The sequence below is a fragment of the Saccharopolyspora tripterygii genome, from assembly GCF_054778355.1.
On the sequence record NZ_BAAGZP010000035.1, the window covers coordinates 55939 to 99307 of the forward strand.

A 43369-nucleotide genomic window follows, 5' to 3' on the forward strand; every position below is an offset into this window, starting at 1 on the left:
ATGCTCGCCGCCCGCTACGCGCAGGAGCACCAGCGGCACCTGGCCGCCCTGGTGCTGTCCGGCCCGGTCCTGGGCACCTGGCACGTGCTGGACCTCCTGGAGCACGACGAGATCCCGGACACGCCGATCGAACCGACGACGCTCTCCCGCGATCCCGAGGTCGGCGCGGCGTACCTGGGCGACGAGCTGGTCTGGCACGGTCCGTTCAAGCGCGCCACGCTCCGCGCCATCGACGACTGCCTGCTCGCGATCAACGAGGGCCCGACGCTGGAGATCCCGACGCTGTGGATCCACGGCGAGGACGACGAGCTGGTCCCCGAGGCCGACACCCGGACCGGGATCGACCGCATCCGCGGAAACGAGTTCCACGAGCACATCTACCCGAGCGCCCGCCACGAGCTGTTCAACGAGACGAACAAATCCGAGGTCATGACCGATGTCCGCAACTTCATCGGACGAGCGCTGAATTCTTAGGAGTCGTTTCAGAATGCGGCGGAGCCGTTGCCTCAGGTGTGGGACTCAGCCCGCACCGCCGCGGGTTCTCACACGTCGTCTGGCGAGTACGCCGCGACGCCGTGTATTGGCATACATCAGGAGTGGCGCACGGAGTCCAGGCGGCGTGTGAGGTTCCGCTACCCGCACCGCCAAGCAAGGCGATTCTGCAATGACTCATTAGATCAGATAATAATGCTGACGATCATTACCTGATCGAGTGAGGCGTGTCGCTTGCGTTTGCAGGCCGCCGACCTGCCGGGCAGTTTTGAGCCCGGAGAGCAGGGGGCTGCCATGAACGTCGCGCGCGCACAAGATCTGATCGGGACACCGGTGTTCGACAGCGAGGGGAATCGCGTCGGGCGAGTCGGCAACGTCTACGTCGACGACCACACCAACCAGCCGGAGTGGGTCACGGTCCGGATCGGCTTCTTCGGGATCAAGGAGACCTTCGTGCCGCTCGACGGCGCGACCACGGCGGAGAACCGGCTGGAGCTCCCGGTCTCCGGGGACCGGGTCCGCAACGCCCCGAACGTCGAGGCCGAGGGCGGCAGGCTCACCGACACCGAGGGCCGCGACCTCTACGCGTACTACGGGCTGGCCGACCCCGACGAGAGCGATACCAAAAACTGATCTTCTCGGACGTTCGAACCCGAGTGCGGATGCGGAAGAATCTTCCGCGATGGATGCGCACAGCGAGCTCGAACTGCTCATCACGGTGGTCGTCGGTGCCCAGGACGAACCCAGCGCCCGCGAGGCCTGCGGCGACCTGGTCAGACGCATCGGCGGGCAGGTCATCACCGTCGCCGACTGCTCCGACGAGGAGCCCGGCTGCTGGTCGCTGACGATGAGCCGCGGCACCGGGGAGACCGGCTGGCACGTGGCCGCGCTGTCGCGCGTGGTGCGCAACTTCCTGCGCGAGCTCGGTCCGGAGTGCGGACGGCATCGCGTCGCCTGCGCGCCGCCGACGGCATGGGCAGTGGTGGACGACCCCGAGCTGGTCGGTGAGCTGGTCCCGGCCGGTGAGCGCCTGCTGGTCGAGACGTGGTCCGGGGACGACGAGGACACCCGTCCGGATCACCACGAATCCACAGTAGACAACTAAGTCCAACATGCTTGCCAGGTATGACCGAACAATGATCAACAAGGGCGGCCCGCCCGAGCGGTGATCTTGCCCGGGCACTACCTTGTGAACCGTTACAGAGTCGTACCGCCCTTGGAGAGGACCGCATCCAAATGGCAGGCGTCGAAGAAGTTCGCGCAGGCATTTCGCTGGCCAACCAGAAGATGCAGGAAGGTGTCGCCGCCCTCCAGCAAACGACGCTCGTCCTCGAAGAGGCGCAGGCCGCGCTCTCCGGGGCCATCCAGGGCACCGCGCAGGACGAGATGCAGCACGCCTACGGGATGCTCGCCGAGGTCCTGCAGACCCTCGGCGGCGCTCAGGGCACGCTGTCGGCGACGATCTCCTCCACCGAGAGCTACGCCGGGCGCCTGTAGTCGTGTCCTCGCTCGACGAACTCCTCCAAGTGCTGCAGGGCATCGAGCGCCAGCTCGAAGAGGCCGGGGCGCACCTGGGCACCTGCCAGGGAAAGCTCGACGAAGCGCGGCAGGCGCTGGTCCGGCTCGATCCGGAGCATCCGGAGACCGTCCTCCCGCCGGGGCTCCCTCGAACGCATGACCAGGTTGAGCGCGCGCAGCGGCTGATCGACCTCGTCCTGAACACGATCCGCGACTTCGCCACCCGTTTGTAGGATGATCGGCCGAAGCGCGGAACACCTTCCCACTGCGCGATATTCACGCTCGTGCATGGGTTGGGCAGGGCATATTTCGAGGTGGTACTTTGATCACGTTCCGTAACTCGGCCTCCGAGGTGGCGTGTTGTGAAACGCAGTGACCGGCGAAGCCGCATCGAATCGGCCTTCGAGCACCTGCGCAGCAGCATCTCCGCCGCACTCGGCGCCACCGAGAACGCACACCGGGAAGTGCTCGACACCTGCGCCGAGCAGGAGTACGCGCTGCGCATCGCCCAGGTCGGCGCGGCCGAAGCCGAACGCGAACCGGAGCAGATCGCAGACGACCCGGCCGACCCGCACTTCCGATCCGCGCTCACCCGGGCGCTGAGCGCGCGCGACGAGATCTTCCGGGACTGGACCGAGCAGGGACCGCCCTCGCTGGAGAAGCTGGTCACCGCGAACTCCCCCGGCAGCGCGTCGGAGCCGTTCGAGTCCTGGCTCGGCGAGTTCGGCGGCGGCGACGTCGCCCACCCGCCCGAGCTGTGGCGCATCGGCACCGCGAGCATCCCCGATTCCCCGCAGTCGCCGCCGTTCCCGGCCGTCGTGCCCGCGCTGGACTTCGCGCACCTCCGCATCACCACCGACGAGGTGCCGGAGACCGCGGAAACCCTGGTGCAGAACCTGCTCCTGCGGATCGTCAGCCACTTCGAGCCCGGTCAGGTGCGCATCCACAGCTGGGACGTCGCGCGGCTGACCGGCACCTTGCCGGACCTGCACCCGCTCAGCAGCGCCGGCCTGCTCACGGCCCACGACTCGACGCGTCTGAGCGACCTGCTGGAAGTGCTCTCCGACCACATCAAGCGCATCCACTCCGGCGCGCTGCTCGGCGAGCACACGACGCTGCGCGCGCTGGCCGCCGCCCACGGTCGCCGGAGCGAGCCGTGGCGGATCGCGGTGCTGTTCGGCAACGGCCAGCCCCTGCGCGAGGAGCAGCAGCAACAGCTCCAGCGGATCGCGCGCAACGGCCTGGCCTGCGGCATCCAGCTGATCACCGTCGACCTCCCGCTGACCGTCAACAGCTCCATCGAGTCGATCTCGCTGATCGGCGAGAACCGCGCGCGCACCAGCATGACCGGGCCCGAAGCCGTGGTGGCGCTGGACGAACCGCCGTCGCGCGGCACGGCGGCGAAGGTCTGCGGGGCCATCGCGACCGAGTTCGAGTCCCGCCGAGCGCGGGTCCGGACCTTCGACGACCTGCTGCCCGACGAGCTGTGGCAGTGCCACTCGCGTTCCGAGCTGCAGGCGCCCGTCGGCTTCGACGAGGGCGAAGAGGTGTGGGTGCGGCTCGGGGACGCCAGCCCGCACACCCTGATCGGTGGGCCGAGCGGATCGGGCAAGACGAACTTCCTCTACAGCATGCTCGGCGCCATGGCCGCCCGGTACTCGCCGGACGAGTTGGAGCTGCACCTGCTGGACTTCAAGGAAGGCGTGTCGTTCGCGCAGTTCACGCCGGGCAGGCGGGACCCGAGCTGGCTGCCGCACGCGAAGCTGGTGGGCGTCAACGTCAACACCGACCGCGAGTTCGGGCTTGCGCTGCTGCGGTTCCTCGCCGACGAGATGCGGCGGCGCGCCGACGTCGCCAAGCGCTACGAGGTCACCAAGCTCGAAGAGCTGCGGGCCGAGGACCCCGAGGGCAAGTGGCCGCGGATCGTCGCGGTGATCGACGAGTTCCAGTACCTGTTCGCCGACCGCGACCCGGTGACCGCGCAGGCGACCAAGCTGCTGGAAGACGTTGCGCGACGCGGTCGTTCGCAGGGCATCCACCTGGTGCTGGCCAGCCAGGACGTCTCCGGGATCGAGGCGTTCTGGGGCAAGCCGGCGATCTTCGAGCAGTTCATCCTGCGCATCGCGCTGCCCAAGGCACGCCGGGTGCTCACCGAGCACAACCAGGCGGCGATGGAGCTCCCGCGCTGGCACGCCGTGGTCAACCACGAGTCGGGCGTCAAGCACGGCAACGAGATCGCCCGCGTCCCGGACGCCACCGCCCGCGACACCTTCCACGAACTGCAGCAACGCCTCTGGCAGCAACGCGCGGCCGGATCCCACCCGCCGCGGCTGTTCGACGGTTCCAACCTGCCGAAGCTCAGGTCCCTGGACGAGTTCCGGAAGATGATCGCGCCGGTCAGCACTCCGCGCGCGCTGCTCGGGCAGATCATCGACGTCGAGGGAACGGCCGCCGCGGTGCGGCTGTCGCGCTCGCCGGGCCGCAACATCGCGGTGATCGGCTCGGTCCGCGAGGACACCACCAGCGCGCTGGGCGCGGCGGCGCTGTCGCTGTCGCGCCAGCACGAGCCGGGCAAGATCCGGTTCACCATCGGCTCGCTGCTCGACGACGTCGACGAGGACGCCCGCGCCGTGATCGAGGAGCTCCGCGAACGCGGCCACGAGGTCGACGTGGTGGGCCTGGACGACATCTCCGCGACGCTCGACCGCATCGCCACCGACATCGACGCCGGTGCCGCTCCGGTCCGGCACTGCGTGGTGCTCTACGCCGTCGACGCCGCGCAGACGACGCTGGAGCGCAAGGACCCGGTGACCAGGGCTTGCGCGCTGGACTCGCTGCGCAAGATCCTCAAGCAGGGACCCGAGTCCCGGGTGCACGTGATCGGCTGGTGGCGCAGCGTGCAGCGGGTGAAGAACACCCTCGGCATGGGCCCGGTGGACGACATCGGCGCGTGGGTGGCCTTCGACGTGCACGGGCAGGAGCTCAGCGCGTTCGCCGCCGGCCAGCCGGTCAACTGGTCGCCGCGGTCGCGTCGCGGACTGTTCTTCGACCGCTCGGTGCACTCGCGTCCCGAGGTCGTGCTGCCGTTCGACCTCGGCGGATCTCCGCCCGTTCCCGCCCAGCGCTCGATGGAATCGGATGCCGACGTGCGGGAGGAAGCCGGTGACTGAGACTGCGGCGGAGCGCTACCGCGAGCTGACCGCCCTGGCCACGGCCGCGGGCAAGGAGCTGCGCAAGCAGGAGCGCGACAGCGCCAAGGAGCTCGGCGACGCGGTCGCGGCGGGCACCAAGCGCAAGGAGGAGTCGGAGGCGACCCGCGACGAGCTGGTCGCCGAGTTCAAGCGGCTCTGGAAGTCGGCGATGCAGATCGTCTGGGACGAGCGGTGGTTGCGCTCCTCCGGCGTCCCCGCCGCTGATCGCGACGCTCCCGACGCGTCGCCGTCGCAGTCCCGCCAGGAGGCTCACGAAGCCTTGGAAGCGCTCCGCGACACCATCGCGAAGCCCCGCCTCTCCCTCCCCCGACGCCGCAAGTGACCCACCCCGGGCTCGGAGGGGCGACGTGCTCGGCAGTTCCCAGTTTTAGTCCAAACTGAGCGGACATTTCGGGCACGAAGGGTCCTCGGTTTGGACTAAAACTGGGAATTCCCACCATCGTGCGCGACGTGGCCTCTCGTCGGGGCGGAATAGGCTGGGGGCGTGGAGGAGTTGGGGTCCGCTGCGGAGGTGGCCGCGGCGTCGTCGGATCTGATGGTGCGGTGGGCGGCCCAGGCGCTGGAGCCCGGGTACCCGCACGAGCGCGGGAGCGCGTGGCGGCACCGCAGCGCGGTGGCGGTCTTCGCGCCCCGGCTGAACCGCGCCGACCGCGTCGTGCACGCAGGCGGCGAGGACGACGTCGTGGCGCTGCTGGAGACGATCTCCCCCGCCCTGTCCGGCCAGAAGGTCCGGTTCCTGGCCGGGGCTCCCCTGGCCGCGCGGGTCGCCGACCGGCTCGGCTTCGAGGTCCTGGCGACGTTCGGCTGGATGCACCTCGACGCCGCTCCACCGCGGGAGCTCATCCCCGACGCCGAGTGGCTGACCGAGGCCGACGTCCCCGCCATCGACGCCCTCCTGCGCGAGGCCAACCCCGGCTCGTACCTGTTCCCCGGTGATCCCGGCGCCGTGCGCTGGGCCGGGATCCGCGACGCCGACGGGACACCGGTCTCGGTGGCCGGCGACTCCTGGCCCGCCCCCGGCATCCGCTACATCTCCGGCGTCGCCACCCACCCCGCGCATCGTGGCCGGGGCCTGTCGACGCAGCTGTGCACCTTCCTGACCCGGGAACTGGCCGCGCACGGCGACGTCGTGCTGATGGCCGACGAGGACAACGAACCCGCTCTGCGGGTGTACCGGGGACTCGGATACCGGTACACGCCGATCTCGGCTAGTCGCGGATCAGCTTGCCCGGGTTGAGGATTCCGGTCGGGTCCACCGCGCGCTTGGCCGCCGCGAGCACCGACGTGCCGACCTCGCCGATCTCCGCGCCCAGCCAGGGCCGGTGGTCGACGCCGACCGCGTGGTGGTGGCTGATCGTGCCGCGACCGGCGATGGCGTCGCAGGCCGCCTCCTTGGCCCGCTGCCACTGCGCGAGGGCCTGCCCGGAATCGCGCGGGGCCAGCACGGTGAAGTACAGCGAGGCACCGGTCTCGTAGGCGTGCGAGACGTGGCACATCACGATCGGCGGCTTGCTGCCCGCCTGGAGGTTGCGCACCAGCGCCGTGCGCACTGCCGAGCGCAGCTCGCTCAGGCCGCTCCAGTGCGTCGCGGTCTCCAGGGTTTCCACGCACACACCGCGGTCGAGCAGCGCGTCCCGCTGCCGGGGCCCGGAGAACCGGTGCGACTTCCAGGACTCGCCCGCTGCCCGGCCCAACCGCACGGTCCGGACGTCGCGCAGCGCGCGCAGCGTGGCCGCGCGGCGCTGCTTGAGCTCGGTGCGGGACCCCGCCTCCCAGCCGAGGACCAGCAGGCACGGGTTGCGAACGCCCTTGGCGCGCAGGACGTTCGCCAGCGCACGCGCCTTGAGCTGACCGGCCATCGCCAGCTGGACCTCGGTCTCGGTCGGGTCCGACAACCGCGTGACGTCGGCCAGCACCCGGTCCTGCGCGAGCGCGCGCACGGCGTCGGTCCCGACCTGCCAACCGTCCACCACGAGCGCCTCGTAGCGGGTGCGCCTCGGCGCCGGGCGGACGCGGACGGCGACCTCGGTGATGACGCCGAGGCTCCCCTCGCTGCCGATGGCCAGGTGGCGCAGGTCGGGCCCGGCCGCTGACGCGGGTGCGATGCCGAGCTTCCACTCACCTGCGGGTGTCGCCAGCCGCACGCCCTCGATCATGTCCTCGAACCGCCCGTAGCCGGAGGACGCCTGGCCGGCCGAGCGGGTGGCGGCGAACCCGCCGATGGTGGCCCGCTCGAAGGACTGCGGGAAGTGCCCGAGCGTGAACCCGTGCGCCGCCAGCAGTGATTCGGCCTCGGGCGCGCGCATCCCGGCCTGCAGCACGGCGATCCGCGAATCCGGGTCGAGCGAGACCAGGCGATCGAGCCGCACCAGGTCGAGGGCGACCACGGCGCTCTTGCCTCCGCGCAGCGCGTCGACCCCACCCACGACGGAGGTCCCGCCGCCGAAGGGGACCACCGCGATGTCGTGACGGGCGCAGATCTCCAGCACGCCCTGCACCAGCTCCGGGTCCGATGGCAGCAGCACCGCGTCCGGGACCGCGAGCTCGGCGCCCTCGCGCCGGCGCATCAGGTCGCTGTAGGACATGCCGCCGGAGCGCCCGAGCCGCGATGCGGCGTCGACGAGCACGTGGGCTTCGCCCAGCAGCGCTTCCAGTTCGGCGCGCGGGGTGTCGGCGAGGGAACATCCGGGCACTTCGAGCAGGGACGCGGGCACCGCCGGGGTGGTGGTCTCGACGAGTCCGATGCGGTGCCGCAGCCAGCGCAGCGAGGCCGACGACAGTGGCGCGGCGGCCGCTCCGGACGAGGTCCAGCTGCCGCGAAGGGTGTGTTCGATCTGCCCGTTCACAGCTAGAGTGTGACACATGCAGTCGGATTGTCACAGCATCGAGCGCGCCGCCCCCCGTCCCGTCGGCACCGGCAGGCGCCAGGCGGCCAACCGGGTCTCCGACGCCGACCTGCTGCGGGCGGCGCGCGAGTGCGTGCTCGCCCACGGCGTCCGCCGGACGACGCTCACCGAGGTCGCGCGCGTCGCAGGCGTCAGCCGGATGACGCTCTACCGGCGCTTCCCCGACGTCGGCGGCATGGTCACCACCCTCGTCACCGTCGAGTTCGGCGAGGTCCTGCAGCAAGCCCGCCGAGCCGCCGGAACCGGCGACGCGCGCCAACGCCTGGTCGGCGGCATGGTGCGCGGCATCAGACTGCTGCACGAAGCCCCGCTGCTGCAACGAGTCCTGGAAACCGACTCCGAACTGCTGCTCCCCTACCTGGTCGAGCGGCTGGGCAGCACCCAGGTGGCGGCCGACGGCTTCATTCGCGAGCATGTGGCCGCCGGGCACGACGACGGGTCGATCCGTCCCGGCGACGCGGCGGTGCAGGCCCGCTCACTGCTGTTGCTGACCCAGTCGTTCGTCATCTCGGCGCGCCCGGCAGCGAAGGACCTCGAACTCGACGCGCTGACGGACGAACTGGCCCTCCTCCTCGACGGCGCTCTACGGCCAAGGAGCCCTTCATGATCACCACTCCGCTGCCCGCCGGTTCGCTGCGCGCCACCTCGCTGAACTCCGCGCGGTTGCGGACCGACCTGCGCACCGCGGCCGAGCAGGAAGTCGACCTCCTCGTCGTCGGCGGCGGCGTCACCGGCACCGGGGTCGCCCTCGACGCTGCCGCGAGGGGACTGTCGGTCGCGCTGGTGGAGGCCGAGGACCTCGCGTGGGGCACGTCCCGCTGGTCCAGCAAGCTCGTGCACGGCGGTCTGCGCTACCTCGCCCACGGCGACGTCGCGCTGGCGCGGGAGAGCGCGGTGGAACGCCACGTCCTCATGACCCGCACAGCACCTCACCTGGTGCGTCCGCTCCCCCAGCTCATCCCGCTGCACGAGGAGATCTCGCGCCGCCAGGAAGTCGTCCTGCACGCGGGATTGCACGCCGGCGACGCCCTCCGACGCGCCGCGCGGACACCGTCGGAGGTCCTGCCCGCGCCCAAGAAGATCCCTTCAGCCGAGGCACTGGCGCTGGTTCCCGGCCTCCGCCCGGCCGGGCTGCGCGGCGGACTGCTGAGCTTCGACGGCCAGCTCGTCGACGACGCCCGGCTCGTGGTGGCCCTCGCCCGCACCGCCGCCGGGTTCGGCGCGCGCGTCCTCACCCGCTGCGAGGTGACGTCCCTCGACGGCAGGGGCGCCGACGTGGTGGACCGCCGCAGCGGTGAATCGCTGCGCCTGCGCGCGCGGTCGGTCGTCAACGCCGCCGGGGTGTGGGCCGGAGGGCTCGTGCCGGAGGTCGAGCTGAGCCCGTCGCGCGGATCGCACCTGGTCGTCGACGCCGACGCCGCGGGCGTGGCCGGAACCGCGGTCGTGGCACCGGTGGCGGGCGGTTCCGGGCGGTTCCTGCTGCTGATCCCGCTGCCCGACGGCCGCGCGATCCTCGGGCTGACCGACGAGCCCGCTCCCGGCCCGATCCCCGCCGTCCCGGAAGTTCCCGAGTCCGACGTGGACTTCTTGCTCGCGGGGATCAGGGACGTGCTCGGCGCACCGCTGACCCGCGAGCACGTCCTCGGCTCCTTCGCCGGTCTCCGGCCGCTGCTGCAGCAGGACGGCAAGGCCTCGGCGGATCTCTCCCGCCACCACGCGGTGCTGACGTCGGAGGAAGGGATCATCACGGTCGTCGGGGGCAAGCTCACGACCTACCGGAAGATGGCCGCCGACGCGGTGGACGCCGCGGTCAGCACCTGCGGCCTGCCGGCAGGACCTTCCCGCACCACCGAGATCGCGCTGGTCGGCGCCGCGCCCCGCCGCCACCTCACCGATGTGGAGGCTCCCGCCACCCTCGTCGCCAAGTACGGCACCGAAGCCGCTCGCGTCGCGGCCCTCACCGAGCTCGACCCCGACCTCGCCCGGCCGGTGGCAGAAGGCCTGCATCTCACCGCGGCCGAGGTCCTGTGGGCGGTCCGGCACGAAGGGGCCCTCGACGCCGACGACGTCCTCGACCGCCGGACCCGCCTCGGCCTCGACCCCACCGCCCGCGCGAAGGCGCTGCCCGCGGTCGACGACATCGTCGCCCGCGCCCTGGCCGGCATCGATCCGGCCTGAAGACGCTGCTCACGGTCGCAGAAAGGCCCCGGGGCCGGCCTTCTCGGCCGGGCTCTCCGGGGCCCATTGCGAGGTCAGCGGCCGTGGCCACCGACTGGATTCAGGTAACGATTCAGATCAGCGCTGGTCCATCGGCTTGTAGGAACGCTCCGGCGCACCGGTGTAGACCTGGCGCGGACGGCTGATCTTGCGAGCCGGGTCCTCGATCATCTCGCGCCAGTGCGCGATCCAGCCGGGAAGCCGGCCGAGCGCGAACAGCACGGTGAAGAACTTCGTCGGGAAGCCCATCGCCTTGTAGATGAGGCCGGTGTAGAAGTCCACGTTCGGGTAGAGCTTGCGCGAGACGAAGTAGTCGTCCGACAGCGCGCGCTCTTCCAGCCGCAGCGCGATGTCCAGCAGCGGGTCGTTCGCGCCCAGCTTGGACAGCACCTCGTCGGCGGTCTTCTTGATGATCGCCGCGCGCGGGTCGTAGTTCTTGTAGACCCGGTGCCCGAAGCCCATCAGGCGAACGCCGGGCTCCTTGTTCTTCACCCGCTCGACGAACGCGTCGACGTCGCCGCCGTTGTTCTTGATGCCTTCCAGCATCTCCAGCACCGCGCTGTTCGCGCCGCCGTGCAGCGGGCCGAACAGGGCGTTGATGCCGGCCGAGACGCTGGCGAACATGTTGGCCTCGGACGAGCCGACCATCCGGACCGTCGAGGTCGAGCAGTTCTGCTCGTGGTCGGCGTGCAGGATGAACAGCAGGTCCAGCGCGCGGGCCAGGGTGGGGTCGACCTCGTAGGGCTCGGCGGGGAAGCCGAAGGTCATCCGGAGGAAGTTCTCCACCAGGCCCAGCGAGTTGTCCGGGTACAGGAACGGCTGGCCGACCGACTTCTTGTAGGCGTAAGCCGCGATCGTGGGCAGCTTCGCCAGCAGGCGGACCGTGGACAGCTCGACCTGGTCCTTGTCGAACGGGTTGAGGCTGTCCTGGTAGAAGGTCGACAGAGCCGAAACCGCCGACGACAGCACCGGCATCGGGTGCGCGTCGCGCGGGAAGCCGTCGAAGAACTGCTTGAGGTCTTCGTGCAGCAGGGTGTGCCGGCGGATGCGCTCGGAGAACTCGTCGTGCTCCTGCTGGGTCGGCAGCTCACCGTAGATCAGCAGGTAGCTGACCTCGATGAAGTTCGACTTCGCCGCGAGCTCCTCGATGGGGTAGCCGCGGTACCGGAGGATGCCGGCGTCGCCGTCGATGTAGGTGATGTCGGAGTTGCAGGCTGCGGTGTTGACGAAACCCGGATCCAACGTCACCAAACCGGTTTGGGACAGCAGCTTGCCGAGGTCGACACCGGGCGAACCTTCGGTGGGTTGCGTCACCTGCATTTCGTGCTCGCCGGCGTCATAGCGCAGCGCGACGGTACGTTTGGCGGTCACGTCGTCGGGCATTCGGGAACCTCTCGCGCTCGTCAAGGGGGGCGTGGCGACGACCGCGATTGCCAGCCAAGCGGCAGGGCTTCGTGTCGCCCGCGCTCCGGGTCGGGGTGTCCGAACCGTCGCAGCACCACCCCGTTGGGGTCCTGTCAGTAGTCACGCTAGACCGCAAGAGGCCCCCCGCGCAGCAATCGCGTTTCCTCTTTTTTGCAGGTGGGACCACGATCACATCACACTTGCCGGTCGGCGGAGCGCCAATGTCGACGCTCCGCCACCGTCTGGCACCACCATCGTGACCACGAGTGAAATCCGATCGGTCTAATCCGGATTCCTTCTTTCGCAGGCAGGCGGTTGAGCTCACGGGGCGTGTTCAGCCCCCACCGGATAGATGTGGCTCACCTGTCCAGCTCCGAAGACCACGGCGGCTCGGCTCCCGGACGCGACACGGTGACCGCGGCCGCGGCCGCGGCGAATGCCAGCGCCTGCTCCCACTGCTGCGCGTCGAGGGCCCGAACCCTCTCCTGCGACAAGGCGTCGTTGCGGTGCAGCCAGGCCAGCAGCGCCGCCTGCACCGTGTCTCCCGCGCCGATGGTGTCGGCGACCTGGACCTCGCGGCTGGGGACCGTCACCTCGTCCTCGGCGGTGACGGCGGTGATCCCGTCTCCACCCCTGGTCAGCACCACTGCGGCCGGACCGCGCGACTGCCACTCGCGGGCCACCTCGACCACGTCGCGCCCCGGGGCGAGCCATGCGGCGTCGTCGTCGGAGACCTTGAGCAACCCGACCGAGGGGAGCCAGGAGGCGAACCGGTCCCGGTAGGCGGCCGGGTCCGCGATGAGGTCGGCGCGGATGTTCGGGTCCAGCGCGATGAACACGCCGCGCTCGGCCTCGCGGAACAGCGCCTTCTCGTAGGTGCTGGCACCGGGTTCGAGCACCATGCCCAGCGTGCCCAGGCACAACGCCGCGGCTTCCGGGGGAAGGAGCTGGTCGGAGACGAAGCGCGCGGCGGTGCCCTCGGTGTGGAAGCTGTAGCGCGCCGAGCCGTTGGCCTCCAGGCCGACCACCGCGAGCGTCGTGGGCTCCGGCCCGCGCTGGACCAGCGACGTGTCCACTTCGGACTCACTCAGCCGCTGCAACATGCGGTCACCGAACTGGTCGGTCGACAGCTTCGCGTAGAAAGCGGTGGGGGCGCCGAGCCTGCCCAGCGCGATGGCCACGTTGTAGGGGCCACCACCGAGCAACGGGTGCAGCGGACCCAGCTCTCCGTCCGGTGTGGACGAATCCGGCACGAGGTCGACCAGGGCCTCACCGCCGATGACGATCAATTTTCCTCCACTGCATCCGAAGGGGACTTCTCATCCTGGGTGAGCCCACCCAGCAGGAACTGCGACAGCGCGGAGAACGCGGCGGCGTCGGACAGCCCGGTGCGCTCGCCGATCTCACCGCGCTGGATGCCGACGATGGTGCGGCCGACCATCTCGCCGACGAAACCTGCGTGCACCTCGCGGAACACCCCTTGCCGCACGCCCTCGGCGATGAACCCGCGCAACCGGTCGGCGGCGGCGCGGGCGTTGGCCTCGTAAGTGGCGCTGGTCGCGAGGTTGGCGGCCATGTCGTCGATGAACTCCCGGGATGCCGGGCGCAGCGCTTCGGCCGCGGCGTCGAGGTAGGCGCGCACCTTCTCCCGCGCGTCGTCGGCGTCCTCGGTCCGGCGCTCGATGTCCTCGGTGGCGTTCTTGAAGTAGTGCGACACGACCCGGACCGCGAGCTGCTCCTTGCTCCCGGCGAGCGTGTAGAGCGTCGACTTCGAGCAGCGCAGCCTGCCTGCCAGGTCGTCGAGGGTGAAGTGGGCGAACCCCTCCGCCAGGAACAGATCGCGCAGCCGACCCAGGAGATCGGCCCGCCTGGGGTTCAGCGTCCGTTCGGCTCGGGAGGTGCTCATCGGGAGAAGCCTGCCACAGGAATCCGGAACCTCGGAGGCAGATCTGTTCACAGTACTGACGTACCGCTTACAGTACTGATTGCAGTACGACGCACCGCTACGCACACTGGCCTTGGGAGCGCGCCATGACCGTTCACCGCCTGCTTCCGACCGAGGAAGCCGCAGATCTGCTCGCGTTGACCCGCGAGATCGCCCGCGACGAGCTCGCCGGCCGTGCCGCCGAGGACGAAGCCGCCGCGAAGTTCCCGCGCGACGCGTTCCGCCTGCTCGGCGACGCCGGACTGCTCGGCCTCCCCTACCCCGAGGAGCACGGCGGCGGGGCGCAGCCCTACGAGGTGTACCTGCAGGTCCTGGAGGAGATCAGCAGCGCCTGGATGACGGTCGGGGTGAGCCTGTCGGTGCACACCTTGAGCTGCTTCCCGCTGGCCACCTTCGGCACCGCTGCGCAGCGCGAACGCCTGCTCCCGGAGATGATCGGCGGCTCGCTGCTGGGCGCCTACTCGCTGTCCGAGCCGCACGCCGGCTCCGATGCGGCCGCCCTGAGCACCCGCGCGGAGCGGACCGGCGACGAGTACGTGGTCAACGGGCAGAAGGCCTGGACCACCCACGGCAGCGAAGCCGACTTCTACTCGCTGATGGTGCGCACCGGTGACGGATCGCGCGGCATCAGCTGCCTGCTGGCGGACTCGACCACCTCGGGCCTCACCGCAGGACCGCCCGAGCACAAGATGGGACTCACCGGGTCACCCACGACGCCGCTGTACCTCGAAGACGCGCACGTCCCGGCCGACCGGCTCATCGGCGAGGAGGGCGACGGTCTCAAGATCGCGCTGTGCGGGCTCGACTCCGGCCGCCTGGGCATCGCCGCCTGCGCGGTGGGACTGGCTCAGGCAGCGCTGGACCTCGCGGTCGACTACGCGCAGCAGCGCAAGCAGTTCGGCCGACCGATCATCGAGTTCCAGGGGATCGAGTTCCTGCTGGCCGACATGTCAGCGGCCGTCCACTCGGCGCGCGCGATGTACCTCGACGGAGCGCGCCGCCGCGACGCCGGTCTTCCCTTCGGGGAGCAGGCGTCGGTGGCGAAGCTGGTGGCCACCGACGCCGCCATGAAGGTCACCACCGACGCGGTCCAGGTCCTCGGCGGCGCCGGGTACACCCGCGACTTCCCCGCGGAGCGCTACATGCGCGAGGCCAAGGTCCTGCAGATCTTCGAGGGCACCAACCAGATCCAGCGCCTGGTCATCGCCCGCCACCTCACCCAGTCCTGAGAGCGGCTGCCCGAACAGTTCAGAGCGGCTTGAGGCCCCAGTGGGCCGTCCACGCCTCGCCCGGCTGCAGGGTGAGGAGATCGGTGCCGGAGTTGAGGGCGTCCGGCGGGCAGGTCATCGGTTCGATGGCGATGGCGCGACCTCGGCCGGGGAAGTCCTCCGCCGTGTAGACCTGGACCCACTTGAAGACCGGATCGGCCCACAGCTGGACGCCGTGACCGTCGGGGCCGGTCAGCGAGTGCCGGACCAGGCCCGCGGGGTCGTCCGGAGCGGGCACCGCGCCGCCGAACGCGGTGTCGAGCCAGACGCCCGCGAGGCGACGTCCGGTGCGGAAGTCCGCCTCATCGCCCTCCAGCGCGCGCGGCGGCCGGACCGGCAGCAACCGGTCGGCGTCCACCGGCAGCAGCGTGGAGGCGGCGAGCCGAAGCGTGCACTCGTCGGTCTCGACGTTTCCCGCGCGCGGGTACGGGTGCACCCCGACGCCGAACGGAACCGCGCGCCCGCCCAGGTTCTCCACGGTGTGGGTCACGGTGAGGCCGTCGCCGTCGAGGGCGTAGCCGATCGAGGTCAGCAGCGGCACCGGCCAACCGGGGCGCGGTGAGACGGTCGCCTGCAGCACGACGGCGGAGTCGGTGTGCTCGACGATCGCCCACGGTGCGTGGCGCAGCAGGCCGTGGATGGCGTTGTCGCGATCGGGCTCGGTCAGGGCCAGCTGCTGCGGTTCGCCGTCGAGGGCCCAGCGCCCGCCTGCGACCCGGTTCGGCCACGGGACCAGCACGTTTCCCGCGGCGGACGGCGGGAGGCGATCGGCGTCGAATGTCTCGACGTGCGGCACTCCGTCGACGGAGAAGGCGCGCAGAACGGCGCCGAACTCGGTGATGACCGCCTTCGCGGTCCCCGAGGTGATCTCGAACTGCCGGCCGGTGGCGGGAAGAGGATCATGCACCCGGCCACTCTACGACCAGGAGGCGGCTCGGTCATCGCGAAATCGCGACCGAACCGCCTCCTGCGACACCGAAGAACTACTTGGAGAGGGCTTCGGCCTCGAAGTCCGTCTTGCCCTTCACGAAGTAGTTGATCAGCCAGAAGATCACGCCGATGCCCAGCAGGATTCCGGCGATGACGTACTCCGTGCCCGGCCGCCCGGACAGCGGGCTGGCGAAGAACGCGCAGGACAGCGCGCCCAGCACCGGAACCCAGGTGGGGGCCCGGAAGTGGTCGTGCTCGACCTCGTCCTTGCGCAGCACCAGGACCGCGACGTTGACGACCGCGAACACCACGAGCAGCAGCAGCGAGGTGGTGCTGCCCAGGTCGGAGATCTCCAGCGAGCTCACCAGCAGGATCGCGATGATGCTGGTGAACAGGATCGACACCCAAGGGGTGCGACGTCCGCGGTGCACCTTGCCGAACACGCCGGGCACGACGCCCTCGTTGGCCATGCCGTAGACCAGCCGGCTGGCCATCAGCATGTTGATCAGCGCGGTGTTGGTGACCGCGAACAGCGCGATCAGCGAGAACAGGATCGGCGGGAACCACGGGGCAGCGGCCTTGACCACCAGCAGCAGCGGGCCGTCGGACTCCGCGAGCTCGGCGGTGGGCACCAGCGTCGAGGTGATCAGCGCGATGACCAGGTAGATCACCGCCGTGATGATCATCCCCAGCAGCAGGGCGCGCGGGAAGTTCTTCGACGGGTCCTTGGTCTCCTCCGCCATGTTGACCGAGTCCTCGAAGCCGACCATCGCGAAGAACGCGAGAGCGGTGGCCGAGGTGACCGCCAGCAGAGGCGAGGTGTCGGTGTCGAACTGCGTGAGCCTGCTGGGGTCCGGGGCGATGTCGGCGCTGTGGCTGCCGCCGAAGATCGCGATCAGGCCGAACACGATCACGATCGCGAGACCGGACAGCTCCACGAAGGTCAGGACGACGTTCATCTTCACCGACTCGCCGACGCCGCGGAAGTTGATCGCCGCGAGCATCAGCAGGAAGCCGAGAGCGACCAGCCACGAGTAGGACTCGATGCCGTCGCCGAAGATGGCGGTCAGGTAGTCACCGCTGAACGCCTGCGCTGCGGACGCGGCGGAGGTGATGCCCGAGCACATCACCGCGAAGGCGATCAGGAAGGTCACGAAGTGGACGCCGAAGGCCTTGTGCACGTAGAGCGGCGCGCCACCGGCCTTGGGGTACTTGCCGACCAGCTCCAGGTAGCTGAACGCGGTCAGGAAGGCGACCACGAAAGCGACCAGGAACGGAACCCAGAGCGCTCCACCGACCTTGCCCGCGACCTTGCCGGTCAACGAATAGATCGTGGTCCCGAGGATGTCTCCCACCACGAAGAAGAGCAGCAGTTTCGGGCCCATCACCTTCTTGAGGCCAGGCTCGTGCGCACCGCCGGGCGCATTAACGGTCGTTTCGTTGGCCATAACGGAGAAGTGTGCAGGGTGGCTCCGCGGCTTGTCTTCCCACCCCTGGTCGAAACGCGCTCCGGCGACTGGCGCAGGCGCGATCGGTACGGTCCGCGCAGGTCAGCTCACGCGTCGTCACCGGTGGGAGCCCGGTATTTCCAGAACGCGGGCAGGCACGCCGCGGACAGCGCGGCGGCCAGCACGACCAGCACTCCACCGATCATCACGGCCGCGCGGGTGCCCGCGTAGGCGCCGGCCAGACCGTGCAGGGTGTCGGCCAGCCGCGGACCACCCGCGACCACGACGGTGAACACGCCCTGGATCCGGCCGCGCATCTCGTCGGTCGCCGCCGTCTGCAGGATCGAACTCCGGTACACCATGCTGATCAGGTCGGCTCCGCCTCCCAGCGCCAGGAACAGCACCGCCAGCCACAGCGAGTCGGCGAAGCCGAAACCGATGATCGCCACGCCCCAGGCCATCACGGCGACCGTCACGCCGACGCCGTGCCGCGCCATCCGGTGCAGCCAGCCGGAGAACAGCCCGAAGAAGAAGGCGCCCAGCGGGATCGCCGCGTACAGCCACCCGAGCGCGGCACCGCCGCCGGGCGGGTCGCCGAAGGTCCGCTCGGCCATCTCCGGGAACAGCGCGCGCGGCATGCCGAAGACCATCGCGATGATGTCCAGCAGGAACGACGCCAGCAGCACCGCGTGCAGACCCAGGTACCGGAAGCCGTCGAGCACCGCGCGGAGACCGGCCTTCTTCGGCGCTCCGTCCTGCGGCGGCAGGGCGGGCAGCCGGAACACCGCCACCAGCGCGAGGCACAGCGCGATCGCGTCTACCAGGTACAGCACGGACAGCCCGAGCACCGGCAGCAGGACACCGGCCAGCAGCGGCCCGACGATCGATCCGAGCTGGAAGACGGTGGAACCCAGGGCCTGCGCCGACGGCAGCAGGTGGGTGGGGATCAGCCTCGCGATCGCCGCGCCGCGGGTCGGGGAGTTGATCGCGAAGAAGGTCTGCTGCAGCGCGAAGAGGACCAGGACGAGCCACACCGACCTGACACCGGAGGAAGCGGCCAGCCACAGCAGGACGGAGGTTCCCGCGAGCCCGCCGTTGGTGACGATCAGCAGCTTGCGGCGGTCCACGGCATCGGCGATCGCCCCGCCCCACAGGCCGAACACCAGCAGCGGGACCAGGCCGAAGATGCCCGCCAGGCCGACGTAGAACGAGGAGCCGGTGATGTCGAAGAGCTGCTTGGGGACGGCGACGGCGGAGAACTGCGCACCGACCGCGGTGACGATGTTGGACATCCACAGCCGGCGGTAGGCCGGGTACTGCAGCGGCCGGGTGTCGATGAGGACCTTGCTGAACAGCGCTCTGACGCTGCGCCGAGGAATGGTTCCGCTGTTCTGCCGCACGAGAGCAGCAGCGTAGTCCTTCGCGAAACTAAAGGACCACTCGTTCTCCGCCCGTGTGATGGAGCTCTACGTGTGATGTCCGGGGAGGTTGTTCAGTGGGGTGGGGAAGTTTTCATGAAAACTTCCCCACCCCACTGACCAGACATCTCGGGCGCGAAACCGAGCGCTCGTCACGGCGCGAGGCGCTCGACCGCCCACGTGTCGTCGGTCCGGCGGAAGCGGAGCCGGTCGTGGAGGCGGTCGGGACGCCCCTGCCAGAACTCGACGTAGTCAGGACGGATCCGCCAGCCGCCCCAGTGCGGCGGAACCGGGACCTTCTCGGCCTCCCCGAAGCGGCGCTCGATGCCGTTGAGCGAGTTCACCAGGGCCTCACGACCGTTGACCACCCGCGACTGCGGCGAGGCCCACGCCCCGAGCTGGGAACCGCGCGGACGCTCGCCCCAGTACTCGGAGGTCTCCGACGAGCTGACCTTCTCGACCTCGCCGCGAACGTTGACCTGGCGCTGCATGCCGAGCCACGGGAACGTCGCGGCCGCAACGCGAGTCGACTTCAGGTCGTGGCTCTTGTTGGAGGTGTAGTTGGTGAAGAACACCACGCCGCGCTCGTCGAACCCCTTGCACAGCACGGTCCGCGAGGACGGGAAGCCGTCGGGGTCGGCGGTGGCCAGCACCATCGCGTTGGGCTCGACCAGCTCGGCCGCGACGGCCTCGTCGAACCACAGCTGCAGCTGCTCATGCCAGGTGCCGGCGAGCGAGTCCTCGTGCAGCGCACCGGCTTCGTAGGAAACACGCATGGACGGCAACGCGACGTTGGCCTCCGACATCCTCTTCCTCCCTGACTCGTCCGGCGAACGGCACGACTCGACTTCGGCATTCCGGCTCAGCGCCGGACGGTACGGGTTGGACGAGACCGACGCGCGCGACGCCGGTCATTCGCTATGACGGTAAACGGGATCGGAACAGGAGCCGAATCGACGATAGGTCACGATCGATTCCGCAACCGATGCAGTGATCGTTCCCACATCAGCCGCTCATCACCCGGACAGGCGTTGCGCTGGGGTGAGAGCAAGGGAACCTTTCTCTCACCCCAGCCGGGACACCCGCACCCTTGACGCCCCCGCGGTGGGAGGTCTTCGGTGGAGCTGCAGCGGTACCCGAGAGCGGCTCACCGGGCACCCGACCTGGAGCGAAGGTCGCCGGCGCGCGCCGAACGCCCGATTCGCCCGTATCGCCGAGTTGCGGAACCGCAATTTTTCCGGAATTTTTCACGCGGGAGCAAAAGGTTCCATTCACCGCGGGTCAACTCATCCTGGAATTATTTCCCATCCGGCCTCCATTGCTACTTCTTCCTCCACGGGTGCAGTGTTGGTTCAAACCCCGCCACGTCGCCAGCCATGCGCACGCGCGCACCATCCCTACGACCAGGAGACGAGGCAGCTATGAGCGAATTCCGTCCCGGGTTGGAAGGCGTCGTCGCCTTCCAGACCGAAATCGCCGAACCCGACCGCGACGGTGGCGCGCTGCGCTACCGAGGCGTGGACATCGAGGACCTGGTGGGCACGGTCTCCTTCGGTGACGTCTGGACGCTGCTGGTTGATGGGCAGTTCGGTGGCGGCCTGCCGCTCGCCGAGGACGTCCCGCTGCCGATCCGCACCGGCGATGTGCGGGCGGACGCGCAGGCCGCGCTGGCCATGACCGCACCCGCCTTCGGCTTCCAGCCCGTGCTGGACATCGAGGCCGACCAGGTGCGCCAGCAGCTCGCCCGAGCCTGCTCGCTCGGCCTGTCCTACATCGCGCAGTCCGCGCGCGGCGACCAGCCCGCCGTCCCGCACGCCCGCATCGCGGAGGCCACGACCACCACCGAGCAGTTCCTCACCCGGTGGCGCGGCGAACCGGACCCGGCTCACGTGCAGGCCCTCGACGCCTACTGGACCTCCGCCGCCGAGCACGGCCTGAACGCCTCCACCTTCACCTCCCGGGTCATCGCCTCCACCGGCGCTGACGTGGGCGCCTGCCTGTCGGGCGCGGTCGGCGCGATGTCCGGCCCGCTGCACGGCGGCGCCCCCGCCCGGGTGCTGCCGATGATCGAGGAGGTCGAGCGCACCGGCGACGCCCGTCGCGTGGTGGCCGACATCCTCGACCGCGGCGACCGGCTGATGGGCTTCGGCCACCGCGTCTACCGGGCCGAGGACCCGCGCGCCCGGGTCCTGCGCAACACCTGCGACCAGCTGAAGGCGCCGCGGTTCGAGGTCGCCCGCGAGCTGGAGCAGGCCGCGCTGGCCGAGCTGCGCGAGCGGCGACCCGACCGGCAGATCGAGACGAACGTGGAGTTCTGGGCCGCCGTGATCCTGGACTTCGCGGCAGTCCCGCCGGCGATGATGCCCTCGATGTTCACCGCGGCCCGGCTCGCGGGCTGGTCGGCGCACGTCCTGGAGCAGAAGCAGACCGGTCGTCTGGTCCGGCCGTCGGCTCAGTACATCGGCCCCGCCCCGCGCTCGCCGCAGGACGTGGCCGGCTGGGACACCGTCACCCAGATCATCGCCCCTGTGTGAGCCCTCGGGGTGGGTCGGCCGGGCGGCCGACCCACCCGGGGATATTTTGGGTCGCGTGAGCGATTCGGCGAATTTGCACGCCCAGTACGCCGCGGCTCTCGAGGAGGACGCCGCGCGCAGCGACAACCCGTGCGCCGAGCTGGTCGACGCCTCTGGACATTGGCACATGGCCGACGACCACGAGCGCGAGCTCTCCGCCGTGACCAGGGCCTTCGAGGCGGATGACGACTCGGGGCCGCTGAGCGGACGCGGTGCCTACATCGCGTACCTGCTCACCCACGGACGCGCCGAGGAGGCGACGCCGCTGCTGGACGAGCTGCGGCGGAAACCGAGCGGGGTGGCCATGACCTACATGGACATCCACGCCGGCTACGCCTCGATCGGCCGGATCTCCGAGGGGCTGCGCTGGCTCAACGCGGGCGCCAACCACATCGTCCCCTCCCTCGACGAGCCGCTGGCCGCGACGGACCAGGGCTACGACCTCCTCCTGGAGCGCAGGCAGGCCAGGATCGACGCGGGCCTCCCCGCCGACGCGATGGACGAGTTCCTGGACCAGTGCGTCGAGCACAACCAGGAGATGAGCGACGGGATCCAGCAGCTCTCCGGCGACGGGGGCGAACTCGACGGCTTGGTGGACGCCAACGGCAACCTCATGCTCAGGCACTACGCGGTGCCGCTGTGGACCGCGGAGGAGTTCGCCCGGTCGACGCACGAGCACCCGGAGTGGTGGGAGGAGGGCGCGACCCACGAGTCCTACCGCCGCCAGGTGGAGGAGGAGCTCAGCGCGGTCACCAAGGGCGCGTGCCTGGTCCCCACGACCGTGGACGCCGTGGAGGCCTACCTCCGGGACAACGACTACCGCTCCGACGTCGAGTCCCCGGACGACTACGCCTTCGAAGAGGCGCACAACGGGAACTACCTGCCCTGGCCGCCCGGGCGGAACGACACCTGCTGGTGCGATTCGGGACGCAAGTACAAGAAATGCTGCGGAGCGCCCGGATTCGTCTGATCATTCCGCCTCGAACGGGCCGTCTCGGACACAGTGTGGTTGGCCGGGACGGCGAACAGCAGTAAGTTGCGGTGCGGCAGCGGCCGTCGGACACCGCGCGGTAACCCCGCTGCAACACTGAGCCGAGCCGGCAATGGCGCCGGCGGACCTGGCCACTGGCGCGCGGGGACGGGCTTCTCCCGGTCACCCCGCACAGTCACCACAACAACGCCCGGAGGCGCCGGAATGACGCAGGCCGAGACCACCGACCCGACCACCTTGAAGCTGCCCGACGAGCTCCAGCCATCGGACGGCCGCTTCGGTTGCGGACCTTCCAAGGTGCGCCCGGAGCAGCTGGCCCGCCTGGCCGACGAGGGCGCCTCGGTGATGGGTACCTCACACCGGCAGAAGCCGGTGAAGTCCCTGGTCGGACGGGTTCGCGAGGGCCTGAGCGAGCTGTTCTCGCTGCCCGAGGGCTACGAGGTCGTGCTCGGCGTCGGCGGCACCACCGCGTTCTGGGACGCCGCGACCTTCGGCCTCATCCGCGAGCGCTCGCTGCACCTGTCCAACGGCGAGTTCTCCTCGAAGTTCGCCAAGGCCGCGAAGACGGCTCCCTTCCTCGGCGAGCCGATCGTGGTCTCCTCCGACCCGGGTGACGCCCCCGACCCGGTGTCGGACCCGAGCGTCGACCTGATCGGCTGGGCGCACAACGAGACCTCCACCGGCGTCATGCTGCCGCCGTCCCGCCCGGCGGGCTCGGAGAACGCGCTGATCGCGGTGGACGCCACCTCGGGTGCGGGCGGCTTGGCGTTCAACGCCTCCGACGTGGACGTCTACTACTTCGCGCCGCAGAAGTCCTTCGCCGCCGACGGCGGGCTGTGGCTGGCCGCGCTCAGCCCGGCCGCGATCGAGCGGATCAACGAGATCGGCGCCTCGGACCGCTGGGTCCCGGAGTTCTTGTCGCTGCCGACCGCGCTGGACAACTCGCGCAAGGACCAGACCTACAACACCCCCGCGGTCGCGACGCTGTTCATGCTCGCCGACCAGATCGACTGGATGAACGGCCAGGGCGGACTGTCCTGGTGCGACTCGCGCACCCGCGAGTCCTCGCAGCGGCTGTACACCTGGGCGGAGAACTCGGCGTTCGCGACGCCGTTCGTCACCAACCCGGCCAAGCGGTCGCAGGTCGTCGGCACCATCGACTTCGACGACTCGGTCGACGCCGCCGCGATCGCCAAGGCGCTGCGCGCCAACGGCATCGTCGACACCGAGCCCTACCGCAAGCTGGGCCGCAACCAGCTGCGCGTCGGCATGTTCCCGGCGATCGAGCCGGACGACATCACCCAGCTGACCAAGTCCATCGACTGGGTGGTTTCGAAGTTGTCCTGATCACGGTATAGCGGCCGCCGACGGAACCCTGTGAACAGCGGGTTTCCTCGGCGGCCGTTGCCTTTTCGCGGTCGCGAACAGCGACGAAGTTGATCACGTCGGGTGATACTCGCAGGAGTTGAGTAGTTCAACTCATTCGCACTCGCAGTCCACGTAGGGCAAGATCGAAGCTGACAGGGCGACCAACGAACGACACGAGTACCCGGCGTGCCTCCCGCGTCAAGGCGGCGCGCCGGGTTACTGTCACAGCTTGGTGACATGTAGGTCGGCGGGAGGCTGGCGTTATGCGAGCGCTGCGAGTGGTCGGGCTCGACGAGGACGGTGAATCCGTCATCTGCGAGGACCCGGAGAACGGTGAGCGATTCACCGTGCCCGCTGACGAGCGGTTGCGCGCGGCTGCCCGCGGCGACCTCACCAGGCTGGGCCAGGTGCAGATCGAGATGGAACAGCAGATGCGGCCGCGCGAGATCCAGGCCCGCGTCCGCTCCGGAGCGTCCGTCGCTCAGATAGCGGCCACGTCGGGCCTGCCCGAGCACCGCATCGAGCGCTACGCCTACCCGGTGCTGCTCGAACGCGCCCAGATCGCCGAGATGGCGCAGCGCGCGCACCCGGTCCGCGAGGACGGCCCCGATGTGCAGACGCTCGGCGAGGTCATCGCCCACACCTTCGGGATGCGCGGCCACGACTACGCCGAGGCCAACTGGGACGCCTGGCGCGGCGAGGACAACAAGTGGGTCGTGCAGCTCGCCTGGCAGGCCGGCCGCTCGGAGAACGGTGCGCACTGGGTGTTCCACCCGGGCGCTCACGGCGGCACCGTCGCCTCGCTCGACGAGCACGCCGTCGACCTGCTCGACCCGTCGCCGAACCGGCCGCTGCGCACGGTCCGCCCGGTGACCGAGCTGGCCCGCGAGGCGCTGCAGCTCGACCAGCAGGGAATGCCCGAAGAGGTGGAGCCCGAGCCGGAGCCGATGCTGCCGGAGCCCCCGGTGGCGCGCGCCGAGCCCACGCTCCAGCGCGTCGAGCCGCCGGAACCGGAGCCCGTGGAGCCGACCGAGCCGACGCTGGACCTGGAGACGCCGGAGCCGATCCAGGAGCCGGTCACGGCCGAGACCGAGTCCGCAGAGGACTCCAAAACCGAACCCAAGCGCAGCGCCCGCAAGAACCACCCGATAGTCCCCTCGTGGGAAGACGTGCTGCTGGGCGTCCGCTCGCACCGCTGAGCCGCTGACGACGAAGAACGGCCAGGCCTTCCACGGGCCTGGCCGTTCTTCGTTCTCCTACCCCAGAGCGCTGAGGAGCCCGGCGATCCAGGAGGCGACCAGGCCGGCTGCCGTGCCGTAGGCGACCCACCGCCACACCGGGACGTTGCGACCCAGCCAGATCGACGGCGCGAACCCGGCGGCGATGGCGATGTTGACGAACACCGCGAGGAAGCCGTTGACGTCCGCCAGGCCTCGGGACACGACCACGAGCGTGATCGCGGCGATCGCCGCGATCACGGCGCTGATCATCAGCCCCGTCCCCCACGGGGTGGGCGGCACCGGCGCGAGGGGCCTGCCACGACGCTGCACCGCCTGCGCCGAGCGCGGCCGCCCGATCTGCGCGAGCTCACCGCTGAACGGGTCGACGTAGCCGACGCGACCACCGGTCTCCGCCGCCAGGCGCATCGCCAGCTGCCGGCCGCGCCGGGACACGATCTCACCGGTCTGCGCGGACTCGCCGGTCTGCACGAGCTCGGCGACCGACGCCCACTCGTGCAACGCGGTCACCAAGGGTTCCGGCAGACGCAGCCGCGCGGGGTCGTGCTCGGCCCCGTCCGGGCGCGCCAGCACGGCCCGTCCGGAGCGAGCGTGCAGTTCCCAGCCCGCGTCCATCAGGTCCCGCTCAGCGCGTGGAAGGTGACGGCCCCGGCGGTGGCGACGTTGAGCGAATCGACCCCTTCAGCCATCGGGATGCGCACTGCGACATCGGCGGCCTCGATGGCCTCATCGGTGAGACCCGGGCCCTCCGAGCCCAGGAGCACGGCGATCCGGCCCCGGTCCAGAGCGGCGTCGCGAAGCGGTGCCGCATCCACGCGCGGGGTGAGCGCGGCGATGCGGAAGCCCTCATCGCGCAGCAGCTTCACATCGTCGGGCCAGGAATCGAGGTGCGCGAAGGGCACCCGCAGCACATGTCCCATGGACACCCGCACGCTGCGCCGGTAGAGCGGATCCGAGCACCCCGCGCCCAGCAGCACCCCGTCCACGCCCAGCGCGGCGGCGTTGCGGAACAGCGCCCCGAGGTTCTCGTGGTCGCCGATGCCCTCCAGCACGGCCAGCCGCTGGGACCGCTGGACGAGCGCTGCCGGATCGACCACCGGAGCCCGGTCGGCCACCGCCAGCACCCCGCGGTTGAGGTGGAAGCCCACGACGCCCGCCATCACGTCGGCGTCGGTCACGTAAGCGGGCACATCGAGTCCTGCGGCGGCCTCGGCGAGCTCCTCGATCCGGCGCCCGACTCCGAACAGCGCCCGCACCGGGTACGGGGAGGCGAGCAACCGCTCGACCACCACCACGCCCTCGGCGATCACCAGCCCGCGTCCACCAGGCCGATCCGGACGGCGGTCCGCGCGGGACAGATCGCGGAAGTCGTCGACCCGCGGATCGTCCACGTCGCTGATCTCGACCTTCTGCGCCACGGTCGGCATTCTCCCATCCGCGCCCCGAGCGGCGATGACAGGAAGGTTCCCACGCTCACTCCCCCGGCCCTGAGGTGGCAGGAAGGCTCCCATGCTCACCTCGCCGCCGGCCGGAGTGACAGGAAGGCTCCCATGCTCACCTCGGCGAGGGGCGGAGCCGGTCGGCGGGCGGGTGATTCCATTCGGTGTTCAACGAGCTTTCGGGGGCGCGGGCGGAATCTGGTTGTCCGCGTCCCATTTCGGATTCGGTCGAGGATTTGTTCAGACCTCCCGCTCCCGAGAGCTCGGGAGTGTTCGCCACGATTCGAAGGAATGTGGTGGGAAAGTTCTCGCCCCAACAGACGAGGGGGCGACGCTGCGTGATGCCTAACCCCGCGAGATCGCGTTGGACTGGTTGTCGCCCACTGCGCACCGCCATTGCCCCGATTGCCGGTGCGGGCAACACCGAACAGCGCGAGGCTCTGCTCCCGGTGGCCGAATTGGACGCACTTGAGCCGAGTCGAAAAGGCTGAATGCCGCTTCCGGTTGCGAGCGCGCAGCGCGGTGACGGCTGACACCGTATTGGCCGCTGGCTGACCAGGTGGGGATGTGTCACGGTGGTTTACCCAGCGCTGGGCGCTGACGTGCTGCCGATAAAGGGGAGACGGCATGGGACGGCACGTGGACGATCGATCCTTCAAACCGATTGATCGGCAACGCTATCGGAACAAGATGCAACGCGGCCTCGACGCACTGGCCCGCATGCTCGCCGATGGCGAATTCTCCTTCCCCCATCAACAGATGGGGCTGGAGATGGAATTGTGCTTGGTGGACGAGCACATGCAGCCGTCGATGAACAACACTGTGGTTCTGGAGAAAATCAGCGAACTGATTTTCACCACCGAGCTCGGGCAGCAGAACATCGAGCTCAACGTCGAACCGAGAGTGCTCGCGGGTGACAGCGCGTTGCGCCTCGAAGAAGGCGTCAGGGCCGCGCTGCAACGCGCCGACGGCGGCGCGCACGACGCGGGCGCGAAGATCGCGATGATCGGCTCGTTACCGACGCTGCGCAGCCTGCACTTCGACCCGTCGACGCTGACCAGCAACCCGCGCTACTCGGTGCTCAACGACCAGATCATCATGGCCCGCGGCGAGGAGATGCTGCTGGACATGGAGGGAGTGCCGCTCGCGGACGCGGGCCCGGAACGGCTGCGCTCCTACGCGGATTCGATCGCGCCGGAGTCGGCGTGCACCTCGGTGCAGCTGCACCTGCAGGTGGCGCCCGAGGACTTCCCCGCGCACTGGAACGCCGCGCAGTGCCTGGCCGGGGTGCAGGTCGCGATCGGCGCGAACTCACCCTTCCTGCTGGGCAAGGCGCTCTGGCACGAGACGCGCGTACCGCTGTTCCTGCAGGCCACCGATACCCGTCCGACGGAGCTGCGCAACCAGGGCGTGCGCCCCAGGGTGTGGTTCGGCGAGCGGTGGATCACCTCGATCTTCGACCTGTTCGAGGAGAACGTCCGCTACTTCCCAGCGCTGCTGCCGGAACCGGAGGAGGAAGATCCGGTCGCCGCGCTGGACAACGGCCGCGCCCCGAAGCTCAACGAGCTGCGCCTGCACAACGGCACCATCTGGCGCTGGAACCGCCCGGTCTACGACCTGGTGGACGGGGTCCCCCACCTCAGGATCGAGAACCGGGTGCTTCCCGCGGGCCCGTCGGTGGTCGACATCGTCGCCAACGCGATGTTCTTCTACGGCGCGCAGCGGGCGCTGACCGAACAAGACCGTCCACTCTGGACTCAGATGTCGTTCGCCGCGGCGGAGGAGAACTTCTACGCGGGCGCCCGGCACGGTTTCGACTCGCACCTCTACTGGCCGGGCTCGGGCTGGGTCACGCCCGACGAGCTGGTCCTGCGACGGCTGCTGCCGATGGCCCACGAGGGCCTGCGGGCGTGCGGGGTCTCCGACGAGGCCCGCACCCGGTATCTCGGCGTCGTCGAGCAGCGCTGCCAAGCGCGTCAGAACGGCGCGACCTGGCAGCGGGACGTCGTCGCCCACCTGGAGGCCGACGGCGCGGACCGCCAGACCGCGCTGTCGGCCATGCTGCGCCGCTACATCGAGCTGGCGGACGGCAGCGACCCGGTCCACAGCTGGCCGACCCGCTGACGCTCCCACCGCGACTCTCCACCGGGGACACTTGTGGCCACACCCGTTCACTTGCCATAGGGTGGCAACAACCAGAATGTGTCGACTACGGAGGGAGACTTCGGTGCCCGAGTACGTGCTGCCGGAGTTGGACTACGACTACGCGGCGTTGGAGCCGGCGATCTCCGGTGAGATCAACGAGCTGCACCACAGCAAGCACCACGCCACCTACGTCAAGGGCGCGAACGACACGATCGCCAAGATCGCCGAGGCCCGCGACAAGAACGACTTCTCCTCGATCGTCGGCCTGGAGACCACGCTGGCGTTCAACCTCGCAGGTCACTCGATGCACCTGGTGTGGTGGAAGATCCTGTCCCCCAACGGCGGCGACAAGCCGACGGGCGAGCTGGCCGCGGCCATCGATCAGGACTTCGGTTCGTTCGACAAGTTCCGCGCGCAGATGGAAGCCGTCTCCACCACGATCCAGGGCAACGGCTGGGGCGTGCTCGCCTGGGACCCGGTCGGCCAGCGGTTGATCACCCAGCAGCTGCGCGACCACCACTCGAACCTGTCGATCACCACCACTCCGCTGCTGGTGTTCGACATCTGGGAGCACGCGTACTACCTGCAGTACAAGAACGTGAAGGCCGACTACGTCAAGCAGCTGTGGAACGTCGTCAACTGGGACGAGGTCTCCAAGCGCTTCGACGACGCCCGCAAGGGCCTCAACGGCCTGCGCCTGCCCACGGCCTGATCCACCCGGAGTCCAGACAGGCGCGGCACCAAGCCGAACGGCCGCTGGAGCAGGGCTCGGCGGTGAGTGCTCCGACAAGTTCTTGCCGCCGGTAATGATCGAGCCCCGGTCTCCCGAAGGAGGCCGGGGCTCGATCTGTTCCCGAACTGACTACCGCTCCCACCACGAAGCGGACGAGTATTAGGTTAGCCTAACCTAGTGACTGGATCAACCCCCTCTTGCGCTGGCGCGACAGCGCCAGCGCGCCACCCACCGCGGCGGCGAGCGAGAGCAGACCTCCGAGCACGAGCGGCCAGCGCGGACCGAGGACCTCCGCGAGCCAGCCGGAAGCCAGACCGCCGAGCGGTTTGCCGCCCATGAACAGCAGCATGTAGAGGCCCATCACCCGGCCTCGCATGGTCGGTTCCACGGCCAGCTGCACGGTCGAGTTCGCGCTGGTCGTGAAGGTCATGACCGCGATGCCGACCGGGATCAGGCACACGGCGAACATCCAGTAGCCGGGCATCAGCCCGGCCAGCGCCTCCAGCGCGCCGAACACCCCCGCGCCGAGGAGCATCAGCCGCAGCCGCGAACCGGGCTTGCCGCTGCGGCGCGCGGCCAGCGTCGCACCGGTCAGCGTGCCCACCGCGAGCATGGTGATGAGGATTCCGTAGCCGTCGGCCTCGCGGTGGAAGACGTTGCGGGCCATCACGGCGAAGGTGTTCTCGAAGTTCATCCCGAAGGTGCCGACGCAGAACATCAGCACCATCACCACGACCAGGTCCGGCCGCCCGCGCACGTAGCGCAGGCCCGCGCGGAGCTGGCCGCGCTCCTTGCCCGCCGTTCTCGGCCGGTGCAGGGCGGTGGCGTCCATCAGCAGCAGGCCCACCACCACGGCCACCGAGCTCAGGCCGTTGGCCAGGAACACCCATCCGGTGCCGACGGCGGTGATGGCCAGTCCGGCGATCGCGGGCCCGACGATGCGGGCCAGGTTGAAGGTCATCGAGTTCAGCGCGACGGCGTTGGTCAGCTGCGCGGGACCGACCATCTCCACCACGAAGGACTGCCGCACCGGAGCGTCGACCGCGGAGAAGCACCCGAGCACGAAGCAGAGCACGTAGACGTGCCAGAGGACGGCGATCCCCGTGACGTCGAGCGCTCCCAGCGCGAAACCGCACAGCCCGAGCGCGGTTTGCGTGAGGATCAGGATTCTGCGCTTGTCGAAGCGATCAGCGAACACCCCGGCCCACAGCGTGAGCGCGAGCGTCGGGAGGAACTGCAGCGCGACCGCCAGGCCGAGCGCGGCGGGGCTGCCACCGGAGAGTTCGAGCACGAGCCAGTCCTGCGCGGCCCGCTGCATCCAGGTGCCGGTGAGCGAGACGACCTGCCCGGAGGCGTAGTAGCGGTAGTTGCGCTCGTGCAACGAGCGGAACATGCCCCCGCCGTGTTCCGCCGCAGGTGGCGTGCGGTGGCTGACCGGAGCCTCTGCGTCTTCGTCTCCCGCAGACCTTCGAGCTTGGTCAACCACGCTTCCGCGTACCCCTCTCAGCGCTCCCGGTTCATCGACTGGCCAATCGGTCGATGATCTCGGCGGCGCGCGACAGCACCGCCAGCTCGTCCTCGTCCAGTTCCGCGAGGTGCTGGTCGAGCCAGCGCTCGCGGATCGAGACCTCTTCCTCGATCCGGGCCTGGCCGGATTCGGTCACCTCGACGATGGCCTGCCGGCCGTCGGTCGGGTGGGCCCGCCGGGCCACCAGGCCGTTGTCCTCCAGCGCCGCGATGACCCTGGTCATCGATGGTGGCTGAACACCTTCCTTCGCCGCCAGCTCGCCGGGCGTCATCGATCCCGCCTTGTGCAGGCACGAGAGGGCGGACAGCTGGGACAGCGTGAGAGCCGAGTCGGCTCGCTGCGCGCGCAGCCGCCGGTTCAGGCGAACGACGGCGAGCCGCAGACGGCTTGCCAGGGTGCGCTCGCGCTCCGCGATATCGGACACGTCGTTAGTCTACCAAACTATCTCGGGAATTCGGACAAACTGATCATCTCTCGACCAGTGGTGGCATACCTTAACCAGCCCGGTGCCCGGCAGGGCGTATTTGGGACGAAGGAGACGTCCGGCCCGAATTGGTCTGGATCAATCCCGGCCCCGAAAACGCAACAGGGGCGCCCGCCTCCCCTGCCGGGAATCGGGCGCCCCTGCGGGGAACGCGCAGGTCAGATGCCGACCAAGTTGCCCAGCGGACCCGAGGCGAAGTACAGCACGAAGGCCGCGGCCACCACCCACATCAGCGGGTGCACCTCGCGGGCCTTGCCCGTGAAGGTCCGCAGCAGCACGTAGCTCACGAAACCCGCGCCGATGCCGTTGGCGATCGAGTAGGTGAAGGGCATGACCGCGATGGTCAGGAACGCCGGCAGCGCCTTCGTGAAGTCCGACAGGTCGATGTCGCGGATCTGCGCCAGCATCATCGCGCCCACGACGACCAGCGCCGGAGCAGCCGCCTCGACCGGGACCACCTGGTACAGCGGGGTCAGGAACATCGCCGCCAGGAACAGGGCACCCGTGACCACGTTGGCCAGCCCGGTGCGCGCGCCCTCGGCGATGCCGGAGGCCGACTCCACGAACACCGTGTTGGAGCTGGCCGACCCCAGACCACCGGCGACCGCACCCACGCCCTCGACGGCCAGCGCCTTGCCGATGCCCGGGAGGTTCCCCTCCTTGTCGGCGAGGCCGCCCTCCTTGCCGAGGCCGGTCATCGTGCCCATGGCGTCGAAGAAGTTCGCCAGGACCAGCGTGAAGACCAGCATCGCCGCAGCCAGGGCGGGCAGTCGCGTGAAGGCACCGAACGAGATGTCACCCACCAGGGACAGGTCCGGAAGACCCGCGATCTGGTCCGGCAGCGCCGGGTAGCCCAGGTTCCAGCCGGTCTCGCCCGCGTCGCTGGAGGAACCGGCGTGGAAGATCGACTCGATGATGATCGAGAGCACGGTGGTGACCACGACGCTGATCAGGATTCCGCCGCGGACCTTGCGGGCCACCATGATCGAGGTCAGCACCAGGCCGAAGACGAACACCGCGGTCGGCCACGACGCGATCGAGCCGTCGATGCCCAAGCCCACCGGGACCGTCGTGTCCGCCGCGTCCGGCAGCCGGCGCACGAAACCGGAGTCGACCAGGCCGACGAAGGTGATGAACATGCCGATGCCGACCGCGATCGCGGCCTTGAGGTCGGCGGGCACGGCGTTGAACACCGCGGTGCGGAAGCCGGTCGCGACCAGGATCAGGATCACGATGCCGTCGACCACGACCAGGCCCATGGCCTCCGGCCAGGTCACCTGCGGCGCGATCGTCACGGCCAGCAGGGTGTTGATGCCCAGGCCGGTGGCGATGGCGAACGGGTAGTTCGCGACCAGTCCGAACAGGATGGTCATGACACCGGCGACCAGCGCGGTGGCCGCAGCGACCTGCGGGATGGGCAGGATGTTGCCCACCACGTCGTGCTTCGCGCCGGCGTCGGTCGGCGAAGCGCTGCCGAGGATCAGCGGGTTGAGCACGATGATGTAGGCGACGGTGACGAAGGTGACCAGGCCACCTCGAACTTCCCGGCCCACGCTGGATCCACGCTCGCTGATCTTGAAGTAGCGGTCCAGCAGCGAAGACTTCTTCTCGGTTCTCTCCACCATTCGAACTTTCCAATCGCGGTGGCCTGTGCGCGGGCCGTTCTACCGGGAGTAGCCTGCCTGACGTGGCACAAGACGGCGAAACCGCCCCCTCCGAGGCAGCGCACCGACCGGTCCCCCCGCTGCCGCGCAGGCTCGCGGACCCGACGCCGGTGCTGCTGATCGGGACCGCGCTGTGGTTCGCCGGTGTCGTGGCGTTCGGCTGGGGCGACCTCGCCGACGGCACCGTCGGCATCCAGTTCTTCACCTGCGTCGCCGGCACCGCGCTCGGCGTCATCGGCTACGGGGTCTTCCGCTGGCAGCGCAGCGCCGCGCGAAGGGGCTCCCGCGGGTCCTGGCAGGGCCTCTCCGGCCTCGACACCTGAGCTCCCTCATCGGGTTCAGGTCCTCCGACAGCGGTGACAGCGGACCGTTGCGGGCGTGCGGGCGCGGATCAGTGGTTTTGTGGGTGGGGAAGTTTTCATGAAAACTTCCCCACCCCACAAAACCGAGAGCGGGTCCCCAGAACCAGACGTACGTCAGATTTCGGTGCCCGGACCGCTGAGCGCGCAGCCGCTGGTGTTCAGCGCAGGAGCGTCGTGGCTTCCGGATCCGCCAGCAGCGCGGTGAGGGCGAAGCGCTGAGGCCATGAGCCCGTCGCCCAGGCCAGCGCCCGGGCCAGGCCGTCCGGAGTGCGTTCGGTGTGGACCTTGCCCGCGGGTTCGACCCACCAGTGCACCTGGTGCTCACCGGTCGACGCCTGCACGCGCAGCTTGTCGTGGAGGGTGACCTCGCCCGCCGGGACCTCGATGCCCAGGAGCTCGCAGCTGGAGGCGACCCGGCCGACCTCGGACCAGCGCTGGGTGCGTCCCGCGTCCGGGACGCGCAGCGTGTTCTCCTCCGAAGCCAGCGGCAGGTCGAGCAGTTCGGCCAGGGCCTCGGCGTCGAACTGGTCCGGGCTGCCGCCCGCGATGACCAGCGGAGCCTCCATGACGCCCAGCATCCACGGCTCGTCGAGGACGACCGCGCGCCCGGTGCTCACCACCGCGCCCGAGACGGACCGGACCATCTCCGGCGGGTCCAGCTCGGAGGGATCGACCACGCCCCCGGCGACCGCCTCGCTGAGCACTCGGTGAGCGCGCAGCGCCGTTCCGGCCCGGATCGCGCGACCCGCATCGCCCAGGCGTTCCAGCAGGTCCTCGGCGTCCTCGCCGTCGTCGATCCGCAGCTCGGCGCGGACGCCCGCCAGCCGCAGCGCCTCCTCGTCGAGCTCGACGTCGGGCACCGGGTCGTAGACCCCGGCGAGCTCGTCGGCGCCGGGCAGCCGCCAGTGGCGCGGCGGGTGCCCTTCGATGAGCGCGTAGCGCGCGATCCACCAGGCCGAGTAGCCGTGCGGTTCGCGCAGCGCGCGCAGCGTCTCCGGGTCCCTCGTGAGCAGGCTGATCGCCTCGGGCCACGCGTCGGGGGCGACCAGGTCGAGATCGCGGATGCCGACGAACCTCGCCGGGGGCCACTCCTCCGGCCTGTCGGCCTCCTGCTCCGCCCACCACTGGTGGGAGTCGGGGAACCTCTCATCCGCTTCCGCCGGGGATTCCTCGACCTGCACGCCGAAGCCGTCCAGGACACCGATGGAGGTCAGCAGGTCGGTCGGCCAGCGCTGCGCGACCTCGGCGTCGAGGACCGACAGCGAGGCTCCGCCGCCGAGGTGCTCGGTGTCGATGACCGACAGCAGCGCGGCCTCGGGCAGCAGGAGCTCGTCCGCGCGCCGGTGTTCGCCCTCGTCGTCGGGCAGCGCCAGGGCGCCCAGCCAGTCGCGCGTGCGCGACTCCTCGACCAGCTTCAGCACGGCCTCGGCGAGCGGACCCACGTCCGCTCCGGCCATCGCGTCGGACACGCTGCTGCGCACGGCCTCCGCCAGCGGCGGGGCGTCGAGCAGCTCGGCCGGCCCTGCCGGGTGCGCGCCGAGCTTCTCCAGCATCGGGTGGGTGGCCTCCGGGTGCGCGATGCGCAGCCCGGAGATGTCCAAGGTGGACAGGAGCGCGGCCGGGTCCAGGTCGCTCTCCGGGTGGCTCAGCAGCACGTCGCGGACGCCGCTGGAGGTACGACCGTCGGCCAGCGGGACCGGCAGCGCGGTGAACTCCTCGCGGGCCTGCGGATCGGCGTCCTCGAACGGGGCCAAAGCATCGTAGAGCCGGTACCACCAGCTCGGTTCGCGACCGAGCCCGGTGACCGCCTCGACGATCTCGGCGGCACCGAGCCTGCTGACCTCCAGCGCGTGCAGCGAGCGGCGGTGCCGGGCGTCGGACAGCTCCGGGTCCAGCAGTCCGGGCACGACGTCGTCGAGCAGTTCCACCAGCTCGGACGAGACGTATTCCAGCGCGCGGGCTTCCAGCGGCGCGACCGGCTTGTCCCCCGCGCCGGGCAGCCAGGCCGAGACCCGCAGCCGGTCGTTGACGCCCTGCCGCAGCTTGTCGTCCACATCGGACAGCGGGAAGCCGGGCAGCGGCACCAGGGCGGTCCGGTGCTCACCGGGCAGCTTGTCGACCAGCGCCGGATAGCACTCGGCGGCGAAGGTCAGCACCTCGTCGGTGGCGGGTGACGCCGCGGCGCGACGCCGATCGGCCTCGACCGGCACGCTCGCCAGCAGCCGGGCCGGCAGCGACAGCCGCTCCTCGGTCGGGGTCGGACCGTGCAGCACGTCCTCGGCCAGCGGGATCGGCACGCCCTCGGGATCCAGCGGAACGGCCCAGGTGACCTGCCAGTGCGCGGTCGAGCGGTTCTCCGCGCCCAAGCCGGCCAGCACCGAGTGGCTCAGCGCCCCGGAAGCGCGGTGCACCAGCCAGCGGTCGCTGCGCACCGGTCCGTGCACCACGACGCGATCGGCGTCCTCGTCGACGCGGCGCCAGGTCTGGCGGCCGATCCGGATCTCGCTCAGGGCCGGAAGCGCCAGCAGCAGCCCGGGGGCCTGGTCGGTGCAGGAGTCCAGCAGCGCGGCGGCGTCCACTTCGGAGCGCAGCGGCAACCGGACCTCGGTCGCGAACCCCTCGGGCGGGGTGCCGTCGACCTCCCACGGCAGCCGCAGCACGGGAACCGCGCCCTCGCGGCGGGACAGCTCCTCAGCAGGACCGGGCAGCTGCGCGGCCGCCTGCCGGGTGCGTTCGGCGGAGAACGCCACACCACCCGAGGTCGACAGCACGCTGGGCTCTTCGGACACCGCGAGCACGGCGGCGAAGCCGACGCCGAAGCGACCGACGGAAGCGCCTTCGCGCTTGGCCGACGCGCGCAGCGATGCCAGCGCGGCCACGCCCTCAGCGGTCAGCGGGGCCCCGGTGTTGGCGACCCGGAGCTCGTCGTCGACGAGCTCGACGCTCAGCACCCCGTCGGAGCCTGCGGCGTCGGCCGCGTTCTGGGCGAGCTCCACGAGCAGGCGGTCGCGATAACCGCCGAGCTTCAGGTCCTCTTCCGCGTTGGCGTCCTCGCGGAACCGGGTCGGCGACGCCTCCCAGGACTGCAGCACCGCGCGGCGCAGTCCGACCGCGTCGAAGCGGTCGGGCTCGCTCACCCGCGCTCCGTGCCGCGCGGCTCGAACTCCAGCGTGGCGTCGTCGTAGACGATCTCGGCGACCGGAACGGTGGACGAGACGTCCACGTCGACCTCGGAATGCGCGCCGCAGCCGAACTCGACGCTGACCACGCGACCGTCGGCCGGTGCGAACTCGTTCGCGCAGACACCGAACGCGCCGCCCATGGAACCCGACAGCTTCAGGAAGAAACCGCAGGTGCCGCAGGCCGCGGGCGCGAGCTTCGCGGCGTCGGCGCGGGGGCCGAAGTCGCCGGAGTGCCAGCGCTCAGCGGCTTCCGTGCGCCCTTCGAAGCTGAGCACCCGCTTGCGGCCGAGCCCGACCTCCTTGGCGACGTCGCTGAACTCCTCGTCGTCGCCGGTCAGGTGGCCGGGGGCCAGCCGCGGGTCGTCCGGGCTGGTCGGCAGCAGGTCACCGGCACCCAGATCACCCGGCTGGACGCGGTCGCGCCACGGCACCCAGTCCGGCGCGGTCAGCGCCGACGGACCGGGCAGCAGCACGACTTCGCTGACCGTCACCGGCTCGCCCTCGCCGACGCTGGCGACCGTGACGGCCCAGCGCCAGCCGACGTAGCCGGGGTAGTTCGACTCGAAGTGGTGCGTGACGGCGTGCGAGCCCTCGGCTTCGACGCCGACGTGGGCGCCCACCGGAGGCGGCGTGGAGCTCTCCGCAGCAGCGGTCTCCGAGTCCTCGCCGGTGGTGTCCAGCGTCAGGATCGGAGAGCCGATCGGGTCGTCACCAGGGCGAGCCTCATCCTCCGCGGCAGCTCGGGCGACATCCACGGCCGCCGCGAGCTCCGGGTTCAACGGCTCGGCCGCAGGCTGCCCGGCATCGTCGTACGGGGCATCCGCGCCTGGGCTGGTCATCGGAGCAGGCATAGGCGTCACATGCTCGATTGTGCCGTACGCGCTCCGCGCCGCAGTCGGCTGTGTCGCTGCCGGGGCCGCAGGACCGCTGTTCCGGAGCGGAGCAACACTCGGAGTGATCGGGCGTGTCAAGCTTTCGGGGTGCGACTTGCTCAGACTGGACGTCTCGTGTGCGGAGTGCTGCTCACCATCGGAGTCGGGGTTGCGTGTGCGCCGCAGGTACCAGCGCAGCACGACGGCCAGGACGACCGCGAGCAAACCGATCAGGGCGTTGGGCACCCGGGAAGCGTGCCACACCTTCGCGTCGAGGTGATCAACGTGCTCCCGCACGACCGCTCCTCGTTCACTCAGGGCCTGGAAATCGCCGACGGGACCCTCTACGAAGGCACCGGCCTGCGCGGCTCGTCCGTGCTCCGCGCCGCCGATCCGCTCAGCGGTTCGGTTCGGCACGAGGCCCGGTTGCCCGCCGAGTTCTTCGGTGAGGGGATCACCGTCACGGGTGACCGTATCTGGCAGCTCACCTGGCAGGAAGGGGTTGCTTTCGAGCGCGACCGCGCGACGCTGCGCGAACTGCGCCGAGTGGAGTACCCCGGCGAGGGCTGGGGCCTGTGCTCGGACGGGCGCCGGCTGGTGATGAGCGACGGCAGCGACCGGCTGACCTTCCGCGACCCGGTGACGTTCGCGCAGCTCGGCGAGGTTTCGGTGACGCAGGACGGGTCGTCGGTCGAGGAGCTCAACGAGCTCGAGTGCGTCGGCGGCCAGGTCTGGGCCAACGTGTGGGGCAGCGACGAGATCCTGCGGATCGATCCGGCGAGCGGGCAGGTCACCGCGGTCGTGGACGCCGACGGACTGCTGCCGCCCGATCAGAAGGCCGGTGCCGATGTGCTCAACGGCATCGCGTCGGTGCCCGGCACCGACGAGTTCCTGATCACCGGGAAGAAGTGGCCCTCGATGTTCCGGGTTCGGTTCGTCCCCCAGTGATCCCACGGCGGAGTGATCTAGGCCTCTCTTTTGTCGCCTGATCGTGTCCAGCTGTATTTTTCGGCGGTTTTCCGCCTCCTTGTTCGTGAGGGCGTTGCGACGAGGAGCGCGCAGGAGCGCACCCGCGACCCGGTCCGAGCGGGAGGAGGTGGGGCAGGATGGCAGGCATGGGGATGCGTCGACGCGACCAGCACTCGGACGAGCCGCAGGGCCGCCCGGGCTGGGGCGCCGGCCAGCGCGGGAAGCGCGGTTGGTATACCGAGCAGCAGCGGTCCGGACAGCGGTTCGAACCGCCGGCGCAGGACGCCGACGAGCGCCGTTATCCCTGGCAGGACGACCCCGACTACGACCGCTCGCGCGACCGCACGGGCCCGCTCCCGCCCCTGCCCGAGGACCACCCCGGCGCGCCGGAACCGGAGCCGGAGGCCGAGGAACCCCGTGGCGCGGCGCCGCCCAGGAAGCTGACGGTCACCCGGGTCGCCGCGTGGCGCAGCCGGGACCTGACCCAGCGCGTGGTGCGGCTGTTCTTCTCGCTCGCGCACGCCGACGGCGCCGACCGGTCCGGCCTCGCCAAGTTCACCTACGCCTGGATGGGCAACTACGCGGTCGACGCGGCGATGGCCGTCGCGCTGGCCAACACCCTGTTCTTCTCCGCGGCCACGGCCGAGAGCAAGGACAAGGTCGCGCTCTACCTGCTGATCACGGTCGCGCCGTTCGCGGTGATCGCGCCGGTCATCGGCCCCGCCCTCGACCGGCTCCAGCAGGGCAGGCGGCTGGCGCTGGCCGCGTCCTTCGCGGTGCGCGTCGCGCTGGCCGTGGTGATGGCGCTGAACTTCAACAGCTGGCTGCTCTACCCGGCCGCGCTGGGCTGCATGGTGCTGTCGAAGTCCTTCGGCGTGCTCAAGGCGGCCATGACACCTCGCGTGCTGCCCGAGCAGATCACGCTGACCAAGGCCAATTCCCGGCTCACCGCTTTCGGCCTGGCCGCGGGCGGCCTGTTCGGCGGGATCGCCTCCGGTTTCGCCTGGCTCTGGGGCTCCGAGGGCGCGCTGTGGTTCATGGCCGCGATGGCGGCGGCCGGTGTGTGGCTGTGCCTGCGCATCCCGGGATGGGTGGAGAGCACCGAGGGCGAGGTGCAGACCTCGATCGGCGATCCCGGGCGCTCGCGGAAGGTGCCGCTGAGCGACCACGTCGTGGTGGCGCTGTGGGGCAACGGCGGAATCCGGGTGCTGACCGGGTTCCTGACGCTGTTCGCCGCGTTCGTGATCAAGCACAACACCCAGCACGAGCCGGCCATGCAGCTGGTGCTGCTGGGCCTGGTCGGAGGCGCTGCCGGGGCCGGCAGCTTCCTCGGCAACGGCCTGGGCTCGCGGATGACGTTCGAGAAGCCGGACGGGCTGATCATCAGCTGCCTGGGCGCGGCGCTGGCCGTGGCCACCTGCGCCGCCGTGCTGGCCGGCCTGCCGCTGGCGGTGATCGTCGGCCTCGTCGGCGCGACCGCCTCCGCGCTGGCCAAGGTCTGCCTGGACGCGGTGATCCAACGCGACATGCCCGAGGCCTCGCGGGCCTCGGCGTTCGGCCGCTCGGAAACGGTCCTGCAGCTGAGCTGGGTGTTCGGCGGTGCGCTCGGCGTGCTGCTGCCACCGGTGTACTGGATCGGGTTCGTGGTGGTCGCGGTCCTGCTCGCCCTGGTCCTGGCGCAGACGGTGCTGCGCGGACGGGGGAGCACGCTGATCCCGTCGCTCCCGTTACGACCACCGTCACGACGGCGGGGACGTGCGGCGGACCAACCGGCCACCGCCCGTTCGGGTACCGGCCCGTAGGCTCTGATCGTGCATCGTGGACTGAAGCCGCTGCTGGCGGTGGCTGCCGTCGGGCTCGCCGCCGGCTGCTCCTCCCCCAGCCAACCGCAGGTGACCTTCTACTCGCACGGCGACTCGGTAGCGGTGGACCCCGCTCAGCACTGCGACGCGACCGGTCAGGAGTGCTCGCCGCCGAACCCGGGCGCCATCGGCGAACTGCGCGCGGTCGACCGCGACCCGGTGCAGATCTCGGTGCCCGCCGAGGTCGCCGGTGCGCCGTGGCAGGTGGTGTTCCTCTACCGAGGTCTCAACGGCCAGGAGCTCGACGGCCGGAGCCCGGTGTTCACCCCGGACTCGCGCCACTCCTACACGCTGCAGCTGCCGCCGGACGGCGCCCGCATCGAGCACGTCGAGGTCCAGCAGTTCTCCGCCGTCCTGTCCCAGGGCGCCGATGGCGGTGTCGACTTCGGCATCGGCGGGAGCTGGGTCCTCGACGTCAAGCAGTGAGCTCCTGACGCGCCTCGCGAGCCCGGCCCGATGAGCGCGTCAGAACCGCTCCTGCGGCCGGATCAGTTGCCGCCCGGGTCGAGCTCGCGGGCGACCGCCCTGACGACCTCACCGATCCGCTTGGCGGTCTTGCGATCGGGGTAGCGGCCTCGCTGCAGGTCCGGCTGGACCTTGAGCTCGAGGAGCTTGATCATGTCCTCGACCATGCCGTGCAACTCGTCGGCGGGACGTCGGCGAGCCTCGGTGACCGAGGGCAGCGGGTCCAGTAACTTGACCTTCAGCGCCTGCGGGCCGCGTCGGCCCTGCGCCATGTCGAAGTCGACTCGCTGGCCGGTCTTGAGCGCATCCACACCAGATGGCAACGCGGACGAACGCACGTAGACGTCCTCCCCGCCATCCTGGGTCAGGAAGCCGAAGCCCTTCTCCGAGTCGAACCACTTGACCCTGCCGGTCGGCACTGTCCTCACCGTTCCCTGTCGAATGCGCTGACCCGTCGCCGGGTCACGATCTCCTTGCCGATTCTCCCGCCGTGACGCGGCAATCTCCCCATCACGACGAAAGCGCCCCGTTAACGCCACGCAGGTGCGCGCGCCGGGACGCGTCCCACCAAGCGTACCGCGAAGGTGGACGAAATCACCCATCCTGATCGACCAAGCCCGATTGCCGGACGGGGTGGCGATGTGAATACGCTGCTCACATGGCAAGCAGCTCACCAAGATCCGCGGTGCTCCCGATCTCGATGGCGATGTTCGGCGTCGGGCTGCTCGCCATCGTCGTGATCTTCGCGCTCTACGCGACCGGCCACCAGGACCTGCCGCCGTGGATCAGCATCGTGACGCTGCTCTGCCCGGCGGGGTTGATCTTCGGCGTGGTCGCGACCGTGGTGCGCGCCCGGCGCCGCTAGACCCGGGTCGCCAGCCAGGCCGGGAACTCCGTGAGGTCGTCCAGGGCGACGTCGGCACCCGCTTCGCTGAGCTCGCGCGCCGAGTACGGACCCGTGGCCACGCCCACCGCGGTCGCCCCGGCGGCATGCCCGCCGACGACGTCCCCGTGATGATCGCCCACGTAGATGGTCGCGCCCTCGGCCAGCAGCACGTCGCCCTTGCCCGCGCCGAACACCCCGCCGGCGAGCCGGTCGACGGTCCAGCCCAGGGCCTTGAGGTGCAGCGCGGCGTTGGGCTCGTACTTGCCGGTGACCACCAGGACCCGCCCACCGGCGGCACGCACGGCCTCCAGGGCTTCGGCCGCCCCCGGCAGCGCGACCGTCTCGCCGATGACGACGGTCGGGTAGATCGACCGGAAGTGCGCGGCCAGCCGCTTCACCATCGGCTCGTCGAACTCGTAGCCGCGCAGCACGTCTTCCAGCGGCGGCCCGAGGTGGGCGGCGAAGTGCTGCCCGTCGAGCTCCGTACCGAACTCCTCGTTGAGTGCGTCGAACGCGCGGACCATCCCGGGCCGCGGGTCGATCAAGGTCATGTCGAGGTCGAATCCGACCGTGAGTGCGCTGCGCTCGTCCATCGCCGTTCAGCCTACGGACGTCGAAGAACACCTGGTCCGGGGACACGTGCGACCTTGACTCGAAACTGTCCAGTACCGAAACTTGCGAAGTAACCCACCTCACACCCACGGCGAGCTGGAGTAGTTCAATGACGAGCACGCACCCCGCCCAGCGCGAGAGCTTCCACTCCCTGCGAGCCCACGGCATGAACTGGGAATCGTTGCCGCTGCGCCTGTTCAGCAAGGGCAACGCCCGGTTCTGGAACCCCGCCGACATCGACTTCAGCCAGGACGCCGAGGACTGGCAGCAGCTCACCGACGACGAGCAGCGCAGCGTGGCGGGGCTGTGCGCGCAGTTCATCGCGGGCGAGGAAGCCGTCACCGAAGACCTCCAGCCGTTCATGGCCGCGATGGCCGCCGAAGGCCGCTTCGGCGACGAGATGTACCTGACCCAGTTCTGCTTCGAAGAGGCCAAGCACACCCAGGTGTTCCGGCTCTGGATGGACGCCGTCGGCCTGACCCAGGACCTGCACGAGTACGTCGCCGAGAACCCCGGCTACCGGGAGATCTTCTACAAGGCCCTCCCCGAGACGCTGCGCGAGCTGCACACCGATCCCAGCCCCGAGAACCAGGTCCGGGCCTCGGTCACCTACAACCACGTGGTGGAAGGGACCCTCGCGCTCACCGGGTACTACGCCTGGCACAAGATCTGCGTGAGCCGCGGGATCCTGCCGGGGATGCAGCAGGTCATCAAGCTGATCGGCGACGACGAGCGAAGGCACATGGCCTGGGGCACGTTCACCTGCCGCAGGCACGTGGCCGCCGACGAGAGCAACTGGGCGGTGGTCGAGGACCAGATGGCGAGGCTGCTGCCGCACGCCATCGCGCAGGTCCAGTGGAGGCCGGACGACACCCCCGAGGAGCTGCCCTTCGCGCTCGACAAGGACGAGCTCACGGCCTACGCCTCGGACCGCGCGACCCGGAGGCTCGGCGCGATCTCCAGCGCTCGCGGCATGCCGCTGGCCAAGATCGACGTGGACGCCGAACCCGAAGCCCTCGAAGAGCGCTTCGGCGACGAAGACGCCGCAGAACTGGAGAAACTCCGCAACGAATGACCCCGGCAGGGCCTATCGCGCTCGAAATGTCTGGTCAGTGGGGTGGGGAAGTTTTCATGAAAACTTCCCCACCCCACTGACCAACCTCCCCGAGACATCACAACGAAAACCGGGACCGGGTGACCCCTCCCCGCCACGTGAGGCTCGCTGACGCCTAGAGGTC

40 protein-coding genes (1 of these 40 cut by a window edge) are annotated in these 43369 nt (G+C 70.1%); 23 read left to right on the forward strand and 17 right to left on the reverse strand.

Annotated features, from left to right (window positions below):
• From ACYVF3_RS24875 to ACYVF3_RS24910, 8 genes are all read left to right on the forward strand, one after another.
• Window positions 1-474 carry the 3' portion of an alpha/beta fold hydrolase gene (locus ACYVF3_RS24875; protein WP_461156683.1) on the forward strand. Its footprint begins 330 nt before the window's first position, so 474 of the gene's 804 nt are visible here — the last part of the coding sequence; its start codon lies off the left edge, out of view; its stop codon occupies window positions 472-474.
• A 312-nt stretch (window positions 475-786) separates the two neighbouring features.
• Window positions 787-1125: a PRC-barrel domain-containing protein gene (locus ACYVF3_RS24880; RefSeq protein WP_461156684.1), complete on the forward strand. Its 339-nt coding sequence runs from the start codon at window positions 787-789 to the stop codon at window positions 1123-1125.
• A 49-nt stretch (window positions 1126-1174) separates the two neighbouring features.
• Entirely contained in the window at window positions 1175-1597 is a 423-nt protein-coding gene (locus ACYVF3_RS24885; RefSeq protein ID WP_461156685.1) for a hypothetical protein, read from the forward strand.
• 131 nt (window positions 1598-1728) lie between these two features.
• Window positions 1729-1989 (forward strand): hypothetical protein, encoded by a 261-nt coding sequence (locus ACYVF3_RS24890; protein WP_461156686.1) that lies wholly within the window; start codon window positions 1729-1731, stop codon window positions 1987-1989.
• Window positions 1990-1991: 2 nt separating this feature from the next.
• Complete coding sequence (locus tag ACYVF3_RS24895) at window positions 1992-2243, forward strand: hypothetical protein (RefSeq protein WP_363795362.1); 252 nt, start codon at window positions 1992-1994, stop codon at window positions 2241-2243.
• A 129-nt stretch (window positions 2244-2372) separates the two neighbouring features.
• Window positions 2373-5180 carry an FtsK/SpoIIIE domain-containing protein gene (locus ACYVF3_RS24900; RefSeq protein ID WP_461156687.1) on the forward strand — a complete coding sequence of 936 codons (2808 nt, stop codon included), beginning with the start codon at window positions 2373-2375 and terminating at the stop codon, window positions 5178-5180.
• Window positions 5173-5544, forward strand: a complete 372-nt coding sequence (locus ACYVF3_RS24905; RefSeq protein ID WP_461156688.1) for a hypothetical protein — start codon at window positions 5173-5175, stop codon at window positions 5542-5544. The genes ACYVF3_RS24900 and ACYVF3_RS24905 overlap by 8 nt, the downstream gene beginning before the upstream one ends.
• Before the next feature lie 162 nt (window positions 5545-5706).
• Window positions 5707-6459: a GNAT family N-acetyltransferase gene (locus ACYVF3_RS24910; RefSeq protein ID WP_461156689.1), complete on the forward strand. Its 753-nt coding sequence runs from the start codon at window positions 5707-5709 to the stop codon at window positions 6457-6459.
• Here ACYVF3_RS24910 and ACYVF3_RS24915 read toward each other — a convergent pair.
• Complete coding sequence (locus tag ACYVF3_RS24915; RefSeq protein ID WP_461156690.1) at window positions 6431-8068, reverse strand: FAD-binding oxidoreductase; 1638 nt, start codon at window positions 8066-8068, stop codon at window positions 6431-6433. The genes ACYVF3_RS24910 and ACYVF3_RS24915 overlap by 29 nt on opposite strands.
• Before the next feature lie 16 nt (window positions 8069-8084).
• Here ACYVF3_RS24915 and ACYVF3_RS24920 point away from each other — a divergent pair, with 16 nt between their 5' ends.
• A complete protein-coding gene (locus ACYVF3_RS24920; RefSeq protein WP_461156691.1) occupies window positions 8085-8735 on the forward strand; it encodes a TetR/AcrR family transcriptional regulator in 651 nt (216 codons plus the stop codon).
• Entirely contained in the window at window positions 8732-10306 is a 1575-nt protein-coding gene (locus tag ACYVF3_RS24925; protein WP_461156692.1) for a glycerol-3-phosphate dehydrogenase/oxidase, read from the forward strand. Before ACYVF3_RS24920 ends, ACYVF3_RS24925 begins: the two co-directional genes overlap by 4 nt.
• Before the next feature lie 117 nt (window positions 10307-10423).
• Here the strand turns inward: ACYVF3_RS24925 and ACYVF3_RS24930 are convergent, their stop codons facing one another.
• From ACYVF3_RS24930 to ACYVF3_RS24940, 3 genes are all read right to left on the reverse strand, one after another.
• A complete protein-coding gene (locus ACYVF3_RS24930; RefSeq protein ID WP_461156693.1) occupies window positions 10424-11728 on the reverse strand; it encodes a citrate synthase in 1305 nt (434 codons plus the stop codon).
• 380 nt (window positions 11729-12108) lie between these two features.
• Entirely contained in the window at window positions 12109-13038 is a 930-nt protein-coding gene (locus tag ACYVF3_RS24935; RefSeq protein WP_461156694.1) for a carbohydrate kinase family protein, read from the reverse strand.
• Window positions 13035-13655: a TetR/AcrR family transcriptional regulator gene (locus ACYVF3_RS24940; protein ID WP_461156695.1), complete on the reverse strand. Its 621-nt coding sequence runs from the start codon at window positions 13653-13655 to the stop codon at window positions 13035-13037. Before ACYVF3_RS24940 ends, ACYVF3_RS24935 begins: the two co-directional genes overlap by 4 nt.
• A gap of 125 nt (window positions 13656-13780) precedes the next feature.
• Between ACYVF3_RS24940 and ACYVF3_RS24945 the strand changes: the two genes are divergently transcribed.
• Window positions 13781-14923: an acyl-CoA dehydrogenase family protein gene (locus ACYVF3_RS24945; RefSeq protein WP_461156696.1), complete on the forward strand. Its 1143-nt coding sequence runs from the start codon at window positions 13781-13783 to the stop codon at window positions 14921-14923.
• A gap of 19 nt (window positions 14924-14942) precedes the next feature.
• On the opposite strand, the gene ACYVF3_RS24950 is transcribed toward ACYVF3_RS24945, so the two are convergent.
• The 4 genes from ACYVF3_RS24950 to pdxH form a co-directional block, all read right to left on the reverse strand.
• Window positions 14943-15869, reverse strand: coding sequence for an aldose 1-epimerase family protein (locus ACYVF3_RS24950; RefSeq protein ID WP_461156697.1), 927 nt, complete (start codon window positions 15867-15869; stop codon window positions 14943-14945).
• 76 nt (window positions 15870-15945) lie between these two features.
• On the reverse strand, window positions 15946-17340 hold the full coding sequence (locus ACYVF3_RS24955) for an APC family permease (protein ID WP_461156698.1): 1395 nt from the start codon (window positions 17338-17340) through the stop codon (window positions 15946-15948).
• 107 nt (window positions 17341-17447) lie between these two features.
• The gene (locus ACYVF3_RS24960) at window positions 17448-18740 is read right to left on the reverse strand and encodes an MFS transporter (RefSeq protein WP_461156699.1); all 1293 of its coding nucleotides are present in this window, start codon (window positions 18738-18740) and stop codon (window positions 17448-17450) included.
• A gap of 170 nt (window positions 18741-18910) precedes the next feature.
• Window positions 18911-19564: a pyridoxamine 5'-phosphate oxidase gene (pdxH, locus tag ACYVF3_RS24965; protein WP_461156700.1), complete on the reverse strand. Its 654-nt coding sequence runs from the start codon at window positions 19562-19564 to the stop codon at window positions 18911-18913.
• A gap of 615 nt (window positions 19565-20179) precedes the next feature.
• Between pdxH and ACYVF3_RS24970 the strand changes: the two genes are divergently transcribed.
• From ACYVF3_RS24970 to sepH, 4 genes are all read left to right on the forward strand, one after another.
• Complete coding sequence (locus ACYVF3_RS24970; protein WP_461156701.1) at window positions 20180-21292, forward strand: citrate synthase 2; 1113 nt, start codon at window positions 20180-20182, stop codon at window positions 21290-21292.
• 55 nt (window positions 21293-21347) lie between these two features.
• The gene (locus ACYVF3_RS24975; protein WP_461156702.1) at window positions 21348-22301 is read left to right on the forward strand and encodes an SEC-C domain-containing protein; all 954 of its coding nucleotides are present in this window, start codon (window positions 21348-21350) and stop codon (window positions 22299-22301) included.
• A gap of 225 nt (window positions 22302-22526) precedes the next feature.
• Window positions 22527-23669, forward strand: coding sequence for a phosphoserine transaminase (gene serC, locus ACYVF3_RS24980; protein ID WP_461156703.1), 1143 nt, complete (start codon window positions 22527-22529; stop codon window positions 23667-23669).
• 284 nt (window positions 23670-23953) lie between these two features.
• Complete coding sequence (gene sepH / locus ACYVF3_RS24985; protein ID WP_461156704.1) at window positions 23954-24889, forward strand: septation protein SepH; 936 nt, start codon at window positions 23954-23956, stop codon at window positions 24887-24889.
• A 57-nt stretch (window positions 24890-24946) separates the two neighbouring features.
• Here sepH and ACYVF3_RS24990 read toward each other — a convergent pair whose 3' ends face one another.
• Complete coding sequence (locus tag ACYVF3_RS24990; RefSeq protein ID WP_461156705.1) at window positions 24947-25543, reverse strand: DUF2537 domain-containing protein; 597 nt, start codon at window positions 25541-25543, stop codon at window positions 24947-24949.
• Entirely contained in the window at window positions 25543-26346 is an 804-nt protein-coding gene (locus ACYVF3_RS24995) for a TrmH family RNA methyltransferase (RefSeq protein ID WP_461156721.1), read from the reverse strand. Before ACYVF3_RS24995 ends, ACYVF3_RS24990 begins: the two co-directional genes overlap by 1 nt.
• A gap of 648 nt (window positions 26347-26994) precedes the next feature.
• On the opposite strand from ACYVF3_RS24995, the gene ACYVF3_RS25000 reads away from it, so the two are divergent.
• Together ACYVF3_RS25000 and ACYVF3_RS25005 are read left to right on the forward strand one after the other, a co-directional pair.
• Window positions 26995-28491 (forward strand): glutamate--cysteine ligase, encoded by a 1497-nt coding sequence (locus tag ACYVF3_RS25000; protein WP_461156706.1) that lies wholly within the window; start codon window positions 26995-26997, stop codon window positions 28489-28491.
• A gap of 103 nt (window positions 28492-28594) precedes the next feature.
• The gene (locus tag ACYVF3_RS25005; RefSeq protein WP_461156707.1) at window positions 28595-29224 is read left to right on the forward strand and encodes a superoxide dismutase; all 630 of its coding nucleotides are present in this window, start codon (window positions 28595-28597) and stop codon (window positions 29222-29224) included.
• Between the two features lie 190 nt (window positions 29225-29414).
• Here ACYVF3_RS25005 and ACYVF3_RS25010 read toward each other — a convergent pair whose 3' ends face one another.
• From ACYVF3_RS25010 to ACYVF3_RS25020, 3 genes are all read right to left on the reverse strand, one after another.
• Entirely contained in the window at window positions 29415-30752 is a 1338-nt protein-coding gene (locus tag ACYVF3_RS25010; RefSeq protein WP_461156722.1) for an MFS transporter, read from the reverse strand.
• 10 nt (window positions 30753-30762) lie between these two features.
• Complete coding sequence (locus ACYVF3_RS25015; protein ID WP_461156708.1) at window positions 30763-31197, reverse strand: MarR family winged helix-turn-helix transcriptional regulator; 435 nt, start codon at window positions 31195-31197, stop codon at window positions 30763-30765.
• Between the two features lie 218 nt (window positions 31198-31415).
• On the reverse strand, window positions 31416-32882 hold the full coding sequence (locus tag ACYVF3_RS25020; protein WP_461156709.1) for an NCS2 family permease: 1467 nt from the start codon (window positions 32880-32882) through the stop codon (window positions 31416-31418).
• Window positions 32883-32944: 62 nt separating this feature from the next.
• Here ACYVF3_RS25020 and ACYVF3_RS25025 point away from each other — a divergent pair, with 62 nt between their 5' ends.
• Complete coding sequence (locus tag ACYVF3_RS25025; protein WP_461156710.1) at window positions 32945-33244, forward strand: DUF2530 domain-containing protein; 300 nt, start codon at window positions 32945-32947, stop codon at window positions 33242-33244.
• 197 nt (window positions 33245-33441) lie between these two features.
• Here ACYVF3_RS25025 and ACYVF3_RS25030 read toward each other — a convergent pair whose 3' ends face one another.
• The gene (locus ACYVF3_RS25030) at window positions 33442-36420 is read right to left on the reverse strand and encodes a sacsin N-terminal ATP-binding-like domain-containing protein (protein WP_461156711.1); all 2979 of its coding nucleotides are present in this window, start codon (window positions 36418-36420) and stop codon (window positions 33442-33444) included.
• Window positions 36417-37304, reverse strand: coding sequence for a DUF3027 domain-containing protein (locus ACYVF3_RS25035; protein WP_461156712.1), 888 nt, complete (start codon window positions 37302-37304; stop codon window positions 36417-36419). Before ACYVF3_RS25035 ends, ACYVF3_RS25030 begins: the two co-directional genes overlap by 4 nt.
• 141 nt (window positions 37305-37445) lie before the next feature.
• Here ACYVF3_RS25035 and ACYVF3_RS25040 point away from each other — a divergent pair, with 141 nt between their 5' ends.
• The 3 genes from ACYVF3_RS25040 (at window position 37446) to ACYVF3_RS25050 (ending at window position 40594) form a co-directional block, all read left to right on the forward strand.
• The gene (locus ACYVF3_RS25040) at window positions 37446-38285 is read left to right on the forward strand and encodes a glutaminyl-peptide cyclotransferase (RefSeq protein ID WP_461156713.1); all 840 of its coding nucleotides are present in this window, start codon (window positions 37446-37448) and stop codon (window positions 38283-38285) included.
• 167 nt (window positions 38286-38452) lie between these two features.
• Window positions 38453-40108, forward strand: a complete 1656-nt coding sequence (locus ACYVF3_RS25045; RefSeq protein WP_461156714.1) for an MFS transporter — start codon at window positions 38453-38455, stop codon at window positions 40106-40108.
• A gap of 9 nt (window positions 40109-40117) precedes the next feature.
• Window positions 40118-40594, forward strand: a complete 477-nt coding sequence (locus tag ACYVF3_RS25050) for a DUF2771 family protein (RefSeq protein WP_461156715.1) — start codon at window positions 40118-40120, stop codon at window positions 40592-40594.
• A gap of 62 nt (window positions 40595-40656) precedes the next feature.
• Here the strand turns inward: ACYVF3_RS25050 and ACYVF3_RS25055 are convergent, their stop codons facing one another.
• Window positions 40657-41052 carry a cold-shock protein gene (locus ACYVF3_RS25055; RefSeq protein WP_461156716.1) on the reverse strand — a complete coding sequence of 132 codons (396 nt, stop codon included), beginning with the start codon at window positions 41050-41052 and terminating at the stop codon, window positions 40657-40659.
• A gap of 239 nt (window positions 41053-41291) precedes the next feature.
• Between ACYVF3_RS25055 and ACYVF3_RS25060 the strand changes: the two genes are divergently transcribed.
• Window positions 41292-41498, forward strand: a complete 207-nt coding sequence (locus ACYVF3_RS25060) for a hypothetical protein (protein WP_461156717.1) — start codon at window positions 41292-41294, stop codon at window positions 41496-41498.
• Here ACYVF3_RS25060 and ACYVF3_RS25065 read toward each other — a convergent pair.
• Window positions 41495-42112, reverse strand: a complete 618-nt coding sequence (locus tag ACYVF3_RS25065; protein ID WP_461156718.1) for an HAD family hydrolase — start codon at window positions 42110-42112, stop codon at window positions 41495-41497. The genes ACYVF3_RS25060 and ACYVF3_RS25065 overlap by 4 nt on opposite strands.
• A 128-nt stretch (window positions 42113-42240) precedes the next feature.
• Between ACYVF3_RS25065 and ACYVF3_RS25070 the strand changes: the two genes are divergently transcribed.
• Window positions 42241-43206 (forward strand): R2-like ligand-binding oxidase, encoded by a 966-nt coding sequence (locus ACYVF3_RS25070; protein WP_461156719.1) that lies wholly within the window; start codon window positions 42241-42243, stop codon window positions 43204-43206.
• Window positions 43207-43369: the final 163 nt, after the last annotated feature.

Bases quoted from the DNA above. Each gene is read 5' to 3' on its own strand.
- ACYVF3_RS24880 (WP_461156684.1), top strand. From the start codon at position 787: ATGAACGTCGCGCGCGCACAAGATCTGATCGGGACACCGGTGTTCGAC.
- ACYVF3_RS24890 (WP_461156686.1), top strand. From the start codon at position 1,729: ATGGCAGGCGTCGAAGAAGTTCGCGCAGGCATTTCGCTGGCCAACCAG.
- ACYVF3_RS24885 (WP_461156685.1), top strand. From the start codon at position 1,175: ATGGATGCGCACAGCGAGCTCGAACTGCTCATCACGGTGGTCGTCGGT.
- ACYVF3_RS24940 (WP_461156695.1), bottom strand. From the start codon at position 13,655: ATGAGCACCTCCCGAGCCGAACGGACGCTGAACCCCAGGCGGGCCGAT.
- ACYVF3_RS25020 (WP_461156709.1), bottom strand. From the start codon at position 32,882: ATGGTGGAGAGAACCGAGAAGAAGTCTTCGCTGCTGGACCGCTACTTC.
- ACYVF3_RS24945 (WP_461156696.1), top strand. From the start codon at position 13,781: ATGACCGTTCACCGCCTGCTTCCGACCGAGGAAGCCGCAGATCTGCTC.
- ACYVF3_RS25070 (WP_461156719.1), top strand. From the start codon at position 42,241: ATGACGAGCACGCACCCCGCCCAGCGCGAGAGCTTCCACTCCCTGCGA.
- ACYVF3_RS25060 (WP_461156717.1), top strand. From the start codon at position 41,292: ATGGCAAGCAGCTCACCAAGATCCGCGGTGCTCCCGATCTCGATGGCG.
- ACYVF3_RS24925 (WP_461156692.1), top strand. From the start codon at position 8,732: ATGATCACCACTCCGCTGCCCGCCGGTTCGCTGCGCGCCACCTCGCTG.
- ACYVF3_RS25000 (WP_461156706.1), top strand. From the start codon at position 26,995: ATGGGACGGCACGTGGACGATCGATCCTTCAAACCGATTGATCGGCAA.
- ACYVF3_RS25065 (WP_461156718.1), bottom strand. From the start codon at position 42,112: ATGGACGAGCGCAGCGCACTCACGGTCGGATTCGACCTCGACATGACC.
- ACYVF3_RS25035 (WP_461156712.1), bottom strand. From the start codon at position 37,304: ATGACCAGCCCAGGCGCGGATGCCCCGTACGACGATGCCGGGCAGCCT.
- ACYVF3_RS24920 (WP_461156691.1), top strand. From the start codon at position 8,085: ATGCAGTCGGATTGTCACAGCATCGAGCGCGCCGCCCCCCGTCCCGTC.
- ACYVF3_RS24990 (WP_461156705.1), bottom strand. From the start codon at position 25,543: ATGGACGCGGGCTGGGAACTGCACGCTCGCTCCGGACGGGCCGTGCTG.
- pdxH (WP_461156700.1), bottom strand. From the start codon at position 19,564: ATGTCGGAGGCCAACGTCGCGTTGCCGTCCATGCGTGTTTCCTACGAA.
- ACYVF3_RS24955 (WP_461156698.1), bottom strand. From the start codon at position 17,340: ATGGCCAACGAAACGACCGTTAATGCGCCCGGCGGTGCGCACGAGCCT.
- sepH (WP_461156704.1), top strand. From the start codon at position 23,954: ATGCGAGCGCTGCGAGTGGTCGGGCTCGACGAGGACGGTGAATCCGTC.
- serC (WP_461156703.1), top strand. From the start codon at position 22,527: ATGACGCAGGCCGAGACCACCGACCCGACCACCTTGAAGCTGCCCGAC.
- ACYVF3_RS24930 (WP_461156693.1), bottom strand. From the start codon at position 11,728: ATGCCCGACGACGTGACCGCCAAACGTACCGTCGCGCTGCGCTATGAC.
- ACYVF3_RS24970 (WP_461156701.1), top strand. From the start codon at position 20,180: ATGAGCGAATTCCGTCCCGGGTTGGAAGGCGTCGTCGCCTTCCAGACC.
- ACYVF3_RS25045 (WP_461156714.1), top strand. From the start codon at position 38,453: ATGGGGATGCGTCGACGCGACCAGCACTCGGACGAGCCGCAGGGCCGC.